47 protein-coding genes (1 of these 47 running past the window's edge) are annotated in these 57671 nt (G+C 62.0%); 24 read left to right on the top strand and 23 right to left on the bottom strand.

The genetic code is table 11. The annotated features are described in order from the left end of the window. Positions 1–853, bottom strand: partial view of an acetolactate synthase 2 catalytic subunit gene (gene ilvG / locus AACQ43_RS18310; protein ID WP_168968153.1) — the 5' portion only. Its footprint begins 794 nt before the window's first position; the window shows 853 of its 1647 coding nt (coding positions 1–853); it begins with the start codon at positions 851–853; the stop codon falls past the left edge of the window. 383 nt (positions 854–1236) lie between these two features. Here ilvG and AACQ43_RS18305 point away from each other — a divergent pair, with 383 nt between their 5' ends. The 3 genes from AACQ43_RS18305 (at position 1237) to AACQ43_RS18295 (ending at position 4736) form a co-directional block, all read left to right on the top strand. Next, on the top strand, positions 1237–2751 hold the full coding sequence (locus tag AACQ43_RS18305; protein ID WP_168968151.1) for a YifB family Mg chelatase-like AAA ATPase: 1515 nt from the start codon (positions 1237–1239) through the stop codon (positions 2749–2751). Between the two features lie 120 nt (positions 2752–2871). Beyond that, positions 2872–3786 (top strand): acyltransferase, encoded by a 915-nt coding sequence (locus AACQ43_RS18300; protein WP_076362187.1) that lies wholly within the window; start codon positions 2872–2874, stop codon positions 3784–3786. Continuing rightward, positions 3780–4736, top strand: a complete 957-nt coding sequence (locus AACQ43_RS18295; RefSeq protein WP_168968149.1) for an acyltransferase — start codon at positions 3780–3782, stop codon at positions 4734–4736. Before AACQ43_RS18300 ends, AACQ43_RS18295 begins: the two co-directional genes overlap by 7 nt. On the opposite strand, the gene AACQ43_RS18290 is transcribed toward AACQ43_RS18295, so the two are convergent. Next, positions 4682–5167, bottom strand: a complete 486-nt coding sequence (locus tag AACQ43_RS18290) for a DUF523 domain-containing protein (RefSeq protein ID WP_168968147.1) — start codon at positions 5165–5167, stop codon at positions 4682–4684. The two genes, AACQ43_RS18295 and AACQ43_RS18290, sit on opposite strands and share 55 nt — an antisense overlap. After that, entirely contained in the window at positions 5164–5814 is a 651-nt protein-coding gene (locus AACQ43_RS18285) for an NUDIX hydrolase (protein WP_043164002.1), read from the bottom strand. Before AACQ43_RS18285 ends, AACQ43_RS18290 begins: the two co-directional genes overlap by 4 nt. A gap of 75 nt (positions 5815–5889) precedes the next feature. Between AACQ43_RS18285 and AACQ43_RS18280 the strand changes: the two genes are divergently transcribed. Next, positions 5890–6525, top strand: coding sequence for a nicotinamidase (locus AACQ43_RS18280; RefSeq protein WP_011707867.1), 636 nt, complete (start codon positions 5890–5892; stop codon positions 6523–6525). A gap of 101 nt (positions 6526–6626) precedes the next feature. Then, complete coding sequence (gene pncB, locus AACQ43_RS18275; RefSeq protein WP_029302345.1) at positions 6627–7805, top strand: nicotinate phosphoribosyltransferase; 1179 nt, start codon at positions 6627–6629, stop codon at positions 7803–7805. A gap of 75 nt (positions 7806–7880) precedes the next feature. Here pncB and AACQ43_RS18270 read toward each other — a convergent pair whose 3' ends face one another. From AACQ43_RS18270 to rph, 9 genes are all read right to left on the bottom strand, one after another. Continuing rightward, entirely contained in the window at positions 7881–8489 is a 609-nt protein-coding gene (locus tag AACQ43_RS18270) for a thiol:disulfide interchange protein DsbA/DsbL (RefSeq protein WP_011707872.1), read from the bottom strand. A gap of 141 nt (positions 8490–8630) precedes the next feature. Beyond that, on the bottom strand, positions 8631–9620 hold the full coding sequence (locus AACQ43_RS18265) for a serine/threonine protein kinase (protein ID WP_168968145.1): 990 nt from the start codon (positions 9618–9620) through the stop codon (positions 8631–8633). A gap of 91 nt (positions 9621–9711) precedes the next feature. Next, positions 9712–11160 (bottom strand): cytochrome c oxidase accessory protein CcoG, encoded by a 1449-nt coding sequence (gene ccoG / locus AACQ43_RS18260; RefSeq protein WP_168968143.1) that lies wholly within the window; start codon positions 11158–11160, stop codon positions 9712–9714. A 199-nt stretch (positions 11161–11359) separates the two neighbouring features. Beyond that, positions 11360–11623, bottom strand: coding sequence for a YihD family protein (locus AACQ43_RS18255; RefSeq protein ID WP_005306857.1), 264 nt, complete (start codon positions 11621–11623; stop codon positions 11360–11362). Between the two features lie 30 nt (positions 11624–11653). Next, a complete protein-coding gene (locus AACQ43_RS18250; protein ID WP_168968141.1) occupies positions 11654–12808 on the bottom strand; it encodes a GGDEF domain-containing protein in 1155 nt (384 codons plus the stop codon). A gap of 126 nt (positions 12809–12934) precedes the next feature. After that, on the bottom strand, positions 12935–13324 hold the full coding sequence (cueR, locus tag AACQ43_RS18245; protein ID WP_010635698.1) for a Cu(I)-responsive transcriptional regulator: 390 nt from the start codon (positions 13322–13324) through the stop codon (positions 12935–12937). A gap of 10 nt (positions 13325–13334) precedes the next feature. Further along, entirely contained in the window at positions 13335–15767 is a 2433-nt protein-coding gene (locus AACQ43_RS18240) for a heavy metal translocating P-type ATPase (RefSeq protein WP_168968139.1), read from the bottom strand. A gap of 179 nt (positions 15768–15946) precedes the next feature. After that, positions 15947–16600: an orotate phosphoribosyltransferase gene (gene pyrE / locus AACQ43_RS18235; RefSeq protein ID WP_168968137.1), complete on the bottom strand. Its 654-nt coding sequence runs from the start codon at positions 16598–16600 to the stop codon at positions 15947–15949. Between the two features lie 74 nt (positions 16601–16674). After that, a complete protein-coding gene (rph, locus tag AACQ43_RS18230; protein ID WP_039213069.1) occupies positions 16675–17391 on the bottom strand; it encodes a ribonuclease PH in 717 nt (238 codons plus the stop codon). A 146-nt stretch (positions 17392–17537) separates the two neighbouring features. Between rph and AACQ43_RS18225 the strand changes: the two genes are divergently transcribed. Continuing rightward, positions 17538–18401, top strand: coding sequence for a YicC/YloC family endoribonuclease (locus tag AACQ43_RS18225; RefSeq protein WP_168968135.1), 864 nt, complete (start codon positions 17538–17540; stop codon positions 18399–18401). Positions 18402–18452: 51 nt separating this feature from the next. On the opposite strand, the gene AACQ43_RS18220 is transcribed toward AACQ43_RS18225, so the two are convergent. Both AACQ43_RS18220 and AACQ43_RS18215 read right to left on the bottom strand, forming a co-directional pair. Continuing rightward, a complete protein-coding gene (locus AACQ43_RS18220; protein WP_282434322.1) occupies positions 18453–19652 on the bottom strand; it encodes a histidine decarboxylase in 1200 nt (399 codons plus the stop codon). A 66-nt stretch (positions 19653–19718) separates the two neighbouring features. Continuing rightward, complete coding sequence (locus AACQ43_RS18215) at positions 19719–19961, bottom strand: phosphopantetheine-binding protein (RefSeq protein ID WP_282434321.1); 243 nt, start codon at positions 19959–19961, stop codon at positions 19719–19721. A 290-nt stretch (positions 19962–20251) separates the two neighbouring features. Here AACQ43_RS18215 and AACQ43_RS18210 point away from each other — a divergent pair, with 290 nt between their 5' ends. Together AACQ43_RS18210 and basC are read left to right on the top strand one after the other, a co-directional pair. Beyond that, entirely contained in the window at positions 20252–24544 is a 4293-nt protein-coding gene (locus tag AACQ43_RS18210) for an amino acid adenylation domain-containing protein (RefSeq protein ID WP_168968134.1), read from the top strand. Between the two features lie 66 nt (positions 24545–24610). Beyond that, positions 24611–25915, top strand: coding sequence for a putative histamine N-monooxygenase (gene basC, locus AACQ43_RS18205; RefSeq protein ID WP_339354176.1), 1305 nt, complete (start codon positions 24611–24613; stop codon positions 25913–25915). Between the two features lie 42 nt (positions 25916–25957). Here basC and AACQ43_RS18200 read toward each other — a convergent pair whose 3' ends face one another. Then, positions 25958–27589, bottom strand: a complete 1632-nt coding sequence (locus AACQ43_RS18200; RefSeq protein ID WP_211162608.1) for a condensation domain-containing protein — start codon at positions 27587–27589, stop codon at positions 25958–25960. Between the two features lie 730 nt (positions 27590–28319). On the opposite strand from AACQ43_RS18200, the gene AACQ43_RS18195 reads away from it, so the two are divergent. The 9 genes from AACQ43_RS18195 to AACQ43_RS18155 all read left to right on the top strand — a co-directional run bounded on the left by AACQ43_RS18195 (position 28320) and on the right by AACQ43_RS18155 (position 39648). Then, entirely contained in the window at positions 28320–28832 is a 513-nt protein-coding gene (locus AACQ43_RS18195) for a sigma-70 family RNA polymerase sigma factor (RefSeq protein ID WP_168968342.1), read from the top strand. 114 nt (positions 28833–28946) lie between these two features. Continuing rightward, complete coding sequence (locus AACQ43_RS18190; RefSeq protein WP_168968131.1) at positions 28947–30752, top strand: ABC transporter ATP-binding protein; 1806 nt, start codon at positions 28947–28949, stop codon at positions 30750–30752. Continuing rightward, positions 30746–32485, top strand: a complete 1740-nt coding sequence (locus AACQ43_RS18185) for an ABC transporter ATP-binding protein (RefSeq protein WP_168968129.1) — start codon at positions 30746–30748, stop codon at positions 32483–32485. Before AACQ43_RS18190 ends, AACQ43_RS18185 begins: the two co-directional genes overlap by 7 nt. Then, on the top strand, positions 32482–33420 hold the full coding sequence (locus AACQ43_RS18180) for an ABC transporter permease (RefSeq protein ID WP_076362202.1): 939 nt from the start codon (positions 32482–32484) through the stop codon (positions 33418–33420). Before AACQ43_RS18185 ends, AACQ43_RS18180 begins: the two co-directional genes overlap by 4 nt. Then, complete coding sequence (locus AACQ43_RS18175) at positions 33417–34367, top strand: iron chelate uptake ABC transporter family permease subunit (RefSeq protein WP_168968127.1); 951 nt, start codon at positions 33417–33419, stop codon at positions 34365–34367. Before AACQ43_RS18180 ends, AACQ43_RS18175 begins: the two co-directional genes overlap by 4 nt. After that, positions 34364–35146: an iron ABC transporter ATP-binding protein gene (locus AACQ43_RS18170; protein WP_168968125.1), complete on the top strand. Its 783-nt coding sequence runs from the start codon at positions 34364–34366 to the stop codon at positions 35144–35146. The genes AACQ43_RS18175 and AACQ43_RS18170 overlap by 4 nt, the downstream gene beginning before the upstream one ends. Next, on the top strand, positions 35143–36099 hold the full coding sequence (locus AACQ43_RS18165; protein ID WP_168968123.1) for a siderophore ABC transporter substrate-binding protein: 957 nt from the start codon (positions 35143–35145) through the stop codon (positions 36097–36099). Before AACQ43_RS18170 ends, AACQ43_RS18165 begins: the two co-directional genes overlap by 4 nt. Before the next feature lie 129 nt (positions 36100–36228). Beyond that, positions 36229–38409, top strand: a complete 2181-nt coding sequence (locus AACQ43_RS18160; protein ID WP_168968121.1) for a TonB-dependent receptor — start codon at positions 36229–36231, stop codon at positions 38407–38409. Between the two features lie 171 nt (positions 38410–38580). Beyond that, positions 38581–39648 (top strand): glycosyltransferase family 9 protein, encoded by a 1068-nt coding sequence (locus AACQ43_RS18155; RefSeq protein ID WP_168968119.1) that lies wholly within the window; start codon positions 38581–38583, stop codon positions 39646–39648. Here AACQ43_RS18155 and AACQ43_RS18150 read toward each other — a convergent pair. The 6 genes from AACQ43_RS18150 to rfaD form a co-directional block, all read right to left on the bottom strand. Then, a complete protein-coding gene (locus AACQ43_RS18150) occupies positions 39584–40696 on the bottom strand; it encodes a glycosyltransferase family 9 protein (RefSeq protein WP_168968117.1) in 1113 nt (370 codons plus the stop codon). The two genes, AACQ43_RS18155 and AACQ43_RS18150, sit on opposite strands and share 65 nt — an antisense overlap. A 55-nt stretch (positions 40697–40751) precedes the next feature. Then, the gene (locus AACQ43_RS18145) at positions 40752–41780 is read right to left on the bottom strand and encodes a glycosyltransferase family 9 protein (protein WP_168968115.1); all 1029 of its coding nucleotides are present in this window, start codon (positions 41778–41780) and stop codon (positions 40752–40754) included. A 79-nt stretch (positions 41781–41859) separates the two neighbouring features. Next, a complete protein-coding gene (locus tag AACQ43_RS18140) occupies positions 41860–42525 on the bottom strand; it encodes a glycosyltransferase family 25 protein (protein ID WP_168968113.1) in 666 nt (221 codons plus the stop codon). Continuing rightward, a complete protein-coding gene (locus AACQ43_RS18135; protein ID WP_211162602.1) occupies positions 42522–43736 on the bottom strand; it encodes an O-antigen ligase family protein in 1215 nt (404 codons plus the stop codon). Before AACQ43_RS18135 ends, AACQ43_RS18140 begins: the two co-directional genes overlap by 4 nt. Continuing rightward, positions 43737–45500: a polysaccharide deacetylase family protein gene (locus tag AACQ43_RS18130; protein ID WP_168968109.1), complete on the bottom strand. Its 1764-nt coding sequence runs from the start codon at positions 45498–45500 to the stop codon at positions 43737–43739. Between the two features lie 109 nt (positions 45501–45609). Continuing rightward, a complete protein-coding gene (gene rfaD, locus AACQ43_RS18125) occupies positions 45610–46566 on the bottom strand; it encodes an ADP-glyceromanno-heptose 6-epimerase (protein ID WP_045790966.1) in 957 nt (318 codons plus the stop codon). A 156-nt stretch (positions 46567–46722) separates the two neighbouring features. Between rfaD and AACQ43_RS18120 the strand changes: the two genes are divergently transcribed. The 5 genes from AACQ43_RS18120 to AACQ43_RS18100 all read left to right on the top strand — a co-directional run bounded on the left by AACQ43_RS18120 (position 46723) and on the right by AACQ43_RS18100 (position 52785). Then, positions 46723–47367, top strand: coding sequence for a TetR/AcrR family transcriptional regulator (locus tag AACQ43_RS18120; protein ID WP_011707886.1), 645 nt, complete (start codon positions 46723–46725; stop codon positions 47365–47367). Positions 47368–47482: 115 nt separating this feature from the next. Next, the gene (locus AACQ43_RS18115) at positions 47483–48673 is read left to right on the top strand and encodes a glycine C-acetyltransferase (protein ID WP_168968107.1); all 1191 of its coding nucleotides are present in this window, start codon (positions 47483–47485) and stop codon (positions 48671–48673) included. A gap of 56 nt (positions 48674–48729) precedes the next feature. Then, the gene (gene tdh, locus AACQ43_RS18110; protein WP_168968105.1) at positions 48730–49758 is read left to right on the top strand and encodes an L-threonine 3-dehydrogenase; all 1029 of its coding nucleotides are present in this window, start codon (positions 48730–48732) and stop codon (positions 49756–49758) included. A gap of 200 nt (positions 49759–49958) precedes the next feature. After that, on the top strand, positions 49959–50414 hold the full coding sequence (locus AACQ43_RS18105; RefSeq protein WP_168968103.1) for a c-type cytochrome: 456 nt from the start codon (positions 49959–49961) through the stop codon (positions 50412–50414). Positions 50415–50499: 85 nt separating this feature from the next. Then, positions 50500–52785 (top strand): putative bifunctional diguanylate cyclase/phosphodiesterase, encoded by a 2286-nt coding sequence (locus AACQ43_RS18100; RefSeq protein WP_168968101.1) that lies wholly within the window; start codon positions 50500–50502, stop codon positions 52783–52785. A gap of 7 nt (positions 52786–52792) precedes the next feature. On the opposite strand, the gene rep is transcribed toward AACQ43_RS18100, so the two are convergent. Beyond that, on the bottom strand, positions 52793–54805 hold the full coding sequence (rep, locus tag AACQ43_RS18095; protein ID WP_168968099.1) for a DNA helicase Rep: 2013 nt from the start codon (positions 54803–54805) through the stop codon (positions 52793–52795). Between the two features lie 152 nt (positions 54806–54957). On the opposite strand from rep, the gene AACQ43_RS18090 reads away from it, so the two are divergent. Further along, positions 54958–56178, top strand: a complete 1221-nt coding sequence (locus tag AACQ43_RS18090; RefSeq protein WP_168968096.1) for a SufS family cysteine desulfurase — start codon at positions 54958–54960, stop codon at positions 56176–56178. Between the two features lie 13 nt (positions 56179–56191). After that, entirely contained in the window at positions 56192–56626 is a 435-nt protein-coding gene (locus tag AACQ43_RS18085; RefSeq protein WP_168968094.1) for a SufE family protein, read from the top strand. Positions 56627–56647: 21 nt separating this feature from the next. Here the strand turns inward: AACQ43_RS18085 and tcdA are convergent, their stop codons facing one another. Further along, positions 56648–57484, bottom strand: a complete 837-nt coding sequence (gene tcdA / locus AACQ43_RS18080; protein ID WP_168968092.1) for a tRNA cyclic N6-threonylcarbamoyladenosine(37) synthase TcdA — start codon at positions 57482–57484, stop codon at positions 56648–56650. Positions 57485–57671 lie beyond the last annotated feature (187 nt).

Below are 57671 nucleotides of genomic sequence, written 5' to 3'. Positions count from 1 at the left end.
CGAACTCCTCCAGCTTGCCGGTCACCCGATCATCGAAACGGGCGCCCACCACCAGCAACAGGTCGCACTGCTGCACCGCGTAGTTGGCGGCCTTGGTGCCGTGCATGCCGAGCATGCCGAGATAAACGGGGCTGTCGGGGTCGAGCGCTCCTATCCCCTTGAGGGTGGTGACCGCAGGCATACCGGTGGCGGCGGCAAAATCGCGCAGCTGCTGCTCGGCATTGGCCATGCCCACCCCGCCACCGACGTAGAGCACCGGGCGCTCGGCGGAGGCCAGCAGGGTGCGGGCGGCCGTCAGTTCGGCCTGGCTCAGATGCTCGGGCTCTGCCACCGCAAACAGCGGGCTCTGGGCAGGCACCGCGGCCAGTTGCACATCCTTGGGCAGGTCGATCAGCACCGGGCCTGGGCGCCCTTCACTGGCGATGGCGAAGGCCTCGGTGATGACCCGCGGCAGATCGGCCACATCGGTCACCATGAAGGAGTGCTTGGTGCAGGAGAGAGACATGCCGAGCACGTCGACCTCCTGAAACGCATCGGTCCCGACGGCGGCACAGGGCACCTGACCGCTGATGGCCACCAGCGGCACCGAATCGAGCAGCGCCTCCGCGAGGCCAGTTACCAAGTTGGTGGCGCCGGGGCCGGAGGTGGCGATGCAGACCCCCACCTGACCGGAAGCGCGGGCATAACCTACCGCCGCCATGGCGGCACCCTGCTCATGGCGGCAGAGCTGATGGGCCAGGCCACCGTCATACAGGGCATCGTAGACCGGCATGATGGCCCCGCCCGGGTAACCAAACACCTGAGTCACACCCTGTTGTTTGAGAGCCTGTACCAAAAACTGCGCGCCGTTCATCTGCAAAATCCTGTCCTTTGGTCGAAAAAAAACCCCCGAGCTGTGAGGCTCGGGGGTCGCTTGTTTCGTTCTGTCCGGTGGTGGGTCTATCCCTTGTTCCGTGCAGCTAAACGAGCCCCGAGCGGTGAGATAATAATCACCACTAGGACCACAATAATGCTGACGAAACGGGAGGCCATGTTCATAGTTACAACCGGAAATCCTGTGAAATTGGGCGGTTTTTACCGCGAATGGCTATTAGAACTAGCACGGTGATTTTTATTGGGCAAGCGTTTTTTGCCTGACAAGACTCTGATTTTGACTGAGTCCGAACGCGTCGATTGGAACAAAAAACTAATAAAAAACGGTTAACCAGCACATACATCAAACCAAGGACGGGATTTATGTCATTAGCTGTGGTTTATAGCCGTGCCAGCTTAGGTGTTGCGGCCCCGCAAGTGACGGTGGAAGTCCATTTATCCAACGGGCTGCCCGCCTTCAACATGGTGGGCCTGCCGGAAACCTCGGTGAAAGAGTCGCGGGATCGGGTGCGCAGCGCCCTGCTAAACGGCAATTTCGAGTTCCCGAGCAAACACATCACGGTCAATCTGGCCCCCGCCGATCTGCCCAAGGAGGGGGGCCGCTTCGATCTGGCCATCGCCATCGGCATTCTCGCCGCTTCCAAGCAGATACCCGCCAAATACCTGCTCGATCACGAATTTTTAGGCGAGTTGGCCCTGACCGGCGAGATCCGTCCCGTGCTCGGGGTGCTGCCCGCCGTGCTCGCCTGCCGCGATGCGGGTCGCACCCTGCTGGTACCGCGAGAGAACGGCCCGGAAGCCTCCCTCATTCAGGACGCCGAAGTGCGCACCGCCCATCAGCTGCTGGCCGTCACCGCCTGGCTGGCGGGTCAATATGAGCTGCCGCAGCCGGATCCCCAGACCACGGAGGCCCTGCCCGATGTGCCGGACCTGCAGGACGTGATCGGCCAGTCCCAGGCCAAGCGAGCGCTGGAGATCGCCGCCGCCGGCAGCCACAACCTGCTGTTCATCGGCCCGCCCGGCACCGGCAAGAGCATGCTGGCCAGCCGATTGCCCGGCATCTTGCCGCCACTGAGCGAACAGGAGGCGCAGCAGACCGCCGCCATCCACTCCATCGGCGGCCTCACCCCGCGCGCCGGTCACTGGCACCACAGGCCCTACCGCACGCCGCACCACAGCGCCTCGGCAGTGGCGCTGGTGGGGGGTGGCAGTCACCCGCGGCCCGGTGAAATATCCCTGGCCCACAACGGGGTGCTGTTTCTGGATGAGTTACCCGAGTTCGAGCGCAAGGTGCTCGACTCCCTGCGTGAGCCGCTGGAGACGGGCCACATCACCATCAGCCGGGCCGCCCGCCAGGTGGATTTTCCCGCCCGCTTCCAGCTGGTGGGCGCCATGAACCCCAGCCCCTGCGGCCACTATGGCGATGGCCAGACCCGCTCCAGCCCGGATCAGATCCTGCGCTACCTTGGCAAGCTCTCCGGCCCCTTTCTCGACCGCTTCGACCTGACGGTGGAGGTGCCGCTGCTGCCCAAAGGCAGCCTGACCGGCAAGGCGGAGCGGGGGGAGTCGAGCCAGCAGATCCGCGAGCGGGTGCTGGGGGCGCGGGAGCGTATGCTGAGCCGTAACGGCAAGCTCAACAACCTGCTGGATAGCCGTGAGATAGATGATATTTGCCGACTATCACCGCAAGATGCCGAATTTTTGGAGAACGCCATCCAGAAGCTGGGGCTCAGCATCCGGGCCTGGCATCGCATCCTGCGGGTGTCGCGCACCATCGCGGATCTGGCAGGACGACAGGCCATCGAGAAGGAGCACCTGATCGAGGCGCTCGGCTACCGGGCCATGGACCGGCTGCTGTCGCGGCTGCGCAGCGGCTGATACAGGGCAGGAAGCGACCGCGATGGCCCCTCGCATGGTCTCGCGGGCCGTCGGCTGATATTATGGCCACAGATCTGACCACTTGATGGCCCCTTATCGACAGCAAGACGGACCCGACCCATGCCCAACAAGCTGATTGAGCGACTGCGCGGCAGCCTCTCGACCCTGCTCTATTTTCTCAACACCCTGTTCTGGTTTATCCCCATCCTCACGCTGGGCCTGCTCAAGCTGTTGCTGCCCCTCAAGGGGTGGCGCACCCTCTGCAACGCGCTGCTGGATGGCAGTGCCGGCTGCTGGATCGGTTTCAACAACCTGATCCAGAAAACCATCATCAGAACCCCTTTCGATGTGGTCGGAGTGGACAAAGGGCGCCGGAATGAGTGGTATATGGTGATTGCCAACCATCAATCCTGGGTCGACATACTGGTACTGCAGCGGATTTTTAATCAAAAAATCCCCTTCCTGAAGTTTTTCCTCAAGAAAGAACTGATTTGGGTACCTTTTCTCGGCCTGGCCTGGTGGGCGCTGGATTTCCCCTTCATGCGGCGATATTCGCGCAAGTTGCTGGAAAAGAAGCCGCATCTGAAGGGAAAAGATATAGAGACCACGCGCCAGGCCTGTGCCAAGTTCCGCCATATTCCGGTGAGTGTGATGAACTTCGTGGAGGGCACCCGCTTCACCGCCCGCAAACACGACAAACAGGCGGCACCCTATCGCCACCTGCTGCACCCGCGGGCTGGCGGCATCGCCTTCACTCTGGCGGCCATGGGTGATCAGCTGCACAAGCTGGTGGATGTGACCATCGCCTATCCGGACGGCATCCCCAGTTACTGGGACTTCATGTGCGGTCGGGTCAAGGAGATCAAGGTTCGAGTCCGCTTTTTGCCGATCGAACGCAATCTGGTGGGGGATTACTTCAATGACCCCGAGTTCCAACAAGAGTTTCAACAGTGGCTGAACGGGATCTGGCGCGAGAAGGACCAGACCCTGGACCAGCTGCTGGCGGACAAGACGCCCTCAACGACGCCATGCTAACCCTGCTCCCGGGTCCGCTGGTGCTGCTCATCAGCGCCGGCCTGACCATACTGTTTACCGCCCTGTGCGCCAGCCTGATCCTGCTGGTGTCACTGGCCAAGCTGCTGCTGCCGATCCCGGCCTTTGGCCGTGCCTGCAGTCGCCTCAACAACCGTTTCATGCGCCTGTGGCTGGCCTGCAACGCCCTGGTGATCCGCCTCACCACCCGCATCGACTGGCAGGTGGAGGATGACACCCGGCTGCGCAAGGATGGCTGGTATCTGATCATCAGCAACCACATGAGCTGGACCGATATCGTGGTGCTGGGTCATCTGTTTCGCGACCGGCTGCCGGTGCCCAAGTTCTTCATGAAGCACGAGCTCATCTACATCCCGCTACTGGGGCTCGCCTGCTGGGGGCTCGATATGCCCTTTATGCGTCGCTACTCACGGGAGTTTTTGCTGAGGAACCCGCACCTGCGGGGCAAGGACATCGAAACCACCCGCAACGCCTGCGAGAAGTTTCGCCACATCCCCACCACAGTCATCAATTTCGTGGAGGGGACCCGCTTCACCGAGGCGAAGCGCGACGCCTCCCGCTCCCGTTACCAGCACCTGATGTCGCCCAAGGCGGCCGGGCTGGCCTTCACCCTGGCGGCCATGGGAGAGCAGTTCGACAGCCTGATCAACGTCACCATCAGCTACCCGGACAACCCCGAAACCCCGTTCAAGGATTTCCTGATGGGACGGATGAAGCGCATCCGGGTACGGATCGAGGAGCTGCCGGTGGATGAGCAGCTGGTGGGGGATTATTTCAACGACAAGCAGTTCAAACGCGGCTTCCAGCAGTGGCTGAACCAGCGCTGGCAGGAGAAGGACACCGTGCTGGCGCAGTGGCAGGCAGCCGATGCGGCGGCTCAGGCCGAGCCGCGGGCAGCCAAGGCGAGCACCGAGGCCAGCTCGGGCAGCTGATCCTCGCTGAACACCAGGATGCCGTGGCGGCGCAACAGGGCCGTGGTCATGCCCTCGCCCGCCACAGAGACCCCCTCGAAGCGGCCGTTATAGATGCGGCCGCTGCCGCATGAGGGGCTCCCCTCCTTCAGCAGGGCGAAGCGAATGCCCTGAGCCTGGCAGAGTTGCAGCGCCAGCCGGGCGCCGTGATCGAACTCTGCCGTCACATCCAGTCCACCCTCGGTCAGCACCCGCTCGCCTTGCCGTTCGGCAGGGGGGCGCGGGGTCGGCAGGCCGCCCGCCACCTCAGGGCAAAACGCCAGCGCTCGTCCTTCAGCCCCCAGCTCGCGCAGCCAGTCGCTGACGATCCCCTTGCTCTGGCCGTCGTAGCGCACCGGCTGGCCCAGCAAACAGGCGCTGACCAGCACCTTGTGCACGCTGATCTCACTCACGCTTCCGCTCCGTTCATCACCTGATCGAACATCACGCAGCAGGGGCTCTCCATCCGGTAGAGGATGGCGGGGCGCTGCTTGCCGGTACGCTTGCGGCCGGTATCCAGCAGGATGCCGGCGCGGTGGATCCGCTTGCGAAAGGCCGCCGTGTTCATCGGCGTCTGCAGGATGATCTCGAAGGCCCGTTGCACCTCGGAGAGGGTGAACTCGGCCCCCAGCAGTTGCAGCGGCAAGGTGCTGTAGCGACTCTTGATCCGCAGCCGCTCCAGCCCCCGGGCGATCAGCTGGGTGTGGTCGAAGGCGAGGCTGAGCCCCGGCAGGTCACAGAGCGGGTGCCAGCAGCCGTGCACGACTTCGACCTCGGAGTCCACCAGACAGAGATAGACCAGGGTGGTGGACCAGCCACGGGGATCCCGCTCCAGATTGCCGAGGGTGCAGACCTGCTCGCTGTAGCAGTGACCCAGCCCCCACTCGGTCAGCAGGCGATGGCGAGCCGCGTCCAGATCCCGATCCCGGGTCTCGTCGATGCGCAGCGCCGGCAGTTGCCAGCAGTGGGCAAAGGGCGGGCGATCGCGGGTCTCAAGCAGCAGCTCGAGCCGCTCCTCGTTCAACCGCAGCACCACCATATCCAGACTCATTCTCAACATGCCGATCGCCCTGCTCGCCTTCGATTAATGTTTGGTAGATAATATCACACGAATAGTATGTGCAGGAGCCACTCCATGGGAACCGTCGCCAGCCTGGATATTGATGCGCAGAAGGGCTTTACCCCCCTCTGCCCGAACGAACTGCCCGTCGCGGGCGGGGATGATATTGTGGCTGCGCTCAACGCTCAGGCCACCCTCGCCAGCCTGCGGATCGGCAGCAAGGATTCGCATCCCGCCAACGCCGCCTGGGCCGTCAGCGATCCCGCCGGCATGTTGCTGCCGCTGGATTTGCCCAACGCCGACCTCACTTGGCCGGTGCACTGCGTGCCGGGTACCCGCGGCTTCGAACTGCTCGACGGCCTGCCGGCCCCGGTCGATTACGACTTCTTCGTCTGGAAGGGGGTCGAGCCGGATCTGCACCCCTACGGCACCTGCTTCCACGATCTGGCCGAGCGCCGCAGCACCGGACTCATCGAGTTTCTGCACGCCCGCGGCGTCACTACCGTACTGGCCGGCGGCCTTGCCACCGACTACTGCGTCAAGACCAGCGTGCTGCAACTGCGCCGCGCCGGCTTCCGGGTGATCGTCCATCTCGATGCCTGTCGTGGCATCGCCCCCGAGACGGTTGCCAGCGCCCACACCCAGATGATCGAGGCCGGCGCCGAACTCGCCCAGAGCCTGATCGATGTACAACGCCTGCTGGACGCCTAATATGCCCCTCATTCTCATCAGCCTGCCCGATACCGGCGTCTGCAATCTACAAAAGCGGCAGGGGAGCGCTCTTGCGTTCACCCGCCTGCGGGGAGTCTGATATGCCACCCATACTCAACAGCCTGCTCGATACAGATGCTTACAAGCTGCACATGCAGCAGGCGGTGTTTCATCGCTATCCGGATGCCGAGGTGGTGGCCGAGTTCCATAGCCGCAACGAAGAGGATCTGCTGCCCATGATGGGCCAGATCGAGGAGCAGCTTCACCTTGCCGGCTCTCTGCGGCTGACCAGGCCCGAGCTCAACTTCCTGGCCGAGCGCCCCTTCTTCACAGCCGATTACCTCGACCACCTGCGCCGCAAGCCTCTCGATGCCTCCCTGCTCAAGGTGTTCGAACAGGACGGTCGCATCAACGTGCGGGTCGAGGGCCCCTGGCAGGACGTGATCCTGTGGGAGATCCCGGTGCTCGCCATCATCAGCGAGATGCGCAACCGCTTCCGTTACCCCCAGTTTGGCGTCAGTCAGGCGCTGGAGCGGCTCGATCAGAAGATCGACAAGCTGGAGCGGGAGCTGAGCCGGGAGGAGATGAACGAATTCAACCTCATCGACTTCGGCACCCGGCGCCGCTTCTCCCTCGCGGTGCAGGATGCGGTGGTGGGTCGTCTCAAGGAGCGGCTGCCGGCGTTTCGCGGTACCAGCAACTACCTGCTGGCCCAGAAATACGGCCTGCCGGCGGTGGGTACCCAGGCCCACGAGTGGTTCCAGGCCCACCAGCAGCTCGGCTTCCCGCTCGAGCACAGCCAGCGGGCCGCCCTCACCAGCTGGCTCGATGAATTCACCAACCACCTCGGCATCGCGCTCACCGACTGCATCACCATGGATGCCTTCCTGCGCGACTTCGACTTCGAGCTGGCCAGCCGCTATCAGGGCTTGCGCCACGACTCCGGCGATCCCGTGGTGTGGGGCGAGAAGGCCATCAGCCACTATCAGCGGCTCGGCATCGACCCCACCGAGAAGACACTGGTGTTCTCCGATGGCCTCAATCTCGACAAGGCGGTCGAGTTGTTCCGCCACTTCCGTGGTCGCATCAACACCAGCTTCGGCATCGGCACCAAGCTCACCTGCGATCTGCCCGGCGTCAGCCCGATGAACATCGTCTTCAAGCTGATGGAGTGCAACGGCGGCCCGGTCGCCAAGATCTCCGACAGCCCCGGCAAGACCCTGTGCCGGGATGCGGACTTCATCCGCAACCTCAAGCAGGCGTTCCACGTCGGGGTCTGACTTGGGCCAATCTGATGGCAAACAAAAAGCCCGCCGGTTTGCACCGGCGGGCTTTTTTCATCGGGTCTGGCGGGATCAGTCTTTCTTGGCCAGCAGGAATTTCACCAGCTGGTTGAACTGTTCCTGGGAAGTAATGGATTCGATCTTCACCATGTACTTGCCGTTGACCAGGAAGGCCGGCACACCGCGGATGTTGTAGCTCTCGGTGTTGCGGTCAAACTGGGAGACCATGCCGGAGACGGCGAAACTGTCGACGGCACCGTCGAACTCCTCAGCCGGCACGCCGTTGTCCACGAAGATCTGCTTCACGTCGGCACGGCTCTGCGGGTACTGACGCTGGGTGTGGATCTTGTCGAAGATGGCCGGGGTCAGCTTGCCTTCAACGTTCAGCAGGCTGGCAACGGCGTAGGCACGCTGCATCTCCGGACCCATCTCGCGGCCTAGGAAGGCCACCGGGTTTTTCTTCATCGGCACGCCTTCCGGCAGGTTCTTCTTCAGATCCTCGGCAATCGGCTCGAACTTGGCGCAGTGGGGGCAGTAGTAGGAGAAGAACTCCAGCACTTCCGGTTGGGCGCTACCGGTCTGTTTGACCACATCGTAGTTGACGCCTTCCTTGAATTCGGGGGCGGCGTGAACCATGGGGATCATCAGCATGGCAGCAAGGAAAAATAGTACTTTTTTCATGACGTTTCCTGTTAAGGGATCACTGTGAGGCACGCCCGGCGAACCGAAGCAGTGCCAAGCCTATTGCGTCACCACTGCGCAGTCAATGGTCAAGCTGGGTACGCGAGTCCCGCCCGCCGCCCGCCCGCTCTCTTTCCCTCATCACCAGCCAGGCGTTAGCGTCAGGGGCGGTGCCTTGAGCGCTTCCAGCTGGTCGTGCAGGGTCGCGATCTGCTGGCGCCAGTAGTGATCGGTGTTGAACCAGGGGAAGTGGCGCGGGAAGGCGGGGTCTTCCCAGCGCCGGGCCAGCCAGGCCATGTAGTGGACGATGCGCATGGCCCGCAGCGGCTCGATCAGCGCCAGCTCGCGCGGGTCGAACTCCATGAATTCTTCATAGCCCACCAACAGGGTATCGAGCTGGATCAGCTGCTCGTGCCGCTCGCCGCTCAGCATCATCCAGAGATCCTGGATGGCGGGGCCGCTGCGACAGTCATCGAGATCGACGAACATGGGACCATCGCGCCAGAGGATGTTGCCCGGATGGCAGTCGCCATGCAGGGAGATCTGGGCCACGTCCAGGGTCATGGCGTCACTGACATGCTTGATCAGCTCGTCCAGCACCCCGAAGAAGGACTTGGCCAGCCCGCTCGGCAGCCACTCGCCGGACGCCAGCAGCTGACGCGGTTCGTGCAGCATGCTCTCCACATCGAGCCGGACTCGGTGGTGGAAGGGACGGCTGGCACCTATCTGGTGGATGCGGCCGAGATAGCGCCCCACCCACTCCAGCTGGTCGAGGTTGTCCACCTCGAACTGGCGACCCCCAACGCTCTGCCAGATGGCGAAGGGGTAGCCCTGATGCTCCAGCAGGGTCTCACCGGCAAAGGCGATGGGAGCGGCAACCGGGATCTCCGCCTCATTGAGGCGGGCGGCGAAGTCGTGCTCTTCGAGGATCTGGGCCCGGCTCCAGCGGCCGGGACGGTAGAACTTCACCACGTAGCGGCGACGATCTTCATCCTGGAACTGGTAGACCCGGTTTTCGTAGCTGTTGAGTTCGATGAGACCGGAGTCGATACGCAGGCCGCTGAGGTCCAGCGCATCCATGATGAGATCGGGATTGAGGTCGGAATAGTTGAAACGCATGTCATCCACCATGAGAAAGGGGCGCCGTTGCGCCCCATTCTATCACTACTGCTTATCATTGCCGCGCCCGATGACCGGCTAAAACCGGCCATGGTGGCGACGGTCACAGCCGGCTGATGAACTTGCTGGGCTGGCGCAGGATCCCCTTGCTGTCGTCTGCGGCCGCCCCTTCGCGTTTGAGCACGAAGCGAATGTCCAGGGTCGGTTTCTTCAGATTGAAGGGGTCGACCGCCACGCTCACCGGCAGGGTGAAGATTTCCCCTGATTTGAGAGTCACCTCGCGCGGGCCGAACCATTCGTGCTCCGGCAGCCCCTCCACATCCAGCTGATAGGTCTGGGGATGCAGGGTCTTGTTGAGGATCTTGAGGGTGTAGGTGTTCTCGATGAGCCCCTCGCTGTTCTCGCGGAACAGCTGGTTGCGATCCCGCAGGATATCGAGCCCCATCGGCATGATGGACATGGCGTTGTAGACGAACACCCCCAGCATCACCGCCATCACCAGGCCGTAACCAATCAGCTTGGGCCGCGCCACGTGGGTGGAGTCGTTGGCCAGCTTGTGCTCGGTGGTGTAGCTGATGAGCCCCTTCGGATAGCCCATCCGCTCCATGGTCTGATCGCAGGCATCGACGCAGGCACCGCAGTTGATGCACTCGTACTGCAGGCCGTCGCGGATATCGATGCCGGTCGGGCAGACCTGCACGCAGAGGTCGCAGTCGATGCAGTCCCCCAGCCCCAGCGCCTTGGGATCGGCCTTGCGGGCACGGGCGCCACGGGTTTCACCGCGCTTGGCGTCATAGCCGACGATGAAGGTGTCCTTGTCGAACATGGCGGACTGGAAGCGAGCATACGGGCACATGTGAATGCACATGATGGCGCGCATCCAGCCGGCGTTGCCGTAGGTACAGGCGGCGAACAACACCACCCAGAAGATGACCCAGCCGCTGGCCTGCAGGGTGAAGAAGTCCGGCACCAGCTGGAACACATCCTGGAAGTAGGCGACGAAGGTGAGGCCGGTACCCAGCGACAGCAGGATCCAGGCCAGATGCTTGGCCCCCTTGCGGGCCAGCTTCTCGGCGTTCCAAGGCGAGGCATCCAGCTTGCGGCGCTTGTTGGCTGCCCCTTCCAGCTTCTCTTCGAACCAGATGAACATGAAGGTCCACACCGTCTGCGGGCAGAGATAGCCACACCAGACCCGGCCGAGGAAGGTGGTCACGAAGAAGAGCCCGAAGGCGGCGATCATGAAGAGCCAGGCCAGCAAGGTCAGGTCCTGCGGCCAGATGGTGGCACCGAAGATGTGGAACTGCTGGTGACCGATGTCGAACAGCACGGCCTGGCGACCGTCATAGCGCAACCAGGGAATGGCGACGAAGAGCACCACGAAGAACCAGCCCATGGCCTTGCGCACCCGCTGCCAGTGGCCGGTCTGGGCCCTCACGTAGATGCGGTTGCCGGGATTGAACCTGTCATCGCTCGCTTTGAAGGTATTGGGGTTGTATGTCCCCGTTACATCGCCGGTGACATCCTTGATATCGATCTTGTCCTGGTCGGCCATTGCAACACTTCGCTCCACTCATTAATTGTTATGGAGCGGATTATATCTTAAACAGCCTGCTAATTGTGTGGGTAAAATGTATCTAATGTTCGAGTGGTGTCGCAATTTCAAGCAACAAAAAAGACGTATCGCCAGTTGACGAAACGCCTTTTTGAGAGATTCTTTTGAACACCAATAAAGGCTCCAGCTGGAGCAATCTTTACTTGATGCCACGGGCCTTGAGCAGGGCTTCCTTGAAGTCGGGCACGTGATCCTTGGCCAGGCCGGGGATCATCGCCTGCTTGTCGGATTCCCGCATCTTGAGGTGATAGATCAGCATGTCGTCGGTCAGCTCGGACAGAGGACCTTCAAATCCCGCTTCCTCGGCCAGTTTGGCAACAAACTGCACCAGGCTGAGATCCTGTTCCTTGATCCAGGCAGGCTGCAACAACTCCAGCAGCTCTTCGATACGATGACATTGCATAGACGACCTCTTTAATCTGTCTTGTGAAACTCAGGCAACCTTACCCATCAAGGCTACTTCGATACGATCCCGCCCATTATGCTTGGCCTGGTAGAGGGCCGCATCCGCTTTTTGAATCAGCTCGCTGATGGAGAGGCTCTGATCCGGCACCAGAGTCGCCACCCCGAAGCTGCAACTGACCCGCCCGGAAACCAGGGATTTCTGATGGGGAATGCTCAAATCCTTCAGCGCCACCCGCACGTTCTCGGCGATCTGCAACGCCCCCTGCATGCTGGTACAGGGCAACAGCAGGGCGAACTCCTCGCCGCCGTAGCGGGCGGCGAGATCGTCCTCGCGCCGCTGTACTTCAGCCAGCAGACCCGCCACCTGCTGCAGGCACTCGTCCCCCAGCTGATGGCCGTACAGGTCGTTGAATTGCTTGAAGTAGTCCACATCCACCAGCACCAGCGACAGCGGCGCCCGGGCCCGGTGACAGCGACGCCAGGCGCGCTCGAGGCAGTAGTCGAGGTGGGCCCGGTTGGCGATGCCGGTCAGCCCGTCCAAGCGGGAGGTGAGCTTGAGATGCTCGGAGACTGCCTTCAGCTCGGCCACCAGATCGGCGTTGGAGAAACGGTGGTAAAGCGAGGCCACCTGATCCCGCCGCAGGCGGCGCAGCAGGGTCGGCAGGAAGACGAACAGGTAGCCGGCCAGCATGCAGGAGACGATCCGCTCCTGCTCGTTGCCCGCCCCCAGCTCGAACAGCATGGCCAGCCCGAGTGGCAAGACGGCACCGTAGAGCGAGCGGCGGCTGCCGAACAGCATGATGGCGCTGCCGGTGAGGATCAGGCTGGAGAGCATCATCATGGCGGCACGATAAGTATCGGGCAGCTTGTCCATGTAGAGCAGCACGCCCAGCGCCCAGATGATGGAGGTGATGGTCACCCCGATGAAGAGCTCACGCTCCAGCACCGGCAGCGGGATCTGCGCCAGCCTGGGCTGACGCCAGCGCAGGTGCCAGCCTCGGCAGATCAGCAGCAGCAACACCCCGACCAGCCAGCCAAGCGCTTCGGCGGCGGGCAGGTAGTCGTGGAACAGCAGGCTCCAGCCAAGCGCCAGCAGACCCAGGCAAGGCAGGCTGAATGAGGCGTGGGTATAGAGCTGGGCCATGATGGCCTGCTTCACCTGACGTGTCACACTCTGGGTCAACTGCGTACTCCCTGTACAAGAGCCGCACAGTCTACCACTACCCCTTCGGAGCCAACAATAAAACGTCCGTTATTAAGCGGTTAGTCAGTCGATGATGCCAGGCCCCGGCCTGCCGGCAGAGACGGCTCAGCCGCGCTCCAGCTCGTCGAGGATCGGGCACTCGGGGTTTTCATCCCCGTGGCAGCAACCGACCAGCCCCTCGAGGGAGCTGAGCATGGCCTGCAAGCCGGCGATGCGGGCGCGCAGATCAACGATCTTCTCCTGCGCCAGCTTCTTCACCTGGGCGCTGGTTCTGTGCTCGTCCCGGTAGAGCGCCAGCAGCTCCTGGCACTCCTCCAGATTGAAGCCGGTCTCCCGCGCCCGCTTGACGAAGCGCAGCTCGCGCAGCGCCCCCTCGGTGTAACTGCGGTAGCCGTTGTCGCTGCGGACCGGCGCCGAGATGAGGCCGATGCTCTCGTAGTAGCGAATGGTCTTGGCGGTCAGTCCCGTCGCCTTGGCTACCTTGCTGATGTTCATGGATGACTCCTTAACGGTTCGATTCTGTGCTGAGATTGTGGCCGACCTGGGCAAGTGCTCGCGGCTGCCAACGCTTCAATAACAGGGAATTGCTCAATACTGTGATGCTGCTCAGGGCCATGGCCGCCCCCGCCAGCTCGGGGCTGAGGTAACCCAGCGCCGCCAGCGGAATGCCGATGATGTTGAACACGAAGGCCCAGAACAGGTTCTGCTGGATGGTGCGCCAGGTGGCCGCCGAGATGTCGATGGCATCGGCCACCAGCCGCGGGTCAGATCGCATCAGGGTGATGGAGGCGGTCTCCATCGCCACATCGGAGCCGGAGCCCATGGCGATGCCCACATCCGCTGCCGCCAGCGCCGGGGCGTCGTTCACCCCGTCCCCCACCATGGCGACCAGCCCGCGGGTTTGCGCCCGCAGCGCCTCCACTTTCTCCACCTTGCCGGCCGGCAGCACTGAGTCGAAGGCCCCGTCCAGCCCCAGCTTGGCGGCGATATGGGCCACCGGCGCCGGCGCATCACCGCTCACCAGCCAGCTGGCGATGCCGCGCTGGCGCAGGGTGGCGATGGCATCCGGGCTCTCGGGGCGCAGGGTATCGGCCAGTGCGGCTATGCCGGCCACCACGCCGTCGATGGCCACCCAGACCCGGGTCGCGCCATCGGCGGCTTGTTCATCCTGTTGTGGTACGTCGATGCCGAGCTGGTCCAGCAAAGAGCCATTGCCGATGGCGACCGTGTGGCCGGCGACCTGACCGACAATACCGGCACCTACCCGCACCTCCACCGCCTCCGGCTGGGGCAGCGCAGCCTCCTTGCCGACCGCCTCGCGCATGGCAAGCGCCAGCGGGTGTTCGCTCGCCTGCTGCAAGGCGGCGGCGAGGCGCAGTTGTTCGTCGTTGCCGCTCCAGCTGGCCAGTACCGGCCGGCCCTGGGTCAGGGTACCGGTCTTGTCGAAGATCAGCGCCTTGATGGCGTGGGCCTTCTGCAGGGTATCGACATCCTTAATCAGAATGCCGTGGCGCGCCGCCACCCCGGTACCGGTGACGATGGCCGCCGGCGTCGCCAGCCCCAGCGCACAGGGACAGGCGATCACCAGCACGGCCACCGCCGCCAGCAGCGCCTGACCGAAGTCGTTGCTGATGGCGTACCACACCAGCAGGGTGAACAGAGCGATGGCCATCACCACCGGCACGAACACGGCGGAGACCTTGTCCACCAGCTGCTGCAGCGGCGCCTTGCCCATCTGGGCATTCTCCACCAGTGCGATGATCTTGCTGAGGCTGGAATCCTCCCCCACCGTAGTGGCTTCAATTTCCAGCACACCGGAGCGGTTGATGGCTCCGCCCAGCACCTTGTCACCCTCACCGCGGGGCACCGGCAGGCTCTCGCCGGTGAGGATCGACTCGTCCAGCTCGCTCTCGCCGTTCACGATTCTGCCGTCCACCGGCACCCGCTCGCCCACCAGCACCCGCAGCCGATCGCCGCGCAGCACCTCGTCGATGGCCACGCTCTGCCAGCTCTCGCCACGCCAGACGGTGGCGGTTTCCGGCCGCAGCGCCATCAGTTCGCGAATGGCAGACTGGGTGCTGCGCCTGGCCCGTGCCTCCAGCAACTTGCCGAGAGAAATCAGGGTAATGATGATGGCGCTTGCCTCGAAATAGAGTTGGCCGCTGGCGGCCATCCCCAGGTTAAGCAGCAGATAGAGGCTGTAGAAGTAGGCAGCACTGGTACCGGTTGCCACCAGCACATCCATATTGGCGGAGCGGTTCTTGATGGCGAGCCAGGCGCCGCGATAGAAGCGGGCCCCGATCCAGAACTGCACCGGGGTGGCGAGCACCAGCTCCAGCCAGGCGGGCAGATGCCAGGGCAGCAGACCGGCCATGGCCAGCATGCCCGCCAGCAGCGGCAGGGTGAGCAGGGCCGAGACGATGACCCGGGTTTGCGCCTGACGGGCGCTGGCGGCCTCCTGCGCTTCCCGCTCCAGCAACTGCTGGCGGCGGCCGCTGGCCGAGCCCTGCGCCAGCTGGGCGCCAAAGCCGAGCGCCTCGATCTGCTCGCGCAGGCCAGCGGGCGTCTGCATCCCGGGTACCAGCACGATACGGGCCTGCTCGATGGAGAAGTTGACGTCGGCGGAGATGACGCCGGGCAGCGCCGCCAACATCTTGTTCAGGCGGGCCGAGCAACCAGCACAGGTCATGCCGGTGATCTGAAACAGGATGGTCTCGCTGCCGTAGTCGTAACCCTGCGCCTTGATGCTCTCCAACACCGCCGGCAAACGGTCGGGACTGGCAAGGTCGATGGCGGCCTGCTCCAGTGCGAAGTTGACGGTGGCCTCTACCCCCTCCAGCTTGTTGAGGGCGGTCGTGATGCGGCTGGCGCAGTTGGCGCAGCTCATGCCGCTGAGCGGTAACTGCAGATGAATCGGTGATTGAAGATGAGTGGTCATGTTGTTCCTCCCCGGAACCAGTCGGCCAGAATGAGCGCCGACCAACAAACCCTAACCTTTACTGCAAGGGTAAACTCAAGCCACATGATCCACTTTTTGCAGATGAAAAAACGGCGCCCGTTTGCTGCCAGAGAGCCAACGGGCGCCGCCTTCAACTATTGCGCGTAGTGAGCAGCGACTCAGATGCCGTACTGGGCGCGGTAAGCCTTCATGGCGGCCAGTTGCGCCGCCAGCTCCGGCTGCTCGGCCTGCTTCTCTTCCAGATAGGCGATGAGATCGCTCATATGGATGATGGCGATGATGTGGGCGCCGTAGTCACGCTCCACTTCCTGAATGGCGGAGAGCTCGCCCTTGCCCTTCTCCTGACGGTCCAGCGCGATCAGCACGCCGGCCAGGGAGGCACCGTTGGCCTGGATCAGATCCATGGATTCACGGATGGCGGTGCCAGCGGTGATGACGTCATCTACCAGCATGATGCGCCCCTTGAGCGGGCTGCCCACCAGATTGCCGCCCTCGCCGTGATCCTTGGCCTCCTTCCGGTTGAAACACCAGGGCACGTCCACGTCGTGCTGCTCAACCAGCTGCACCGCGGTGGCGGAAGCGATGGGGATCCCCTTGTAGGCCGGGCCAAACAACACATCGAACTCGATGCCGGCATCCATCAGGGCGGCGGCATAGAAGCGGCCGAGACGGGCCAGATCGCGGCCGCTGTTGAACAGGCCGGCGTTGAAGAAGTAGGGGCTTTTACGACCGGATTTCAGGGTAAATTCACCGAATTTGAGGACCTGCTTCTCCAGGGCGAACTCGATAAATTGACGCTGGTAGGCTTTCATTCTGGCTCCTTGCTTGGCTTGTCGTTTACTTTCGTGGGGTATAAAAAAACGCGGTCAATGCCGCGTTTTTAAAATCATGCAAGTGACTGCTTCTGCAGCGCAATGATGTCGGCGATGCCGCCCTTGGCGAGCGCCAGCATCTCCAGCAGCTCTTCGTGGGTGAAGGGTTCGGCCTCCGCGGTGCCCTGCACCTCGATGATGCGACCATCTTCGGTCATCACCACGTTCATGTCGGTCTCGGCGGCGGAGTCTTCGATGTACTCCAGATCGCAGATGGCTTCCCCTTCATACATACCGACGGAGACGGCGGCGATCATCTGCTTGAGTGGGCTCTGCTTGAGCATGCCCTTCTCGACCATCCAGTTCAGCGCATCCACCAGCGCCACGCAGGCACCTGTGATGGCGGCGGTGCGGGTGCCACCGTCGGCCTGCAGCACGTCGCAGTCAACTGTGATGGAGTGTTCGCCCAGCGCGGTCAGGTCTACCGCCGCGCGCAGGGAGCGGGCGATCAGCCGGGAGATCTCCAGAGTGCGGCCGCTCTGCTTGCCGGAGGCCGCTTCGCGGTTCATCCGGGAGTGGGTGGAGCGCGGCAGCATGCCGTACTCGGCGGTCACCCAGCCCTGATTCTTCCCTTTCAGGAAGCGTGGCACGCTGGTGTCGACGCTGGCGGTGCAGAGCACGCGGGTGTTGCCGAATTCCACCAGCACGGACCCTTCAGCATGCTTGGTGAAGTGGCGGGTAATGGTGACCGGACGAAGCTGCGCGGCAGTGCGATCGCTGGGACGTGACATGGGACGGACCTCTGGGCTGGCTGAATTGGCGCAGGAGTATAAGTGATCCCAGCCCAAATATCAGCCGCTAAAACCACGCTGTCGGCTGACGGAGCAGGGCTGGCTGAGTATACTGGCCCCACACTTCATCAAGCCCGGAACAATCAATGATTCACAGCATGACCGCCTACGCCCGCAAGGAACTCAAGGGCGACTGGGGCACAGCCGTTTGGGAAATTCGTTCGGTCAATCAGCGCTATCTGGAGACCTACATTCGCCTGCCGGAACAACTGCGCAGCCTGGAGCCGGTTCTGCGTGAGCGTTTCCGCGCCAAGCTGCAGCGCGGCAAGGTGGAGTGCAACCTGCGCTTTGAGGCCGCCCAAGCCGCTGCCAGCCAGCTGCACATCAATGAAGAGCTGGCCAAGCTCATCATCGACAGCGCCAACTGGGTGATGAAAGAGGCGGGCCAGGGCCAGCTCAACCCGGTCGACGTGCTGCGCTGGCCGGGCGTGATGGCTGCCGCCGAGCAGGACATGGATGCGGTCGCCACCGAGCTGCTCGGCGGGTTTGACCTGACCATGGAAGATTTCATCGCTTCCCGCGCCAGCGAAGGGGCCAACCTCAAGGCCCTGATCGAACAGCGTCTGGCCGGCATTCAGGTAGAAGTGAAGAAGGTGCGCGTGCACCTGCCGCAGATCATCGAGTGGCAGCGCCAGAAGCTCACCGACCGGCTGGCCGAAGCCAAGGTAGAGCTGGATCCGGCCCGCATCGAGCAGGAGATCGTGCTGCTGGCCCAGAAGATCGATGTGGCCGAAGAGCTGGATCGCCTGGAGATGCACATCAGCGAGACCAACAAGATCATGACGAAGGGTGGCGCCTGCGGCCGTCGTCTCGACTTCATGATGCAGGAGTTCAACCGCGAGTCGAACACCCTCGGTTCCAAGTCGATCAACGCCGAAGTGACCCAGTCCGCCGTCGAGTTGAAAGTGCTCATCGAGCAAATGCGCGAACAAATTCAGAACATCGAATGATACCGGTTAGATAGAATTAAAAAGCCATTGGAAACAATGGCTTTTTCTTTTTTAAGCGGTGCAGGCGAGCGCAACGGGCAGGCTGTCGCTGCATGCGGCCGCCGGGCCGAGATCCTGCACTATGTCATGGATCACCGCATCCAGCTGATGAAGGCTGTGATGATGAGGCAGGATGATGAGGTGGGAGTGCTCGCCCGAGGTCGCCAGGCAATGGGTCTTCCAGGTGCGCTCCGAGGGGCGTGGGAAGACCACGGTAATGGAGTGCGGATGCCGCCAGGCGGGCACCCCCTGCTGATTCAGCCGCTCTACCAGCTGCTGTGCCATGGCCAGGCAGCGCCTTGTCCGCTCACGCCACTGGGCCAGCGTCCGTCCCTTGATGGCGGCCCACATCAACAGGGGCGTGAAGCCGTTGCGCGATCCGCTGATGGTCTGATCGCTGGTCGAGATGTAGTCCACCTCCACGGCGATGCGATCCACGACGCGCCGCCTGGCCAGCACAATGCCGCACGGGATCGGCGAACCGATCATCTTGTGGCCCGAGACACTGATGGAATCGATGCCGTCGGCAAATGAAAAGGCCGGCGCATCGTCCAGAAATGGCAGGATCATGCCGCTCAGGGCCGCATCCGCATGCAGGTAGTAGTCCTGACGGGGGATGCCGATGGCCGACAGCCGTCGTTGAATGGCGCCGATGTCGTCGACCGCCCCCTTCATGGTGGTACCGATATTGGCAAATATGATGGGATGACGCTCGCCATCACCCACTATCTGCTCTGCCAACTTATCGCAGTCTATTTCCCCGGTAGGTAGTGTGGGAATTTCCTTGGCCTTGATTCGCAGCAACCTGATTATTTTGGCAACCGAATAGTGTGTCTCTTGTGAATAATAGAGGGTACCTTCAGGAAACAACTCTCTGGCAAGATAACAGCCAAACATATTGCCTTCGGTGCCGCCATTGGTCACATAGCCCCAGCTCTGCTCTGGCGGGATTGAAAATAGCGATGAGAAATAGTTCATGACCTCTCGCTCAAACTCGAAGGTATTGAGCAAATAATTTCCAGGCGCTTCCCAGTCGCCACAGTTATTGATAGAGAACTGTAAAAACTTGTGCAGCTGGGAATAATCAAAGTCGGCAGCCTCCGGATAACCGACATTGAAATACTGATGGGTAAGGCAGAACTGCCAAAACTGCTCGAGCCTGTGCTGATCTTCTGCTGACAGCGTCATGATGATATCCGTGGCGAGCGCCATGACCTGGCGCCGCCCTTGCTGAATGATAAGAGCAATACGTGAAATTAATTAAATATATACAGCTAGTTAGGCCGCTGCTGGGGGGCCGCTCAGGAGCTCCCACCAGGCAGACAGGGTGGGCCTGCGCGCCAGCTCGTCAAAGCCGACATTGACCCCCTGCGCCTTCAACTCTGCGGTAAAGCGCATGATGTTGAGGGAGTCCAGCCCATACAGCACCAGGCTCTCCTCCGGATCCAGCTCTCCCTCCTCCACCAAGCTCTGTACTCGTTCATTCAACCACTCACGGGTCATGAATGTAGGCCTGCTCATGTTATTTCCTCACTGTCTGTCATGGTTATTTAAAGTCGTGCCTGTTTAATAACCGTTCCCACCCAATTGCTGAAAACTGGATCGACGGTTGCCAAGAAAGAGGCGCCGTCATACCGCCCTGAAATACCGTTCAGGTTTATCTCTAGCCAGTCCTGATGCCAATTTAATTAAGCGACTTATCGATATAACCATATGGGTTGACGGATTAAATTGATCTTGAAATGAAAATCATTCTCACCTTTAAATATATAAACAACGAAACACGACAAGTTGTCAACGCCATGAATGAGATGAACGAACTGACCGCGATGCAGGCGGCTTGCTGGATGGGACGCAGCTCACATGCCCATCTGGGGGGCGTCAGTGCCCACCTCTATGCCGAGTTTGACGGCCCGGCCCTCGATCTGGTGCGCCTGCACGGTGCGCTGGAACGTCTCTATCAGGCGCACCCCATGTTGCGCCTCACCGTCACCCGGGAGGGAACCCAAGCGCTGGGTGATCCTGCCCCGGCCGTGTTGGAAATAGATGATTTCCGCTCCCTGAGCGGCAAGCCACTGGCCGATGCTCTGGCCCGCAAGCGGCAGGAATGGACCCACCAGCAACTCGATCTGAGCCGGGGCCAGGCAGCCCGCTTCTCCGTCACCCGACTGACAGAGCAGCGCCAGCGGCTGCACATCGACACCGACATGATGGCCATCGATCCTTCCAGCGTGCGGATCCTGCTCGCCGATTTGGCCCAGTGGTACGAAGAACCGGCGTGGGCACCGCCGCCGGCCCCCTCGTTTTTTGCCTGGCACGAGGCGGTGCAGACGCGCCTGCGCGAGCGTCGGGAACAGGATCGGCAGTGGTGGCGACAACAACTGCCAGCGTTGGCGCCGACGCCCACCCTGCCGACCGCTCCGAAGCAGACGCCCCCCGCCAGCGAGCGCCTCAGCGCAACCCTGGATGCCGCCACCTGCCAGGCCCTCACCACCCTGGCACGGCAACGGCGCCTGACCCTCTCCAGCCTGATGCTGGGCCTCTTCGCCCACTCGCTGGGCAAGGCCACCGGCGACAGGCGTTTTCGCCTCAATGCCCCCTTCTTCTGGCGCGAGCCCATACTCGGCAACGAGCAGCGGATCGTCGGCGAGTTCGCCAACCTCACTCTGGTGGACGTGGACCTAGACCAGGCCGGCACGCTGGATGCACTGTGTCGTCAGCTGGCCACCCAATGGCACGAGCGTCTCGGCCACGGCACCTATTCCGGCGTGGCGGTGATGCGCGACCTCTCCCGCCACCACGGCTCGGCCCAGCTGGCCCCTGTCGTCTTCACCGCAGCCCTGGATCTGGAAGGGGGCTCGCTGTTTGACGAACGGGTGCACAGGGTCTTCGGCGCCATGAACTGGGTCATCTCCCAGGGCCCCCAAGTGGCGCTGGATGCCCAGCTGGTACGCCTGCGCGGCGAACTGCTCATCAACTGGGACGTCCGCCTCGACGCGCTGCCGCTCCCCTGGATCACCGCACTGTTCGACGATCTGGTGGCACAGTTACGCCAGCTGGCACGGGATCCCGCCCTGCTCGACGCCCCGCTGCACCGCCGCCGCGAAACGCCCCTGACGCCACTCCAGCAGGCCTACCTGCTGGGGCGCACCACCCAGTTTCCGCTCGGGGGCGTCGCCATGCAGGAGTACCGGGAGTACCGCGGCAGGATGGACCCGGCGCTGCTGCGCGCCCGCCTGCGGGATATGGTGCTGCGCCACGATGCGCTGCGTACCCGCATCGATGCCGACCGCCTGGTGCAGATCGTCGATGACGAGGCGCGTCTCAATCTGCACGAGCAGGATCTGCGTCATCTGACGGAAGAGGAGGTGACACGCAGGCTCGCGCGCCACCGGGAGACATACAGTCATGCCCTGTTCGACCTGACGCAGGCACCCTGGGATCTGACCCTGCTGCACCTGCCGGGGGATGAACTGGTCGCCTTCGTGCGCATCGATGCCCTGATCCTGGATGGACACGCCATCGCTACCCTGATGCGCGAGCTGTTCGAAGGGATAATGGCCCCCGAGCTGCCCTCCCCGCCCGCTCACGAGCCCACGGCGGTCCAGCGGGAACAGGCCGGACGCTACTGGCGCAGCAAGCTGGCCAGACTGGAGGGGCCGCCGCGCCTGCCCTGGACGCAGCCGCTCGCAGGTCTGCGCAGTGCCCGCTACGCACGCCAGCAGCAACGCATTCCTGCCGGGCAGGCGGCCGCGTTCTACAAGCTTGGCGCCCGCCAGCACCTGTTCAAGAACACCACCCTGATGGCCGTCATCCTGGAGGTGCTCTCCCGCTGGCGCGACGAGGGGGATCTCTGTGTGGCCGTGCCGGTGGCCCCGCCTCCCGGCGGGCCGCTGACCAATCGCTCCAGTTTTATCGCCCTCACCTGGCAACTCGCAGAGGGCACCTTGCTGGAGCGGGCCCGCACCCTGCAGCAGGACGTCATGGAGGGGCTGGATCAGCTGGCTTTTTCCGGGGTCGATATTGCCCGCCAGCTGCTGGAAATCCATGGTAGCGGTCCCGCTCTGCCCGTGGTCATCACCAACGGACTGGCCTGGCCGGTGGCCACGTCAGAGAGCCCCATGCAGTGGCAAGGGGGCCTGACCCAGACGCCCCAGGTCGCCATGGATATCCGCATCAGCCAACAGGCCGACGGCACTCTGGTGCTCGACATCGACTACGCCAGCGAAGCCCTGGAGGCCGACCTGGTGAGCGATCTGCTCACCACCATGGCGCGTGCCGTCGCCCGGCTGGCAGAGGGGGATACGTTCCAGCTCCCCGACCTGGTTACCCCCACCCATGCCCGTCACAACAGCCTGCCAGACGCCGCCTGCCAGACGGACTTCTTGCATCGTATCGCCGATCGCCTGTTCCATCCGCAGCACGGCGCTGTGGCCCTGATCCAGGGGGAACGACAGCTCAGCTACCGGGAGCTTGGTCACGGCGTGGGGCGCGTGATGCATGCCCTGAGCGGGACCGGCATCAAGGCCGGGCAGGTCGTCGCCATCTGCCTGCCGCGCAGCCCCGAGCACACCATGGTGACCCTGGCCTGCGCTCTCAGCGGCATCATCTGGGTGCCTATCGATGCCGCCTCACCCGCCGATCGACGCCGTTATCTGCTCGAAAACTGCTGCCCCGACCTGGTGGTGGCAGAGTCCAGCGAAGAGACGAGCCACCCTACGCTGACCCCGGCCATCCTGCTGGCAGGCGCAGACACAGCCCCCCTCGGCACCCCCTGGGCGGGGCGCAGTGCTCACACCACGCCGGCCTACTACCTCTATACCTCAGGCACCACGGGGCGACCCAAGTGTGTGGTGCTGAGCAACCAGGCCACTGCCAACGTCATCGGCAGCACTCTGCAGCGCTGGGGCATCGCAGAGCAGGACAGATTTCTCTCCGTCACGCCGCTGCACCACGACATGTCGGTCTTCGATGTGCTGGGTTGCCTGACCGCCGGCGCCACCCTGGTGCTGCCGGAGCCCGGCGCTGACAAGGATGCTGTGCACTGGGGCCGGCTCATCGCGCGGCACGGCGTCACCCTCTGGTGTTCGGTGCCGGCCATGCTGGAGATGCTGCTCGCCTGCCACCCTTTCGACACGCTGCAGAGTCTGCGGCTCGTCGCGCAGGGGGGCGATTACATCAAGCCGGGCATCATCGAGCGCCTGCGCAACGGCCTGCCTGCCGCCCGCCTCTTCTCCCTCGGCGGGCCGACCGAAACCACTATCTGGAGTATCTGGCACGAGATAGCCGCGGACGACCGGCAGCGCATCCCCTATGGCACCCCCTTGCCGGGCAATGCCTACTGGCTGCTGGATGAGCGCGGCGAACACTGTCCGATCGGGGTAGCGGGCCGGATCCATACCAGCGGCGTCAACCTGGCCCTCGGCTACCTCGAACAGGGACAGCTGATCCAGACCGATTTCGTGACCATTTCGGATGAGCAAGGTCGACCGCTCCGGGCCTTTCGCACTGGTGATCGGGGCCGCTATCGCCGCGACAGCACTCTGTTGTTCGACAGCCGGGTCAACGGTTACATCAAGGTACGGGGAGTACGCGTCTCGCTACCCGATATCGAGAGTGCCCTCATCACCCATCCAGCCCTCGCCCAGGTGCTGGTGGTGGAGTACGGCGACGAGCAACAGGGGGAGCTGGGGATCGGGGTGCTCTACGTCTGCACCACCGACCGCCAGCTGGAGCCTGCCGCCCTGCGCGAGTTTGCCCGCGCGCAATTGCCGGCCTCCCACGTGCCGACCCGGGCCCTGGCCGTCGCACAATTGCCCCTTACCGCCAACGGCAAGCCGGACAAACCCGCCGCACGCACCCTGCTGGCGCAACCTGCTCCCCGTCGCGGGGTGCTCGACATCTATCTGGAGGTGCTGGGCGCGGCAGCGGGCAGTGCCGATAGCCGGCAGCCCTTTACCGCGCTGGGATTGCGGCCCCAACACCTGAAGACCATTTCGGCCCGGTTGCGCGAGCACTTTGCCGTGGAGCTGTCACCGGGCCAGCTGCTGGCCTGCCGCACGGCAGCCGACGTCGAGGGGCTGCTGGCCAGCTTTCCCGCCTGACTCTGCGCCCCGGCATGGCCGGGGCACATCCTGTTTCTTTTTGGAGTGTTTATGGAGATGACACACGTGGATATCGCCGGGGTCGGCATCGGCCCCTTCAACCTGGGACTGGCGGCCCTGCTGGACCGGCACCCCCAGCTGACCGGCGTGTTTCTGGATCGCAAACCGGCTTTCAGCTGGCATCAGGGGCTTCTGCTGCCGGGCACCACGCTGCAGGTGCCTTTCCTGGCCGATCTGGTCACCCTGGCCGACCCGACCCATCCGTTGAGCTACCTCAACTACCTGCACCGGCACGATCGGCTCTACCCCTTTTACTATTACGACCACTTCCAGATCCCGCGCCGCGAGTATGACCACTACTGCCGCTGGGCCGCCGAGCAGCTCCCCAGCTGCCGTTTTAGCGAAGAGGTGGTGGCGGTGCATTACGATGCGGGCAAGGAGCGTTTCTGCCTCGAGAGTCGCGATGCCGACGGCAGATCACGCCACTACCAGAGTCGCGATCTGGCCATCGGCATCGGCACCCGCCCGGCCCTGCCAATCTGGGCGCAGGGCATTGATCATCCGAATCTGCTGCACTCCGCCGACTTCCTGCACGCCAGGGAACGCCTAGCCGCCTGCCGCCGGGTGACCGTAGTCGGCTCGGGACAGAGTGCGGCCGAGTGCGTGCTGGCCCTGTTCCAGATGCTCACACCAGAGCAGGTGGCCGCCGGTGCCGCCATCCAGTGGGTCACCCGGGCGCACGGCTTCCATCCCATGGAGTACTCCAAGCTGGGGCAGGAGTGCTTCACCCCCGCGTACATGGACTATTTCCAGCGCATCCCGCGGGAGAAACGACGCGACATCGTGGCCGAACAAGGGTTGCTCTACAAAGGGATCAGCTTCTCCACCATCGGGGCCCTGTTCGACCTGCTCTACGAACGTTCCATCGGTGGCCAGGCACCCGGGCTCACCCTCTTCTCCAGCTGCAACGTGGAAGCGGCCGAGCCACTGGCTGACGGTGCACTGCGTCTTACCTGCCACCACACCCAGCTCGATCAGCGCTGCCTCATCGAGGCCGACGCCGTGGTCGCCGCCACCGGCTACACCCACACCTGGCCCGAGTGGTTCGCGCAACTCAAGGGCAAGGTGCTGGCCGTGGACGAGCAGGGGGACTGCATCGTGCAGGAGGACTTCACTGCCCGCCGTGCCGATCGGGGAACGGGCCGGGTCTTCATTCACAATGCCGACATCTTCCAGCAAGGAGTGGGCTCGCCGGATCTGGGGATCGGACCCAACCGCAATGCCCGCATTCTCAACCAGTTGCTGGGCTACGCCCACTACCACCTGCCCACCCGAACCAGCTTCCAGCACTACGGCCTGCCGACCGACTGAGCCAAACGGTGAGCCCCCTTGCGGGGGCTCACGACATCAATATCAGGGGGCCAATTCAGCCAGAGTGCATCTGGCATCCCCGGCCACCAATCGCTCCAGCAGTCGGCCGAGCAGGACACACAGCGCTCCTATCTGCTCACTGCTGTATCGCCCATCCCGGTAGGTGATGACCAGCCGCAGGCGCCGTTCATCGTCCAGCACATCCTCCATGATCTCGAACTGCAGGCCGAACATGGTTTCAGTCTTGTCCGCGTCGATCTGGCGATAACGCAACCCCTCGCCCGTCGGGGTCGGCAGCCGGCCGTTGAGGGCATTGCTGGCGTGGATCTGGATGTAGACATCAAACAGCAAGCCGTCGGCCGGTGTCATGCCGAGTCCCTGCTGGATCTGTTCAAGCGGCACGTCCGCCTGGCAGAGCGAGTCATTGATGGTGCGGGTCACCTGCCGCAGCAACTCGTCAAACCGGAGACTGGAGGCAAACGATACCCGGTGCGCCACCATGGTGGTGAAATAGCCCACCGAGTCGAAGAAGGCGGGATCGGTGCGCCCCGAGGTCGAGGTGCCGATCAGGATCTCCTCGGCCTGACCCAGCTGGTGCAAGGAGAGGGCGATGGCCGTGTACATCAGGGTAAATAAGGAGGCATCGTGGGCGCGAGCCAGCTCATAGAGCCGGGCCAGCGTCCCTTCAGCCGGCTGCCACTCGTGCCAGCGGGCTGCACTGGTGCTGCCCTGCAAGGGCATAACCGGCAAGGGAGGATGAGTTGAGGCCGGCACGGCGCCATGTAGTAAACGCGTCCAGTAGGCGAGGTGCGCCTCGTTGATGCCGGCCGCTGCCTGCCGACGGGCAAAATCGTGAAACGCCGGTGCCGGCACACTCCACCGGGGTACCACTCCGGCGGCACGGGCCAGATAGGCCTGAGCCAGCTCTTCCATCATCAGGTTGATGGACCACTCGTCCACCACCATGTGGTGCACCAGCAAGGAGAGCTGCTGCCGCCCTGTAGCCGGATCACGCAGGAAACGGATCCGCAGCGGCAGCTCCCGGGTCAAGTCAAAGCGATAGGCCGCCTCGCTCGCCAGCGTGGCTCCCCTGGCGTCATCACTGCCCCAGAACCAGCGATAGCCATCCAGCTGTTCGACCGGGAGGGCATGCTGTCGTACCTCGCCATCCTGCATCATGAACAGGGTCCGCAGACTGGCGTGACGCTCGACAATATCGGCAAAGGCTTGGGCAAACAGGGACTCGTCCACCTCATCGATAAAGTCGAGGGCAAAGGGAAGATTAAAAATGGTGCCAAAGTCGTGGGCTTCATAAGCCCGCCACAGAGAGGCCTGGGCCAGGGCGAGCGGTGCCGTCCCCGTATTATTTTGCGGGCGCAAGCCAGCGGCAGCAATCATGTCAGAACGCACGGCTTTACATGCCAGTGCATTCGCCGTCGGCGATTCGAAAAAGTCATTAAAACGGCATTCAATGCCATGTTCACTCAGTAATTTGCCAATAATTCGGGTCGCCAGCAGAGAGTGACCACCATGATCAAAAAAGTCATCGTCAAGCCCCATTTCGGGGGATGACAGAGCGCGGCGAAATTCCCCGAGAATAATCCATGAAATATCCTGCTGGGCAACCGGAGCAACCGGAGCAACCGGAGCAACCGGAGCAACCGGGGGAAGCATGTCCGAAGACAAGGGCGCCCGAGAAGCTGGCCTGGCCAGGCTGGCAGACAAACGACCGTAGTGCTTTTTCAAGGCCGTCATCAGGGTCTCTGGTGACCCGTGCATGTCTAACACCGGGTGCTGTATCAACACCAGCTCAACACCATGTTCTGTGTTGATAATCAATGCCTTGAGAGGGGGCTGCCGGACACTGTCCCAGGGCTCATACTGCAAGGCCCGGACGGCAGGTGTCACGTCCCTCGCCGCCATTCGCCGGAATTCCAGGCAGGGATACCATCCGTCCACACGAAATTTATACAGCTCCCCTTCTTCACTGAAACAATATCGGGCATTGAGATCAGGTTGTGCCCGGATTAATGATTCAAGACTCAGTGCCAACAGCGAAATATCAATTTCGTCGTCCAACTGCCATTGCGCCACGCGCTTTACGACTTGCTCAGGCTGCTGCTGTTGCAACAACCAGTATGTCTCTTCGTGCGGCGTGACAGGTAATTCTGGCAGCACCTCGGTATGGAATTGCAGCAAAAGCCATCTCCTTCTCTGTGGAAATATAACCCTGTGAATAACGTCTTTTTTATTTGAAATAACCACGGGCGCATGCCCTTCCCCCCTAATTGGCGGGGAAAGGCATTGCGATATATCGATGAACACGATACCTTGCAAATGATTACCATAATGATTTTCATTCTCAAATAAAAATAACACGAGGTTCAGGAGAGAAATCGTGGAAATGGGCACAGGCTCCTTCCAGACGCAGTTGCATCGTCTGTATCAGGAACATCACGGGTGGCTCTGCTCGCTGCTAAGACACAGGCTGGGCAATACCTGCGATGCCGCGGATCTGGCGCAAGATATTTACCTTCAGCTCATCAGGAAAGCGCATATTCCCTCGGCGGAGGAGTGTCGTCGCCACCTCATGCAGATCGCCAAGGGCAAGCTGATCGACCTTTATCGCCGGCGCGCGCTGGAGGCACGCTACCTCGAGCAGCAAACCCACCAGCCCAACCCGCAAGCCCCCTCGGAAGAGCTGCGTGCCATACAGCGCGAGGCACTGGGTGCGGTCGAGTCAGCCCTGCAGCGCCAACCCAGCAAGATTCGCCAGGCATTGCTGCTCTCACGCCTGGGCGGCATCGGCCATCAGGACATCGCCAGTCAGCTGCAGGTGTCCATCTCCTCCGTCGAGAAATATATCGCCCAGGGTGTGCAAAGTTGCCATCGCAGCCAGCGCGGCAACGACGCCTGACCCGGATGAGTGAGAAAAAAAGATTTATTTGAGGCTTTTCGTTCCCCGTACGGAGAACCACAAAGACCCGGTCGCCCGTCGTGGCGGCCATGACTTCACCATGGAGAGATACCCATGAAGGCAGACGATGTACAGCATCCCGAGCCCAGAGATGGCGGCCCCATCGCTCGCGTACTGGCCCCCATCCGTGGCCGCCTGATTGCCGCCGCCCTGCTGGCTGCCATCGGCGCCATGCTGACACTGGTCCCGCTAGCCGGGATCGCCCACCTGGCGGATCTGATGCTGGCCGATGCCACCGTGTCCGACACCGCTGTCGCCAGCGTGCTGGGGGGCAGCCTGGCCTGCCTGTTTGGCGGCATGGTCCTGCTCAGCGCCGGCGATCTGGTGGCCCACCTGGCCGACAACCGCATCACAGGCCATTTGCGACTGACCCTGACCCGACGGCTGGCGCGTGTCCCCCTCGGCTGGTTCAGCGCCCGCGCCTCAGGGGAGGTCAAGCAGGCGATGCAGGATGACATCGGCACCCTGCACACCCTGACGGCCCATTTCTATACCACGCTGGGGCGCTGCAGCGGGGCGGTGGCAATTTCCCTAGTCTATCTATTCGCCATGGACTGGCGGATGGCCCTCATATCTCTCTCCCCCTTCCCGCTCTTCTTCCTGTTTTCCGCTCGCGCCCATCGCGCCAGCGCCGCCAACATGCAGCAGTTCGGCGCTGGCATGGCCCGCATCAACAACGCCGTGGTGGAGTTCGTGAGCGGCATTCCGGTGGTCAAGGCCTTTGGCGTACAGGGCAGGCTGCATACCAGCTACCGGGATGCCATCGATGACTTTGCCCGCGCCTTCACCGACTTTACCCGTCCGCTGGTTGATGCCATGGCCAACGCCAACGCCATCATGGCCCCAGCCTCGGTCCTGGGGGTGGTGCTGGCCGGTGCCGTGGTGATGGTGCGAGCGGGCGCCATGGCTCCGGTGGAAGTACTGCCCTTTGTGCTGGTGGCGCCGGGGTTGTGCGCCCCCCTGATGCTGCTGAGTTACCTCAAGCACGATCTCGGCAGCGCCACCGCGGCGGCCGAACGGCTCCATGGCCTGCTCGCCACTCCGGTGCTGGCGGAGCCTGCCGCCGGAACCAGCCAGCAACCCGCCGACCACACCCTGCGTCTGGAAGGGGTCAGCTACCGCTACGATGACCAGACCCCGGTGCTCAGCGATCTGACCGTCACCCTGACGCCAGGTACGGTCACCGCCATCGTCGGCGCCTCCGGGGCCGGCAAGTCGACCCTGGCCAGACTGCTGCTGCGCTTCTTCGACCCGAGCGAGGGACGCATCACCCTGGGCGAGGTGGACCTGCGCGATCTCGAGAGCCGCGAACTCTATCGCCGCATCGGCTTCGTACTGCAGGAGGTACGACTGGTGCATGCCAGCCTGCACGACAACATTGCCCTCGGCCGTCCCGGCGCCAGCCGCCAGGAGGTCGAGCATGCAGCGCGTCTGGCCAATATCCACGACCGCATTCAGGCCTTGCCTAGGGGCTATGACGCCGTGGTCGGTGAAGACGCCAACCTCTCCGGCGGTGAGCTGCAACGGGTCAGCATCGCCCGCGCACTGCTGCTCGACCCGCCGGTGCTGGTACTCGACGAGGCCACCGCCGCCGCCGATGCCGACAACGAGGTGAAGCTGCAGCAGGCGCTCTCCACCTTCGCCCGCGGCCGCACTCTGGTCGTCATTGCCCATCGACTCGATACCGTGATGCACGCCGACCGGATCCTGGTGCTCGACAACGGCGTGTTGTGCGAGCAGGGGCGTCATGACGAACTGCTTGCCAAACGGGGCCGCTATGCCCGCCTGTGGGAGCAAGGGGGATACGACGCTCCCATTCGGGCCCACACCACTCACAAGGAGGCCGTCCCCTCATGCTGAACACCTTCCTGCGCCTGCTCGGCGGCGATGCCGTCCTGCTGCGCCGCTACGGCCTGCTGGCCCTGCTCTACGGCCTGCTCTGCGGCCTGACCCTGGTCTGCCTTGTACCGGTGCTCACCCATCTGCTGCGTGACGAGACCGACGCCGCCTCCGGCTGGCTGCTGGTCCAGCTGATCGGCGTGCTGCTCTGCTGGACCTTGCGACGCCGGGTGGAAAAAGCCGGCATCGCCGTGGGAATCGCGGTACTGCGTACCGGTCGCCACGCCCTGGGGGAGCATGTGGGCTGCCTGCCCATTGGCTGGTTCACCCCGGCCAACACCGCCCGCCTCAACCATCTGGCCTCGCAAGGCATGATGGAGCTGGCCCAGTTGCCGGCCCACGTTTTCACCCCTCTGCTCGGCGGGGTGGTCACGCCGCTGGTAGTACTGGTGGCCCTGTTTGCCCTCGATGTGCAACTCGGCCTCATCGCTCTGCTTGCCCTGCCGCTGCTGGTGGCGGTCTTTCTGCTCACCACCCGCCTCAACCAGCGGGCCGATGACACCTTCCACCAGCATGCCGCCGATACCAGCCAGCGCATGGTGGAGTTTGCCCAGGCCCAGTCGGTGCTGCGCGCCTTCAACGGCGAGCAGGGAGGCACCCGCTTCCTCGAGCATGCCATCGCCCAGCAGCAGGCCTCGGGCAAACGGCTGATCCAGCTCACTGCCCTCGCCTCCGGGCTCAATATCTGGGCGGTGCAGGCCTGCTTTGCCGTCCTGTTGCTGGCAGCCACCCAGAGCCTGAGCGGTGCCGACAATGAGAGCCTGGTGGCCACTCTGGTGACCCTGGTACTCATCAACCGCTTCATCGACCCGCTGCTCGACGTGGCCGGCTACAGTGACGTGCTGCGCGGTGCCCGCACCCAGCTGGCGGCCCTGCAAACCATGTTCGACTACCCGGCCCAGCCGCAGCCAACCAACCCGGCTACCCCGCATGATGGCTCAGTGGTACTGCGCGGGGTGCGCTTTGGCTATGACCCGGCTCAGCCAGAGGTGCTCAAAGGAGTGGACCTGACGGTGGCGCCCGGCAGCATGACGGCGCTGGTCGGCGCTTCGGGCTCGGGCAAGAGCACCGTGCTGCGGCTCATCGCCCGCTTCTTCGACGTCGGCGAGGGGACCGTACTGGTGGGAGGGGTGGACGTGCGCGCCATGCACGGTGAGACCCTGGCCCGCCACATCAGCCAGATCTTCCAGGATGCCTACCTGTTCCAGGGCACCATTGCCGACAACATCCGTATCGGCAAGCCCGAGGCCAGCGACGCCGAGCTGCTGCACGCCGCCCATCAGGCGGGGGTGAGCGAGATCGTCCAGCGCCTGCCGCTCGGGCTCGACACCCAAGTTGGCGAGGGTGGCGCACGTCTCTCGGGAGGCGAGCGCCAGCGGATCGCCATCGCCCGCGCCCTGCTCAAGGATGCCCCCATTCTGCTGGTGGATGAGGCCACGGCGGCGCTGGATGCAGAGAACCAGGCCGCCATCACCGACACCCTGACCCGGCTGCGAGGCAAACGCACCCTGATCGTCATCGCCCACCAGCTCTCCACCGTGGCCATGGCCGATCAGATAGTGGTACTCGACGATGGCATGGTGTGCGAACAGGGCCCCCACGATACCCTGAGCCGCCAGCCGGGGCGCTACGCCCACTTCCTGGCACAGCGCGCCAGCGCCAAGGGATGGCGCCTGACCGGTGCCGACGCGTGAAACGGATCCTGCTGCCGGTGACCCTGCTGGCATTGGCCGCGATCTCGCTGCTGATCGGGGCGCGCCCTCTCCCGCTGGCGGATCTCTTCGCCGGGGATGGCCTGCTCACCCTCACCGCCAGTCGCCTGCCGCGGCTGGCGGCTGTACTGTTGACCGGCGCCGGGCTGGCGGTGGCCGGCGTCATCCTGCAGCAGATAGTGCAGAACCGCTTTGTGGAGCCAGCCACTTCCGGTGGGCTCGACGCCGCCAAGCTCGGCATCCTGATCGCCCTGACCCAGCTGCCCGCCGCCGGCACGACGGGTCGCATGCTGGTGGCGCTCGCCTTCTGCTTTGCCGCCAGTCTGCTGTTCATCGTCATCGTGCGCCGCATCCGCTTCAAGAATACCGTACTGATCCCGGTGATCGGGCTCATGTATGGCAGCGTGCTGAGCGCCATCGCCGAGTTCTACGCCTACCAGCACAACATCCTGCAGAGCATCCAGGGCTGGATGCTGGGGGATTTTTCCAAGGTGGTCGAGGGCAACTACGAGATCATCTACCTCATCCTGCCCATCACGCTGCTGACCTATCTTTACGCCCACCGCTTCACCGTGCTGGGCATGGGGGAGGAAGCTGCCGCCAGCCTGGGGCTCGGTTACTCGGCCACCGCCACCCTGGGTCTGCTGCTGGTGGCAGTTACCGTGGCAGCCACCGTCATCACGGTCGGCGCCATCCCCTTCGTCGGGCTGGTTGTTCCCAATCTGGTGGTGCTGCGCCACGGCCAGCACCTGAGAAAGACTCTGCCGCTGGTGGCCCTCTACGGTGCCCTGCTGCTGCTGGCGTGCGACCTGCTGAGCCGGCTGCTGATCCATCCTTTCGAAGTGCCCATCGGCCTCACCGCCGGCAGCCTCGGCGGCGTGCTGTTTCTGCTGCTGATCCTCAGGAGGCGGCGATGAGAGAGACGCTGACGCGTTACGGGGTCTGGGGGCTGGTGATCCTGCTCGCCGCCACCTTTGTGCTGTTCGGGTCAGATCTCGACACCGGCTACATCATCCCCCAACGGCTGCTGCGCCTGGCCGCCATCACGCTGGCCGGTGTCTGCATCGCGGTCTCGGCCATCAGCTTCCAGACGCTGGCGGGCAATCGCATCCTGACCCCCGCCATCATGGGATATGAAGCTGTCTACTTGCTGCTGCAAGCCCTGCTGGTACTGCTGCTCGGTAGCCAGAGCCTGCTGTTGCTCGGGCGTGAAGAGAACGGCATGTTGTCGCTGCTGCTGATGCTGGGGTACTCGGCCATCATTCACCGCTGGTTGTTTCGGCCCGGACAGACCGACCTGTTCCAGCTGCTGCTGGCGGGGCTGGTCCTGACCATGGTGTTTGGCACCCTGATCCAGTTTGTCCAGCTCAAGACCAGCCCGGGGGAGTTCGCCATCCTGCAGGGGTTCAGTTACGCCTCGTTCAACCGGGCCCAGCCGCTGGAGCTGCTGATGGGGGGCGGCCTGGTCGCCCTGGTCTGTTTCGTCATCGCACGCCGCCAGGCCGAGCTCGACGTGCTGACGCTCGGGCGCGAGCAGGCCAGCTCGCTCGGCGTGGATTACCGGCGCGCGGTACGCCTGCACCTGGCGCTCATCGCCGTGCTGGTGGCAGTCTCCACCAGCCTGGTCGGCCCCACCGCCTTCATGGGGGTGTTCGTGGCCAACATCACCTATGTCCTGGCGCGCACCTTCCGCCACCGAATCATCCTGCCGCTCGGCTGCGCCATCGCCATCGCCATCTTCCTCCTGGCCCAGTTCCTGGTGGAGCAGATCTTCAACTACCGCACCACGGTCAGCATCCTCATCAACCTGGTGTGCGGCAGCTACTTCCTCGCCCTGATGGTCAAAACCAGAGGATCGCCATGATCTCCCTCGAACAGGTTCACCAGCGCTACGGCGATCGCGCCGTCCTGCGCGACATCACAGTCGATTTCCCGGCCGGCCGGGTCACCTCGCTGATCGGCCCCAACGGCGCAGGCAAGAGCACCCTGCTGATGGCGATGGCCCGCCTGCTGCCCATCAGCCAGGGGCGAATATGCCTGGGAGGTACCGACCTCCACCGCTTCACCGCCCGTGACTATGCCAAGCGGGTCGCCACCCTGCGCCAGTCGCCGGACGTGGGGTTGCGGCTGACAGTCGACGAACTGGTCGCCTTCGGCCGCTTCCCCTACAGTCAGGGCAACCTGACCCGGGACGACCGCATCGCGGTCGACGAGGCCATCGACTTTCTCTCCCTCGCCCCCCTGCGCAGGTCCTATCTAGACGAACTGAGCGGCGGGCAGCGGCAGCTGGCCTACCTCGCCATGACCATTGCCCAGCAGACCGACTGCCTGCTGCTCGACGAACCACTCAACAACCTCGACATGAAGCATGCGGTGCACCTGATGCAGGCAATCCGCCGTCTCTGCGACGAGCAGGGGTGCACCGTGATCCTGGTGGTCCACGACATCAACTTCGCCGCCAACTATTCCGATCACATCGTCGCCATGAAAGGAGGCGCGCTGGTGGACAGCGGCCCGGTAGCGCGGATGGTTACCCCGGCCCGGCTCGAGGCACTCTACGACCTTCGCTTTGACATCCTGCCGAGCGACCGCGGCCTGCTCTGCAACTACTTCAACCCAACCCCGTCTGGAGAATTGTTATGAGGATCAACACGCTCACCGCCGTACTGCTGGCCGCCATCACCGGCCTGACCGGGTGCGATACCCCTGAGGAGCAGGCCACCACCGGGGCCGCCGACACTGTGGTCACCGTGGCCCACCAGCTCGGCACCACCCGGGTCGTCACCCCCCTCAAGCGGGTGGTGGCCTTTGACATGAGCGAGCTTGATACCCTTGATCAGCTGCAGGCACCGGTGGCGGGCATCGCCAAAGATTATGTGGCTCACTTCCTGCAACGTTACCGGGACAATCCAGCCGTGATGGACGTGGGTACCACCATCCAGCCCAACCTGGAGCGACTGCACAAACTCAAGCCGGATCTTATCCTCATCTCCCCCCTGCAGGCTCAAAGCTACGAGGCACTGAGCCAGATAGCCCCGACCCTGCACTATGACATCGACATGACCAACCAAGACGGGCACACCCTGGAGACTGCCAAGGCCCACCTGCTCACCCTCGGCGCCCTGCTCGGCCAGGAGGCGCTGGCCAAAGAGAAGGTACAGCAGATGGACGCCAAGATCGCCGAGGTGCAGGCGCTGACGCGGGATCGCCCGGAAAAAGCGCTGATCGTGCTGCACAACAACGGCGCCTTTACCGCCTATGGCACCCACTCCCGCTACGGTTTCGTGTTCGACACCCTGGGGGTCAAACCAGCAGGCCCGGAGCGGGACACCGGCCTGCACGGCCAACCCATCTCCAACGAATTCATCCAGCAGGCCGACCCGGACATCCTGTTCGTCATCGACCGCACCGCCGTGATGGAGCGACGCACCGCCCTCGACGCGAGCACCCTGGACAACCCGCTGCTGCGCCAGACCAAGGCGTGGCGCAGCGACAAGGTGCGCTTCGTCGATCCTGAAACCTGGTATCTCTGCACCGCCAGCTTCACCTGCCTGAACCGCATCGCCGACGAGGTGATGGCCGCCTATCGCAGTTGATCCTCCATGCCCGGCCCGCGCCGGGCACAAACACGCAAATGAGAGTCATTTTTATTTGAGGATTTCAGAGGGTCATCCGGAAAGCATAAGGAGACAAAAACGCACTCCTCACCCTGAAAGGAATCCTGCATGCAGACATTGCCCTCATCCCCTCTCGCCGTGCCGCGCCACGGACTCTCTCGTCTGACGCTGGCCGTATTGGCCGCCCTGCCACTGGGCAGCGCCTGGGCCGCCCCGGCTCCCCGTGAAGACGCCGCCCCCCGTCCCGACGAGGTCGTCGTGGTGGAGGGTCGCAAGGCCTATGCTGGTGGCCAGGTCGCCGCCGACAACCGGGTCGGCCTACTCGGCAACAAACCCTTCCTGGAAACCCCGTTCAACACGGTGAGCTACACCGAGGAGTACATCGAAGATCGCCAGGCCCAGGATATCGGCGCAGTGGCCGGTGCCACCAACCCTTCCGTCTATGTGCCGAGCAAGCGCAGCGTGTTCGAAACCTTCTATATCCGCGGCTTCAACACCAATGCCAACGACATTACCTTCAACGGCCTGATCGGCATGGCGCCGAACATGCGCAGCTCCACCGAGATGGCCGAGCGGGTCGACGTTCTCAAAGGCCCCTCGGTGCTGCTCAACGGCATGCCGCCGGATGGCAGCGTGGGCGGCAACATCAATATCGTGCCCAAGCGCGCCGGCAAGACCCCGCTTGCCAAGGTGACCGCCGGTTACGAGTCGGACAGCCTTGGCGGCGTACACCTGGATCTGGGCCGCCGCTTCGGCGACGAACAACAATGGGGGGTGCGCTTCAACGGCGTCTACCGGGACGGGAATACTGCCGTCAACGACCAGCAACATGAGATGGAACTGACGTCAGTCGGCCTGGACTGGCGCGGTGAACGGGCCCGGACCTCGGTCGATCTCTATCGTCAACACGAGCGGGTGGACGGCGTGAACTACTTCGGCATCTTCTCGGTCTCCAGCCAGGTGACCGAACTGCCGATCCCCAAACGCGGTGACTACTCCCTGGCGCCAGCCTGGGCCTATACCGTCAATGACACCAAGGTCGTCGTACTGCGCACCGAGTATGACCTGACCGACAACCTCACCGCTTTTGCCGCCTGGGGCCAGCGTGACGGTGGCTACAGTGCCCTCATCACCCGCAACACTCTGCTCAACGACGCGGGCGACATCAATGCCATGGCAATCCGTTCCGAACGGGACGGCACCCAGCGCTCGGGCGAGGCGGGCCTGCGCGGCACCTTTGGCACAGGACCGGTCGATCACGCCTGGTCTCTGGCGGCGACACGTTACACCTCGGAGCTGAGCTTCAAGGACAAGATGTTCTTCAACCACGCCATGACCAACTACGACCGGCTGGACTTCGGGTCTGCCCCGGATCTCGCCGGGTACGGTGCCGTCACCTCGCGCAGCGAGGCGACCCTGGAGAGCCTGGCACTGGTCGATACCCTCTCCTTCCTGGATGGCGACCTGCAGTGGACCCTGGGGGCCCGTGGTCAGAGGGTCGAAAGCAGCAATCTCAACGGAGCGGGTGCCCAGACCGCCCACTATGACGAGAGCAGGCTCTCACCCGCCACCACCCTGATGGTCAAGGTGCGTGACGATCTCGCCCTCTACTCCAACTACATCGAAGGGCTGAGCCAGGGGGGGGCGGCACCCAACACCGCCAGCAATGCCGGCGAGATCATGAAGCCCTACCAGACCAAGCAGTATGAGGTTGGTGCCAAGCTGGATCTGGGCCACTTCGCCCATACCCTGAGCCTGTTCCAGATCGCCAAGCCGAGCGCCTACACAGACCCGACGTCAAACATCTACGGGGTCTACGGGGAGCAGCGCAACCGCGGCATCGAGTGGGATCTGTTCGGTGAACTCACCCCCGAGTTGCGCCTGCTGGGCGGGGCCTCCTACACCCAGGCTGAGCTGACCAAGGCGCTCAACGAAAGCAACGTCGGCCACCAGGCGACGGGAGTACCCAAGTGGATGGCCAAGCTCGGTGCCGAGTACGATCTGACCGCCGTGCCGGGGCTGACCCTGACCGGCAACACCCAGTTCATCGGCGAGCGCTTCGTTACCGACGACAACCGTCTCTCACTGCCCTCCTACACCACTTTCGACCTGGGGGCCCGCTACACCATGCGGATCGCCGATCACGCATTGACCGTGCGGGCTGCAGTCCAGAACCTCACCGGTCGCGACTACTGGATCGGTTCCTGGTCTGGTGGTGACGGCAGTGGCCTCTCCGGCGGCCTGGGGGCGCCACGCACCTTCCAGCTATCCACCTCCTTCACCTTCTAAACAGCAGAAAAGCCATTGTCACAATGGCTTTTCTTTTTATGCGTCCGTGATGTGGCGGGTTGCCGGCTTGCGCCAGATCGGATTTTCACGCCGCACCGACAGCATCTGACTCACTTGTGGGGTATGCTGTCACGCTGACGATCAACCATGACCTCTGTTGAGGCCTGCCTTATGAAATACCTTGTAGTTCAAACCAAACAGATAGGGGATGTGCTGATCTCCACCGCGCTGTGCAACAACCTCAAGCAGAATGACCCAAGCGGCGAGGTTCACTATCTGGTCATGGATTATTGCGCGGGTATGGCGCAGGGCAATCCCAATATCGATCGGCTCATCATCATCGAGAAGGCCAGGCGCAACGAGTGGCGCTACATGAAGGATCTGCTGCTGGCCATTCGCCGCGAACGCTACGATGTGGTGGTCAACAGCCAAGGCCAGATGATCGGCCTGCTCAGCTGCCTCTTCTCCGGCGCCCGCCTGCGCATCGGGTTTGACTCCTTCCCCTGGCGACTCGGCCACAACCGCATCGTGCGTTTTCGCAAGGACACGGAGTTCCAGGGCAACAGCACCCTGGTCGACGACCGCTTCTCGCTGCTCAAGCCGCTCAAGCTGACCAGCGAGGATCGCAACTACTACCTCTGGCTGAGTGAAGAAGAGAAGCAACAAGGAAGGGATGCCCTGCTGGCCGCCGGCGTCGACCTGAACCGCCCGCTGATCGCCATGGGCGTCAACTCGCTCGGGCACTACAAGCGCTGGCCCATCGACTGCTTCGCCAAGGTCGCCCAGTGGCTCATCGAGCAGCACAATGCCCAGATTTTGATCTACTGCGGGCCGGGGGAAGAGGACTACAACCGCGGCCTGAAACCGCTGCTGCCCACCGCCCTGCAGGCCAGCGTCTTCGACCACATCAAGACCCGCTCGGTACGAGAGCTGGTGGGGCTGTTCACCCACTGCCGGCTGTTTGTCGGCAATGACACCGGCCCCCGTCACATGGCGCAGGCCATCGACCTGCCCCTGCTGACCATAGTGGCCCCCGGTGGCGACAAGATCATCGCCAACCCGGTCAACCACCCCCGCTATCAGGCCATCGATGTGTTCGATGCCAAGGGGCCAGGCTTCCAGCTGCCGCAAAACGCAGAAAAAGACTTCATCGACGAAGCCCTGCTGCGCGCCATCACGCCCGAGCTGGTGATTGAACGGCTGACAGCGCTGCCTGGTTGGCAAGCAGCCACGCCCTGAAAGTACGCTCGAATTCGGCCATATCGAGGGAGTTGATATCCTGCTCCCGGGTATTGGTCGAGAACAGCACGGTGGCTGACGGGGAGTTGGGGTGCCACTCCAGGAAGTTTTCGTTGCCGCCACCTATGTCCGGGTTGTAGAGGCCAAGAATCGGCTTGTGCAACCCGGCGGCGATGTGCACCGTCGCCGTGTCCACCGAGATCAGCCCCTGACACTGACGCAGCTGGGCGAACAGCCCGGCCAGCGAAGGCGCATCCGGTGACAGCAGCAGGCGTTCCGGTTGGCTCAAGCCGGCCCGGATCCCGGCCACCTCCTCCTCCATACCCGGCGGATAGAGCAGACAGATGGCGCAAGAGCCAGCCGCCAGCATCTGCTCAATCATCTGGCTGATAAGCTCGGGCCGCAAACGGCGAGAGCTGCCACTGCCGTACGGGTTGAAACAGAGGACCGGCTCTGCCGGCCACCAGCTGGCCAGCGCCTCGGGCGGGCTCATGGTCGGAACTATGTATTGCTGGTCCGGATTGGTCACGCCGAGCCGTTGCAACAGCAGGGCAAACTTGTCGGAGAAGTGCATGCCGCCGGAGGCCTTGCCCAGCTTGAGGTTGACCGCCTGCAGAGCATCGTCCATGCCGGCGACCCAATCCGCCCTCACCTGACTGATGAAGTAGATGTCCTTCATTTTCAGCATCTTGCCAAAGTGCACCAGACACTCCACCTCCCCCAGCGAGTGTGCCAACCGCTTGAGCTGACCATAGCCAGGCCGCTTGGGCACCTCTATCACCTTGTCCATGCCGAAATGATCGCGAAACAGGGGAGCCATGGCCGCAGTCGTGACGATCCACACTTCCCGCTCCGGGCTGGCGCGCTTGATTTCACGGGCCACCCAGGACGAGACGATGGCATCCCCCAGCTTGGCATCCCAGCGCAGCAACACTATCTTCCCCTTTCGCTCATGCAGCGGGGCCGGCCGTTTGCGATCGAACAGCAGCTGCCCCAGCTTGCGCCGAAGAATGTCACGCTGGAGTTGCAGATCGTTGATTAATGACATGAATCCACCAGAAGGGCCGTTGAGTTGGAAAAAGGATGATAACAGGCTGACGGGACTAGAGCTCCATCAGGGCATCGACCTGGCGGCTGATCTCCGCCGGTGACAGGGCCGCCAGCTTGTCCGTGGTCGAGCGCAGGATGATATTGCGACCCGCCAGCGGAATGAAGGCATCGCGCCAGCGCTCGTTGTTCATCAGCACCAGGGTGGGCACCCCGAAGGAAGAGGAGATATGGATGATGGAGGTATCGGTCGAGATGACCCCTCGCGCATCCTTGATGATCTTGGCGGCATCGAGAATGGTGTCGGGAAACAGCACTCTCATGTCCTGCCGCGGGCATGCCACAGGTTGCCTGGAGAATACCAGGTAGGAGATCCCCTGATAGGTCGGCAACTGAGCCAAGATCCCGTCGATCTGCGCCTCCGTCATCGAGTTGCCGACCTGGCTGCCCGTCAGGTTGACCAGCAGATAGCGGCCATATACGCGGGTATCGAGCTGCTCATTGCAAGGTGACGGTACCGTGGCGGGCACGCCAGCCGCATCGCCTGCCATGCTGAGCATGCGATAGACGAAGTGATCCCTGACTGGGCGTGACGACACTATGGTGGCCTTCTGGTTGAACAGCGGCAGCAACTTCTGCTGCCCTTCACTCTTGAAGCGCAGGGGCAGCGACTGCAAGCGCCCGTTGGCCAGCAACAGCAACTTGGCCATGGCAATATCGTCGGGCTCGTCAAACAGATTGATCACCAGGTCATACTGCCGTTGCCTGAGTTCACGCAGCTTGCACCACATGCTCGCCGGCCACAGGGTGTCGTTCAGGGTGATCACGTGACACTCATCGATCCCGGCGACCGACGCAGCCAGTAGCTGGTTGCGCTGGCTGCACACCAGCTCGAGGCGCGCCGCGGGGTAGATCTCCCTGAGCCGGGCAATGGCGGGCAGGGTGAGAATGAAATCGCCGATGGCGTCATAACCGACCACCAGCACCCTCTTCACCTTCGCCCCGGCGGGGCATGGGGCGGCGTCAGGCGCTCTGCCGATCAGCCATCTGGCAATGGAGTGGGTAAGCAACTTCTTGAAATTCATGGGTTATCCAGCTTGTATGGCCCGCAGCGTCGGCAAGACTGACAGGGCTGACCAACAGCCACCATCGGCACGCCCTGCGCTATTTCAGATAGTGACCGTAGGCTCTGTCATCTATGGTGGTGGTGAACAGATCCACATCCAGACAGCAGGGCTCCACCCCGGAGGCAGACAGGCCGTTGAGCTGCAACCGGCCGGTCAGATAATCGGAGGGCATCCGCAGCGGGTAGGCGCACTGCAATAATTTTTTCGCCCCGGCTAGGGTCAGCACATACCCAGCGGTAGAGAGTACCCCTCGTTTGGAGGAGCGACTGGGCGTCAGGTACCTGGCAAGCCGGTAGCCACCGGGCAGGGATGACAGGAATGGCCAGCGCTTGGCTTTGCCATGATGCAGGAAGACGATCTCGGACTGGCAGGAGCGCACTATCGTCTCGATGATGGCCTTGCTGTGCATGTGCAGGTAGATGTCATCTTCGAGCACCACGCACCGCTCAATGCCTTCGGCGACGATGCGCTCATAAACTCGGATATGGCTCATGGCACAGCCAACCTCGCCAAAACTCAGTTCATGACCACACACCTCTTTGGCCAGCTCCAAATCCACCTTGGCCAGCTCGGCACTGCTCAGCGCCTTCCCGTCAGTTGCATCTACAAACTCGAAATCTATGCCCAGATGCGCCATCTGCTGGACAACCATCGCCCGTCGCTCAACGCTGCGAGCCAAACTGATGACAAAAACCGGAATCATGACGTGCAGGTATCCTTTTTAGACTCATGGACAAACCAGATGAAAACCAGGCTGAGTGTGTACAGATAGAGCACCCCTTGATGCTCAAACGGCACATCACTTAGGGAGTTAACTGCAAATGCGAGGGGAACCAGCACACCCGCAGAAATCCTGCTTATATTGTTCGCCGCCAGATAGAGCGGCGAAACCAGAAAAACCAGCAGCGCAACAAAACCGATGCCACCCCGGATCACCAAGTTCTGCATGTATTGGTTATGGGAGTGAGCCAGCGAAGGATGAAAAATCAGTTGGGAAATCTGATGTTCATTGACCTGTTTTCGTTTCAGTTCATCAAACCCATCGGTACCGACCCCGATGACAGGAGAATCCAGAAAACCCAGCCAGGCACTCTGCCAGGCAATCACGCGCAGCCCCCAAGATGATTCATAAGAGCCTTTTTCTGCCGAGTTGAGATCCGACACAGCTTCAGCAACCCGAACCTGAACCAGCTGGTTGGTCTGATAAATGGCGCCCGTCGTGGCCGTACACAATATGGCTACCGCGATGTATTTCCACGGTTTGAAGTAGGCCTTGTAACAGATGACATAGGCAAGAATAACCCCGAAAGCGAGCCAGACCCCCCTACTCTGGGAGAGATACAAAGCAAACAGGGACACACTCAAACCAGCCAAAGCACCACATCTCAACCAAGCCGAGAGGTGATTTTGCTGAAAGATAAACCAGTTGAGAATAACCAGAGCCAATGCGGCCTGCGAAAAGAGAATGGCATTAGTGAAACCTTCCACCCTGACAATCCCGTGATGATACTGCCAGAAACTGAGTAGTCCGATACCCATCCCACCCAACACGATGGCCAGATAACCCAGCATCAACAGGATCGGCTTGCGCGGCATCATCAGCGCAAAAACGACGACATAAAACAGCCCGCGCATGACTCCGTATTGATCACCGTGGATCAACCGGTTGACGAAGATCATCACGGCATAGACCAGCAGCCCCCAGAGAATGCGCCGGTCTTTGAGCCCCACATCCCGCTGTTTGCCGACAAAGTAATTCAACAAACCGAATATGCCGGTCACGGCCAGCAGATTGGATTGAATGCTCTGGCCGAAAGGGACCAGAAACAGGCCGCAAAAGGAGAATATAATGGTCAGCGCAAACAGGGCTGTGGTTGTTCTATCGAGCAAGGCAAGGCTTCTGCTGAGCATCAATCAAGACTTCCTGAAGACATAGTTACCCCGGATTTTGCGCCACAGGCCAAACACATCGGTACGCGGGAAAATGGCGATGCGGCGGATCCGGAAAGGGTCCTGGTGCATGGCTCTGGGCCCGCTGTTGGTGGCAACCGCAAAACGGTAGCCCGCCGCCATCGCCTGCGCCTTTGCACTCTCATCCATATCCCCATAAGGGTAGGCGAACGACAGCAGAGGGTGGCCGAGCAAAGCCTCAAGTTGCCGTTTATTTTCTCTTATTTCATGAGCTTGCTGCTCGGGTGCAAGCTTGCTCAACCTGGGGTGGGTCAGGGTATGCCCGCCGATCTCAACATGGCCGGAGGCCGTCAGCGCCTTGAGCTGCTCGCCATTCATCAAGTCCACCCTGGTGTCTGGATTGCTCGCATGCTCCACATCCCAACGGTTATAACCTTCCCCCGTGACCACGTATACCACGGCTTTGTAACCATATTTTTCCAGCAGCGGCAGCATGCGGGTCAGGTTGTCCTGATAGCCGTCGTCGGCGGTGATCATCAGGTATTTCTTGCCATACTGCAGCCGGTGAATGAAGCCCTTGTCCGCCAGATCGCGGAACGTCAGGGTCTCATAACCCAACCACTTCAGCAGGCGCAGGTGCTTCTCGAACATGGCGATCGGCATCCAGGTGCCGTGCACTCCCTTCTCGCTGTCATGCTCGATGAAGCGGTGATACATGATGACCGGCATCTCGCGGCGCAGGGTCTCGACCACGGCATCCTGATAAATGGATTCCAGGCCGGAGACGACCCCCGCCAAGCCATATTCGGCCTGAATGCGTTGACGAATTGTGTCTGAAACTGTGCCACTGGCCAGGGCCGGGGCAATCTGCGCCTTCAGTGCGGCAAAATCGATCGCCAGATCCTGGGGGCCGATATCGCCGAAATTGCTGGCCAGCGCCTCATCCAGATTGTGCTCGGTCACCAGCCCGATGGCCTTGGCTTCACCGATGGCAAAGGCGGGTCGGCCGCAGAGCAAGGCCTCCATCGCCACCCGACCGGCACCGATCACCAGATCACATTGCGCCATCAGCGCAGGGACATCCTCCACGTAGCCGACGAAATCGACCCGCTCCTGAAAACGCTGGAAACGCGCAGGCAGCTGGCTGCCGCTCACCACCTTCACCTGGCAGGCATCCAGATCCAGCACCTCATCCAGCAACCGATAGCAGAGCTCACCCTTGGGGCCGCTCAGCCGGCCTACGATGGCGATCACCGGCCTGGCATTGATCGGGGCATGCACAGGCTGGAACTTGTCGGTTTCGATGCCGTTGCGCAGCACCTGCACGATGGCCGGATCCACCCCCAGATTGTCGATGATCTGGTGGGCGATATCCTCGCACACCGCCACAGCTCGAAAGCCGAGAGCATGGAAGGCCTTGCGGGAGGCATGTACCGGCTGGCGGCCGTGCACCGTGGTGATCATGGGGGTGCCGGTCAGCTTGCAGGCCACATAGCTGCTCCAGCCAGAGGCGCGGGAGTGGGCATGCACCAGCTGGATATGGTGTCTCTTGATCAGATAGATGAGGTAGAAGACGTGCCAGAAGCGGCGCAGAATGCTGCGCTTGTTGAATCGCAGCTTGAACACCTCACCCAGAGTGGGCTTGGTCAGGGTGTCCGAGACATAGAAAACCTGGTGGCCACGCCGGGTCAGTTCGTTACCGACCGTGGTGGCATAGACCTCAGCGCCCGTCACTTCGAGCTGGGAGAGTGCCATCAATATGTTCATTGCGTGGTTACCCGGTAGAGACTGAGAAAAACCCTGACAAACAACAGAGCCGGAAGCAGGTATGGCCTGCTTCCGGCTTGTCTGCATATGGCGGTGTAAAGCTCACCCGTTAACGGTTGAGCCACGCCATATAGTCCGCGACCCCTTCGGCCACGGTTTTGAACTCGGCGTCATAACCGACGCCGCGCAGCTTGGTCATGTCTGCCTGGGTGAAGCTCTGATAGCGACCCTTGAGGTGATCCGGGAAGGGAATGTACTCAATAGAACCCTTTTGATGATGCTTGATCACCGCTTCGGCCACGTTCTGGAACGGTTCGGCCCGGCCGGTACCGCAGTTGAAGATGCCAGAGTGCTGCGGATTCTGCCAGAACCAGAGGTTCACCTTGCAGACGTCATCGACATAGATGAAATCGCGCATCTGACCGCCGTTGGGGAAACCGTCGCAGCCTTCGAACAGCTTGGGATTCTCGCCCTTCTTCACCTGGGTATTGAGGTGGAAGGCAACCGAGGCCATGGAGCCCTTGTGCTGCTCGCGCGGGCCATAGACGTTGAAGTACTTGAGGCCAACCACCTGGGAGTTGATCTCCGGCATCCAGCGACGCACGTACTGGTCGAACAGCTGCTTGGAGTAGCCGTAGACGTTGAGCGGTTGCTCGAACTTCGGATCTTCGATGAAGTTGTCGTTGCGGCCGCCATAGGTTGCGGCAGAAGAGGCATAGATGAACGGAATTTCCCGCTCGATGCAGTAGTGGAACAGATCCTTGGAGTACTCGTAGTTGACCTCCATGATGAACTTGCCGTTCCACTCTGTGGTGGCGGAGCAGGCACCTTCGTGGAAGATAACCTCGATGCCGCCATCCCACTCTTCAAATTCGTCGCCGGAAACGATCCGCGCCTGGAACTCATCCTTATCCATGTAATCGGCAATGGTCAGATCGACCAGATTGACGAACTTGGTGCCGTCGGTCAGGTCATCGATGACCACCACATCGGTCCGTCCTTGAGCGTTCAGCTGCTTGACCAGATTGCTGCCGATAAAGCCAGCACCGCCAGTTACTACGATCATGGAGTTTGCCTCGCGTACGTTGATGGCCACGTGTGACTGCCTGTTAAAGCTGTGTATAGTGAGCCAATTTGAAATTGCCGAAAAGTTTATCACGGGCCGCAAGGGGATTCGACCTTGACGATTTCACCGGCTAGGGGCCCGGCAGAGGGAACAGCGATGAAAACCAGAGACAGGATCATTCACAGCGCCACCGAGCTGTTCAACGATCAGGGTGAGCGCAACATCACCACCAACCACATTGCCGCCCATCTGGGCATCAGCCCGGGCAACCTCTATTACCACTTCCGTAATAAAGAAGACATCATCCACTCCATCTTCGACCAGTACGCCCGCCACCTGAGCGAGAGCTTCACCCCGGCGCGCAGCGACGAGATCAAGCTGGAAAACCTGATGGGCTATCTGGATGCCATCTTCTATCTGATGTGGCAGTTCCGCTTCTTCTACGCCAATCTGCCGGACATCCTCAGCCGCGATGAGCCGCTGCAGCAAAAATACCTCAAGGCCCAGGAGCAGTTGCGCGCCGCCGTGGTGGCACTGCTCAGAAGCCTGCGCGAGGGCGGCATCATAAATGTCAGCGACGAGGACCTGCCGGATCTGGGCCAGACCATCAAGATGGTGGTCACCTGCTGGATCCCGTTCCAGATTGCCCAGGCCCCCAATACCCGTATCACCAAGCCGTTGCTCTATCAGGGCGTCTTGCGGGTACTGTTCCTGCTGCGCCCCTATGTGCAGCCCCAGGTGGCCGACCAGATCCGCCAGCTGGAGCAGCACTATCGTCAACTGGCCCAACCAGCCGGGTGAGATCTGTTTCACAATTGTTGAATGTCAGCACAATCATTTGAATTCACCGCAACAGATTGCAGTAAAATACTGCCCATTGTTGATAATCAGCTGAAATAGCCAATAAGGATCGAGGATGTCTAACGGATTCTATCGTCACCTGACCGAGCAGCTTGAGCAGGTGCAGGCTGAAGGGTTGTACAAGCAGGAGCGCGTCATCACCTCGGCCCAGCAGGCCCGGATTGCGGTGGGTGGCGAGCAGGTGCTGAACTTCTGTGCCAACAACTATCTGGGGTTGGCCAACCACCCTGACCTGATCGCAGCGGCTCATCAGGGGCTGGACAGCCACGGCTTCGGCATGGCCTCAGTCCGTTTCATCTGCGGCACCCAGGATCAGCACAAGGAGCTGGAGCAGAAACTATCGGGTTTCCTCGGCACCGAAGACACCATTCTTTACTCCTCCTGCTTCGATGCCAATGGCGGTCTGTTCGAAACCCTGTTCGGTACCGAAGACGCCATCATCTCCGATGCTCTCAACCACGCCTCCATCATCGACGGGGTTCGGCTGTGCAAGGCCAAGCGTTATCGCTATGCCAACAACGACATGGCCGAGCTGGAAGCCCAGCTCAAGCAGGCTGACGCCGACGGCGCCCGCTTCAAGCTGATCGCCACCGACGGCGTCTTCTCCATGGATGGTGTCATTGCCGACCTCAAATCCATCTGCGATCTGGCCGACAAATACGACGCCCTGGTGATGGTGGACGACTCCCACGCCGTCGGCTTCATCGGCGAGAACGGTCGCGGCACCCACGAATACTGTGGCGTGATGGACAGGGTCGACATCATCACCGGCACCCTGGGCAAAGCGCTCGGCGGCGCCTCCGGTGGTTACACCTCCGGCAAGAAGGAGGTGATCGACTGGTTGCGCCAGCGTTCCCGCCCCTATCTCTTCTCCAACTCGCTGGCCCCCTCCATCGTCGCCGCCACCATCAAGGTGATCGACATGCTGGCCGAAGGGCATGCGCTGCGCTCCAGCCTCAAGGAGAACAGCCAATACTTCCGCGAGCGGATGAGCGCCGCCGGCTTCACCCTGGCCGGGGCCGATCACGCCATCATTCCGGTGATGCTGGGTGACGCCAAACTGGCCGCCGAGATGGCAAGCCGCATGCTGGCCGCCGGCATCTACGTGGTGGGCTTCTCCTTCCCGGTGGTGCCCAAGGGCCAGGCCCGCATCCGCACCCAGATGTCAGCCGCCCATACCCGTGAGCAACTGGACAAGGCCATCGATGCCTTCATTCGCATCGGCCGCGAACTCGACATCATCTGATTTGAATCAAGGGGCCTGGCGCCCCTTCTTTCTGCATTCATCGTGAAGGAACAACCATGAAAGCGCTCTCCAAACTGCACAAAGAAGTCGGCATCTGGATGACGGACGTACCGGCCCCCGAACTCGGCCACAACGACCTGCTGATCAAGATCCGCAAGACCGCCATCTGTGGCACCGACATCCATATCTACAGCTGGGACGAATGGTCACAGAAGACCATCCCGGTGCCCATGGTGGTCGGCCACGAATACGTCGGGGAAGTGGTCGCCATCGGCCAGGAAGTGCGCGGCTTCGCGGTCGGAGACCGGGTATCCGGTGAAGGCCACATCACTTGCGGCCACTGCCGCAACTGCCGTGCCGGCCGCACCCACCTGTGCCGCAACACCATAGGCGTGGGCGTCAACCGCCCCGGCGCCTTCGCCGAGTATCTGGTGATCCCGGCCTTCAACGCCTTCAAGCTGCCGGACAACGTCCCCGATGAACTGGCCGCCATCTTCGATCCGTTCGGCAACGCGGTGCACACCGCCCTCTCCTTCGACTTGGTCGGTGAAGACGTGCTGATCACCGGCGCCGGTCCCATCGGCATCATGGCCGCCGCCGTCTGCCGCCACGTGGGTGCCCGCCACGTGGTGATCACCGACGTCAACGAATACCGGCTCGAGCTGGCCCGCAAGATGGGCGCCACTCGCGCCGTCAACGTAGCCAAGGAACAGCTCAGCGACGTGATGAGCGAGCTTGGCATGACCGAAGGGTTCGACGTGGGGCTGGAGATGTCCGGCGTACCCAGCGCCTTCCAGGACATGATCGACAAGATGAACCACGGCGGCAAAATCGCCATGCTCGGCATCCCCCCTGCTACCATGGCCATCGACTGGGGCAAGGTGATCTTCAAGGGACTGTTTATCAAAGGGATCTATGGCCGTGAGATGTTCGAGACCTGGTACAAGATGGCGAGCCTCATCCAGTCCGGGCTGGATCTCTCCCCCATCATCACCCACCGCTTCCACATCGACGACTTCCAGCAAGGGTTCGATGCCATGCGCTCAGGCCAGTCCGGCAAGGTGATCCTCAGCTGGGATAAATAAGCCTTTCGGCCCGCCCATGAGATGAAACCCGGTGAAAACCGGGTTTCTTTTTTTCGGGCCAGCCTCGCCAGTTTGTGATCTGACGAAAAAACTTTGCACGCAGAGTGCTTAACACTTCACACACAAGCGTTTAAATGGCTGTAACTATTCGGTTATAATCCAGTCGTTTTCTAGGGATAATAAAAGCCTGCTGGGAGTACATGAGCGTGTTGAAAAAACTGAGCTATTTGCTGGCGGTCGGGATGACGGCCGCCAGTTTGTCCGGCGTGGTGCTTGCTGCCGATGATATGTCACCGGAGGCAATTGCCGAGCGGATCAAGCCTGTCGGTCAAGTCTATACCGCCAAGGATCTGGAAGGGATTGCGACCGCAGGCGCAGCCCCTGCGGCGGCAGCGGCATCTGGTCCGCGCGGCGGCGAAGCTGTGTTCAAGGGCGCCTGCTTCGCCTGCCACGATGCCGGCATTGCCGGTGCCCCCAAGCGTGGCGACAAGGCCGCCTGGGAACCGCGTATCGCCCAAGGCATTGAAACACTTAAGAAACACGCCATTGCCGGCTTCGCAGGCAAGACAGGTGTGATGCCACCACGAGGAACTTGCGCCACCTGTAGCGATGAAGAGATCGAAAACGCCATTCACTACATGATCGACAAGCTCTAAGTGTTTGAAAGGGCCGCATTTGCGGCCCTTTCAATCTGATGACTTCCGGCTACTCTTTGTAGGGTAGGCAAACCGGGAGTTACTCATGTCAGCGCAACCAATAGCACCCCATTACTCGACTCCCTTGCTGGCGTTAGTCTCCGCTATTATGGATTTCCCCGCCCCCTCCGCTGCCACTTCCAAAGATTACGACACCCTGATCCAGCAGCTGAACCAGCTCTGCCCGCTGCAGCATTTCGGCATGCTCGGCTTGTCGGAAGCCGGCCTGCAGTGGGTATGCGAATACCAGATCTCCGACAGCTTCAAGTTGCAGCTAGGGCTGGAAGAGTCGCGCATCACAGATCAACTGACCCAGCTCGATGAAGCCGATGGCTGGTGTTCGCTGCCGGTCGAGCATGGTCAGGTCCAGTGGCTGCTGGCCTGCTGTCAGCCCAAGGAGCTGCCAACCCTGCGCCTGTTGCTGGAGTGTCTGGCCAAGCGATTGAACGAGACCCAGGCAGGCTCCCAGCTGTCGGAGCTGGCCTCACCGCTCATCCGCAAAGACCCTGACTGGCAGAAGAAGATCGAGAGCATCAACCGCATCATCCGGCTGGCCAACACCCTGCCCAGTCAGGCGCTGTTCTCCCAGCTCGAGGCAGTCCTGCGCCAGATGCTGGCCATTCAGAACATGCTGCTGGTGCGCATCGACAGCCACCGGCTCGAGAAGATCTATCCGGAGCAGCCTCCCCACAGCGACGAGTTCATCACCGGGCTGTGCCACAGCACCAACAACATGGAACAGCACAAGGAGCAGCTCTACTGGTACAGCCAACCGCTGCGCCTGCAGCAGCAGTACTTCGCCCACTTTCTCATCAGCCTGCAGCACCCGCTGGAAACCGATGATCGGCTGTTTCTCGACTTCCTGCGCAGCCAGCTCACCCTGCTGCTGGAGCTGAGGCGGATCCGCCAGCAGCTGCACGACATCAATTCGGAAGATTCCATCAACCAGCGCCTGCAGCAGTTGCGTCAGACCAACCTCCGGCTACAGAAGCAGCTCAAGCAGCATCAGGAGCTGGAACGGCGGCTGCAGTTTGACGCCCTGCACGATCCGCTGACCCAGCTGCCCAACCGGGCCCTGCTGATGAATCACCTCAACCATGCCATGACCCACTTTCACCGCTACAAGTCGCCGGGTTTTTCGCTGATCTTCATCGATGTGGACCACTTCAAGCAGGTCAACGACACTCTGGGCCACAGCGCCGGTGACCAGTTGCTCAAGGAGATGAGCCGCCGCCTGCAGACCTGCATTCGGCAAAACGACATGGTGGCCAGGCTGGGCGGGGATGAATTCGTCATCTATCTGGACAACAGCAAGACCGAGGAGGATATCAGCCCGGTACTCAACCGCATCATCAGCCGCCTCTCCTATCCTTTTCGACTGATGGGCAACGAGCTGGGCATCACTGTCAGTCTGGGGGTGGCCAGCGTATCGGAACAGACCTCCGACATCAGCCAGCTGCTTCATCAGGCCGACTTGGCCATGTACCAGGCCAAACGCAACGGCCGCAGTCGTATCGTCAGCTATTCGGAAGAGTGCTCGGTCCAGACCTGGGCCTCGCCGGAAGAGATGCTGGCAAGAGCGCTACGCGAAGGGCGCATCGTCCCCTATTTCCAGCCGGTGATCCGGCTCAAGGACAGCCGGCTGACCGGGCTGGAGGTGATGGCCCGCTGGATCACCGAAGAGGGAGTGCTCAAGGATGCGTTCGACTTTATCCCGCTGGCGGAGCAGTGCGGTCTCATTCAGGAACTTGACTACCAGATCCTGAGCCACACCTGCCAACAATTGAAGGAGTGGCTGCCGCTGTCGGGCCAGAGCAAGTTCAAGGTGGCCATCAACTTGTCCGGCAAACATCTGGTCAGTCATGAGCAGATAATGAAGTTGGTTGAAATCATCGAATCCGAGGGGATAGCCCCCGGTTATCTGATCTTCGAGTTCAACGAGCGGGAGCTGTCACGGCAGGACTCCGATGCCCTCACCTCTTTGCACGAACTGAGAGCCAAGGGTATCCAGATAAGTCTGGATGACTTTGGGACCGGATTTTCTTCCCTCAACGCCCTGTTCCACTTCCCGGTGGACTACATCAAGGTGGATGACAGCTTCACCCATCGCATGCTGCAGTCACCCAAGGATCTCGCCCTCATTCGTGCCATGCGCGACATCTGCCAGGATCTGGACTTCACCCTGGTGGTGGAAGGCATCGAAAACCAGCAGCAACTGCAGAAACTGATCGATCTCGGTTGTCTGATGGGCCAGGGGCGCTATATCTCGCCGCCCATGCCCGGAGCCGATATCACCCCTCTGCTCACCCAGACCAAGAACGAGCGCGGCTAACCACCATTCAATCCTTCTTGAACAGCGCTCTCAGGTTGGCGACCCCAACCTGCCCCTTCTGCTGGCGCTCCTCGGCCGTCACCTTCTTCTGGTTTTCCCACTCCAGATCATCCTGCGGCAACTCCAGCAGGAAGCGGCTCGGTTCCGGCCGCACCGACTCGCCGTACTGGCGCCGCTCCTTGCAGAGGGTAAAAGTCAGTTCGGTCTGGGCCCGGGTGATGCCCACATAGGCGAGGCGCCGCTCCTCCTCCACGTTATCCTCGTCGATGCTGGTCTGGTGGGGCAGCAAGCCCTCCTCCATGCCCACCATGTAGACGTAGGGAAACTCCAGCCCCTTGGAGGCGTGCAGAGTCATCAGCTGCACCTGATCAGCCTCGTCCTCACCCTCGTTGCGTTCCATCATGTCACGCAGGGTGAGCCGGGTAACCACCTGAGCCAACGTCATCGCTTCCTCCAGCTCATCTCCCTCCAGCATCTCGGTGATCCAGCGGTAAAGGGTGGAGACGTTCTGCATCCGCATCTCTGCCGCCTTCGGGCTGGGAGAGGTCTCGTAGAGCCACTCCTCGTAGTGGATCTCCTTGATCATGTCCCGCACCGCCTCCACCGGATTGCCGCGCAGCGCCTGATCGCCAAGGCGTACCAGCCAGTTGGTGAAGGCCTGCAGGGCGGATAGACCGCGCCCGGAGAGGTGCTGCTCCAGCCCCAGCTCGAAGCTGGCTGCAAACAGACTTTTGCCGCGCTGGTTGGCGTATTGGCCCAGCTTCTCCAGCGTGGTGGGACCGATCTCGCGGCGCGGCAAGTTGACCACCCGCAGGAAGGCGGTGTCCTCATCCGGGTTCACCAGCAGCTTGAGATAGGCCATGATGTCCTTGATCTCGGTGCGGGAGAAAAACGAGGTGCCACCCGAGATACGGTAGGGAATGCGGTTGGTCATCAGCGCCTTCTCGAAGATGCGCGACTGATGGTTGCCCCGATAGAGGATCGCGTAGTCTTTGAACCGGGTGCGGTTCATGAACTTGTGGCCCATCAGCTCGGCGGCGATACGCTCCGCCTCGTGCTCCTCATTCTTGGCAAACAGCACCTTGAGCTTCACCCCCTCGTCCAGCTCGGAAAAGAGCGCCTTGTCGTAGACGTGGGGGTTGTTGGCGATCAGGATGTTGGCACACTTGAGGATGCGCCGCTTGGAGCGGTAGTTTTGCTCCAGCTTGATGAGCTTGAGGCTGGGAAAATCCTCGTTCAGCAGCACCAGGTTCTGCGGCTTGGCACCGCGCCAGGAGTAGATGGACTGGTCATCGTCCCCCACCACGGTAAAACGGGCCCGCTCGCCGACAATCTGCTTCACCAGTTCGTACTGGCTGGTATTGGTGTCCTGGTATTCATCGACCAGCAGGTAGCGGATCTTGTTCTGCCAGCGGGTGCGCACCTCCTCGTTGCTCTTGAGCAGCAGGGTCGGCATTACGATGAGGTCGTCGAAATCCAACGCGTTGTAGGCCACCATCTGGCGGTGATAGCGCTCATAGAGCTGGGCCATCAGCACCTCTTCCGGCCCGCGGGCGATGCGCATGGCACGAGCCGGCAGGATGAGATCGTTCTTCCAGTTGGAGATCTGGCTGATGAGGGCCGAGAGCTTGTCCTTGTCGTTGTCGAGCTCCACCTCGGTCAGCTCCTTCAGCAGCGCCAGCTGATCGGTGTCATCAAACAGGGAGAAGTTGGCCTTGAGATTCAGGCTCTTGTGCTCGCGGCGGATGATTTCAAGCCCCAGAGTGTGGAAGGTGGAGACCATCAGCCCCCGCGCCTCCTTGCGACCCAGGGTCTGACCGACCCGCTCCTTCATCTCCCGCGCCGCCTTGTTGGTAAAGGTGACCGCCGCTATGTTGCGTGCGTTGTAGCCGCACTGCTGTACCAGATAGGCAATCTTGTTGGTGATGACGCGGGTCTTGCCCGATCCGGCACCCGCCAGCACCAGGCAAGGGCCGGAGACAAACTTGACCGCTTCGTTCTGATTGGGGTTGAGCTTCATGGGCCGGATCTCTTGGCTTATGATGAGGGGCGGCATTGTAACAGAGATCCCGCAGGCAGCCGAAACCGCAGGCAATATCCCGCCACTGCGCCTTGTGTTTGACCGCCATTTTCCGGATCATGGCCGACTTTTCCAGCTGATATGAGGGGAGCATGAACCAGCAACAGCACGCCCGGCTGCGCAGCCAGTTTCCGGCCTTGGCACAAGAGGTCAACGGCCACCCTCTGGTCTATCTGGACAATGCCGCCACCACCCAGAAACCCCAGATGGTGCTGGATGCCATCGCGCACTATTATCGGGCCGACAATGCCAACGTGCACCGCGCCGCCCATGCCCTGAGCGGCCGGGCCACCCGCGCCTTCGAGGCCGCCCGCGAGACGGTTGCCCGCTTTATCAATGCACCCCGCAGCCACGAGGTGATCTGGACCCGTGGTACCACAGAAGCGATCAATCTGGTGGCCCAGAGCTGGGGAATGAGCGAGCTCAAGGCGGGGGAGGAAATCATCCTCAGCACCTTGGAGCACCACGCCAACATCGTCCCCTGGCAGCTGGTCGCCCAACGCACCGGCGCGGTGATCCGGGTCATCCCGCTCGATGAGCGGGGCGATCTCGATCTGGCCGCCTATCACGCCATGCTGGGGCCACGGACCCGACTGGTAAGCGTGGCCCACATCTCCAATGCCCTTGGCACCGTCAATCCAGTCAAAGAGATGGTGGCAGCGGCCAAGGCTGTCGGTGCCGTGACGCTGATCGACGGAGCCCAGGCGGTGGCTCATCTCGAGGTGGATGTGCAGGCCATAGGTTGCGACTTCTACGCCTTCTCCGGTCACAAGCTCTATGGCCCGACCGGCATCGGCGTATTGTGGGGCCGCACCGAACTACTGGAGCGGATGCCGCCCTGGCAAGCCGGTGGCGAGATGATCGATCGGGTCAGTTTCAGCGGCACAACCTTCAATACCCTGCCCTTCAAGTTCGAGGCGGGCACCCCTCATATCGCTGGCGCTATCGGCCTCGCCGCCGCCATCGACTTTGTGATGAAGCAAGATCGGCAATGGTTCGCCCAGCATGAGCAGACACTGACCGACTATCTGGTCGCTGGCCTGCAACAGGTGCCGGGGCTGCGTCTGATAGGCGAACCCGGCCAACGCGCCGGTGCGGTCTCTTTCCTGCTCGATGACATTCACCCGCAAGATGCCGCCACCCTGCTCGATATGCAGGGGATCGCCCTGCGAGTCGGCCATCACTGTGCCATGCCGTTGATGGAGAGCTTAGGGATCGGCGGTACCCTGCGCGCCTCGCTGGCCTGCTACAACAATCGGGATGATGTCGATGCCCTGCTGGCCGCCCTGCACAAACTCAGTGACTTCTTCTAAGGCAGACAACCGAATGAGTGACCTCGCAAGCTATACCCAGATTGGCCTTGAGCCCAACGCCGACACCATACGCCAGCAGTTTGCTGCCGCTCACGGCTGGGAGAACCAGTACCGGCTCATCATCCAGCTCGGCAAGCAGTTGCCAGCGCTACCCGGCGAATGGCAGCAGGAGGCATTTCGCCTCAAGGGATGTGAAAGCCAGGCCTGGCTGAAAGGGGAGAAAGGCGAGGATGGTAACTGGCACTTTGCCTGCGATTCCGATGCCCGCATCGTGCGGGGCCTTATCGTTATCGTGCTGGCGGCGCTCAACCACCAACCCGTAGCAGCGATCCAGTCCTTCGACATGGAGGGCTATTTCACCGAACTGGGACTTGAGAAACACTTGAGCCCGTCACGGGGCAACGGGCTCAGAGCTATCGTGTTGGCAATCCGGGAGCAGGCTGCCTAACCCACCTTGTACAGTGGTCGATCAGACTTCGCCAATCGACCCTGTGTCTTCATTTCCGGCCTCTTTCTCGGCGCGGGCTCCCCGCTCGGCAATCTTCTTCAATACCCGGGACGCGGCAACCAAGCCAAAGGTGGCCGTCACCGGCGTCACGGCACCGAAGCCGGAGGCGCAATCCATCTTCATATTGCCGTCGCTGGCCGCCTTGGCCTGGCAAGTGCCGCCATTACCATCCGGATAACTCAGCTGCTCGGTTGAGAAGACGCACTCCACCCCGAATTTGCGCGCCGGATTCTTGCTGAAGTTGTACAAGCGGCGCAGGTCGGAGCGCACCTTGGCGGCCAACGGGTCTTGAATAGTCTTGGCGAGATCCGCCACGGTGATCTGGGTCGGGTCCATCTGCCCGCCGGCACCGCCGGCCACGATTACCGGGATCTTGTTGCGCTTGCAGAAGGCAATCAGCGCCACCTTGGCCTTGACCGAGTCGATGGCATCCACCACATAGTCAAACTCCCGCTTGATATGCTCGCCTAGGTTGTCGGCGGTGACGAAGTCATCCACCTCGATCACCTCGCAATCCGGGTTGATGGCACGGATGCGCTCGGCCATCACCTCCGTCTTGAGACGGCCGACCGTGCCCTGCATGGCATGGATCTGACGATTGGTGTTGGTGATGCAGATGTCGTCCATGTCGATCAGGGTGATCTGGTTGATACCGGCCCGAGCCAACGCCTCGGCCGTCCAGGAGCCGACGCCACCGATCCCGACCACACAGACTTTCGCCTGGCTGAAGGAGCGCAGCGCACTCTGGCCATAAAGACGGGCTATGCCCCCGAATCGCTGTAGATACTCTGCTTTCATACCACCACCTTGCTTGAGGGCGGCCATTATAGCGGCAACCTCCGTCAGGGGCGATGATCGGATGATGGCGATGTTGATGTAAGGGGAAATGAGTACTGTGCCGGAAACGAAAAAAAGCCCAGTCGTTAGACTGGGCTTCTTGAGTAGTGGCGGAGCGGACGGGACTCGAACCCGCGACCCCCGGCGT

This window comes from Aeromonas sp. DNRA1, assembly GCF_963888745.1.
Classification (GTDB): Bacteria; Pseudomonadota; Gammaproteobacteria; order Enterobacterales; family Aeromonadaceae; genus Aeromonas; species Aeromonas hydrophila.
Note: the sequence above shows the minus strand (reverse complement) of the source record. Positions and strands in the feature narration are given on the sequence as shown.

What these genes read in the sequence shown, in the direction of transcription:
- AACQ43_RS18305 (WP_168968151.1), top strand. Translation starts at nt 1,237, where the DNA reads ATGTCATTAGCTGTGGTTTATAGCCGTGCCAGCTTAGGTGTTGCGGCC.
- AACQ43_RS18300 (WP_076362187.1), top strand. Translation starts at nt 2,872, where the DNA reads ATGCCCAACAAGCTGATTGAGCGACTGCGCGGCAGCCTCTCGACCCTG.
- AACQ43_RS18295 (WP_168968149.1), top strand. Translation starts at nt 3,780, where the DNA reads ATGCTAACCCTGCTCCCGGGTCCGCTGGTGCTGCTCATCAGCGCCGGC.
- AACQ43_RS18285 (WP_043164002.1), bottom strand. Translation starts at nt 5,814, where the DNA reads ATGTTGAGAATGAGTCTGGATATGGTGGTGCTGCGGTTGAACGAGGAG.
- AACQ43_RS18280 (WP_011707867.1), top strand. Translation starts at nt 5,890, where the DNA reads ATGGGAACCGTCGCCAGCCTGGATATTGATGCGCAGAAGGGCTTTACC.
- pncB (WP_029302345.1), top strand. Translation starts at nt 6,627, where the DNA reads ATGCCACCCATACTCAACAGCCTGCTCGATACAGATGCTTACAAGCTG.
- AACQ43_RS18270 (WP_011707872.1), bottom strand. Translation starts at nt 8,489, where the DNA reads ATGAAAAAAGTACTATTTTTCCTTGCTGCCATGCTGATGATCCCCATG.
- AACQ43_RS18265 (WP_168968145.1), bottom strand. Translation starts at nt 9,620, where the DNA reads ATGGTGGATGACATGCGTTTCAACTATTCCGACCTCAATCCCGATCTC.
- ccoG (WP_168968143.1), bottom strand. Translation starts at nt 11,160, where the DNA reads ATGGCCGACCAGGACAAGATCGATATCAAGGATGTCACCGGCGATGTA.
- AACQ43_RS18255 (WP_005306857.1), bottom strand. Translation starts at nt 11,623, where the DNA reads ATGCAATGTCATCGTATCGAAGAGCTGCTGGAGTTGTTGCAGCCTGCC.
- cueR (WP_010635698.1), bottom strand. Translation starts at nt 13,324, where the DNA reads ATGAACATCAGCAAGGTAGCCAAGGCGACGGGACTGACCGCCAAGACC.
- AACQ43_RS18240 (WP_168968139.1), bottom strand. Translation starts at nt 15,767, where the DNA reads ATGACCACTCATCTTCAATCACCGATTCATCTGCAGTTACCGCTCAGC.
- pyrE (WP_168968137.1), bottom strand. Translation starts at nt 16,600, where the DNA reads ATGAAAGCCTACCAGCGTCAATTTATCGAGTTCGCCCTGGAGAAGCAG.
- rph (WP_039213069.1), bottom strand. Translation starts at nt 17,391, where the DNA reads ATGTCACGTCCCAGCGATCGCACTGCCGCGCAGCTTCGTCCGGTCACC.
- AACQ43_RS18225 (WP_168968135.1), top strand. Translation starts at nt 17,538, where the DNA reads ATGATTCACAGCATGACCGCCTACGCCCGCAAGGAACTCAAGGGCGAC.
- AACQ43_RS18220 (WP_282434322.1), bottom strand. Translation starts at nt 19,652, where the DNA reads ATGGCGCTCGCCACGGATATCATCATGACGCTGTCAGCAGAAGATCAG.
- AACQ43_RS18215 (WP_282434321.1), bottom strand. Translation starts at nt 19,961, where the DNA reads ATGAGCAGGCCTACATTCATGACCCGTGAGTGGTTGAATGAACGAGTA.
- AACQ43_RS18210 (WP_168968134.1), top strand. Translation starts at nt 20,252, where the DNA reads ATGAACGAACTGACCGCGATGCAGGCGGCTTGCTGGATGGGACGCAGC.
- AACQ43_RS18200 (WP_211162608.1), bottom strand. Translation starts at nt 27,589, where the DNA reads ATGCTTCCCCCGGTTGCTCCGGTTGCTCCGGTTGCTCCGGTTGCTCCG.
- AACQ43_RS18195 (WP_168968342.1), top strand. Translation starts at nt 28,320, where the DNA reads ATGGGCACAGGCTCCTTCCAGACGCAGTTGCATCGTCTGTATCAGGAA.
- AACQ43_RS18190 (WP_168968131.1), top strand. Translation starts at nt 28,947, where the DNA reads ATGAAGGCAGACGATGTACAGCATCCCGAGCCCAGAGATGGCGGCCCC.
- AACQ43_RS18185 (WP_168968129.1), top strand. Translation starts at nt 30,746, where the DNA reads ATGCTGAACACCTTCCTGCGCCTGCTCGGCGGCGATGCCGTCCTGCTG.
- AACQ43_RS18175 (WP_168968127.1), top strand. Translation starts at nt 33,417, where the DNA reads ATGAGAGAGACGCTGACGCGTTACGGGGTCTGGGGGCTGGTGATCCTG.
- AACQ43_RS18170 (WP_168968125.1), top strand. Translation starts at nt 34,364, where the DNA reads ATGATCTCCCTCGAACAGGTTCACCAGCGCTACGGCGATCGCGCCGTC.
- AACQ43_RS18165 (WP_168968123.1), top strand. Translation starts at nt 35,143, where the DNA reads ATGAGGATCAACACGCTCACCGCCGTACTGCTGGCCGCCATCACCGGC.
- AACQ43_RS18160 (WP_168968121.1), top strand. Translation starts at nt 36,229, where the DNA reads ATGCAGACATTGCCCTCATCCCCTCTCGCCGTGCCGCGCCACGGACTC.
- AACQ43_RS18155 (WP_168968119.1), top strand. Translation starts at nt 38,581, where the DNA reads ATGAAATACCTTGTAGTTCAAACCAAACAGATAGGGGATGTGCTGATC.
- AACQ43_RS18150 (WP_168968117.1), bottom strand. Translation starts at nt 40,696, where the DNA reads ATGTCATTAATCAACGATCTGCAACTCCAGCGTGACATTCTTCGGCGC.
- AACQ43_RS18145 (WP_168968115.1), bottom strand. Translation starts at nt 41,780, where the DNA reads ATGAATTTCAAGAAGTTGCTTACCCACTCCATTGCCAGATGGCTGATC.
- AACQ43_RS18140 (WP_168968113.1), bottom strand. Translation starts at nt 42,525, where the DNA reads ATGATTCCGGTTTTTGTCATCAGTTTGGCTCGCAGCGTTGAGCGACGG.
- AACQ43_RS18130 (WP_168968109.1), bottom strand. Translation starts at nt 45,500, where the DNA reads ATGAACATATTGATGGCACTCTCCCAGCTCGAAGTGACGGGCGCTGAG.
- rfaD (WP_045790966.1), bottom strand. Translation starts at nt 46,566, where the DNA reads ATGATCGTAGTAACTGGCGGTGCTGGCTTTATCGGCAGCAATCTGGTC.
- AACQ43_RS18120 (WP_011707886.1), top strand. Translation starts at nt 46,723, where the DNA reads ATGAAAACCAGAGACAGGATCATTCACAGCGCCACCGAGCTGTTCAAC.
- AACQ43_RS18115 (WP_168968107.1), top strand. Translation starts at nt 47,483, where the DNA reads ATGTCTAACGGATTCTATCGTCACCTGACCGAGCAGCTTGAGCAGGTG.
- tdh (WP_168968105.1), top strand. Translation starts at nt 48,730, where the DNA reads ATGAAAGCGCTCTCCAAACTGCACAAAGAAGTCGGCATCTGGATGACG.
- AACQ43_RS18105 (WP_168968103.1), top strand. Translation starts at nt 49,959, where the DNA reads ATGAGCGTGTTGAAAAAACTGAGCTATTTGCTGGCGGTCGGGATGACG.
- AACQ43_RS18100 (WP_168968101.1), top strand. Translation starts at nt 50,500, where the DNA reads ATGTCAGCGCAACCAATAGCACCCCATTACTCGACTCCCTTGCTGGCG.
- rep (WP_168968099.1), bottom strand. Translation starts at nt 54,805, where the DNA reads ATGAAGCTCAACCCCAATCAGAACGAAGCGGTCAAGTTTGTCTCCGGC.
- AACQ43_RS18090 (WP_168968096.1), top strand. Translation starts at nt 54,958, where the DNA reads ATGAACCAGCAACAGCACGCCCGGCTGCGCAGCCAGTTTCCGGCCTTG.
- AACQ43_RS18085 (WP_168968094.1), top strand. Translation starts at nt 56,192, where the DNA reads ATGAGTGACCTCGCAAGCTATACCCAGATTGGCCTTGAGCCCAACGCC.
- tcdA (WP_168968092.1), bottom strand. Translation starts at nt 57,484, where the DNA reads ATGAAAGCAGAGTATCTACAGCGATTCGGGGGCATAGCCCGTCTTTAT.